Origin of the sequence: Haemophilus parainfluenzae (assembly GCF_003252795.1) — a bacterium.
GTDB classification, from domain to species: domain Bacteria; phylum Pseudomonadota; class Gammaproteobacteria; order Enterobacterales; family Pasteurellaceae; genus Haemophilus_D; species Haemophilus_D parainfluenzae_K.
In genome coordinates, this window is record NZ_QEPQ01000005.1 from 57,672 (window position 1) to 115,342 (window position 57,671).

The following is a 57,671-nucleotide window of genomic DNA, read 5'->3' on the forward strand; positions in this document are numbered from 1 at the left end:
AAAACACTTTTTACTCATGAAACAGCACTAAAACAGACCGCACTTTTATTGCAACAAGGTCACATCATCGCGGTTAAAGGCTTAGGCGGTTTTCATCTGGCCTGTGATGCGAATAATCAAAAGGCGGTTAATTTATTACGTCAACGGAAACATCGTCCCACAAAACCATTAGCCATTATGGTGCCTAATCTGCAGTTTTTACAGGATTTGAGTTCTCAAGAAACAGAATTGCTAACCAGCAGTGCTGCGCCAATTGTACTGCTAGCAAAACATAAAGTACCCAATATTGCTGATAATATTGCACCTAACTTACAAGAAATCGGTGTAATGCTACCGAGCAATCCACTACAACATTTATTACTACGAGCAGTTAATCGTCCCCTCGTGATGACGTCTGCGAATGCAAGCGGGCAACCTCCCGTACTGAAAAATGAACATGCTGTGGAACAATTAGCTGACTTGGCTGATTTTTATCTTTGTCACAATCGTGATATTTTACAACGCGCCGATGATAGCCTCGTTCGTGTTGCCTTCGATGGATTAGAAACATTGCGTCGCGCTCGTGGCTATGTACCCGATGAAATACCACTTGAAACACAAAGTGCGAAGAATGTGTTGGCGTTGGGCTCTGATCTGAAAAATACATTCTGCTTACTACGTCACAATAAAGCCGTACTAAGCCAACATATTGGCGATACAGCAAATGAGCAAGTGCGATCACAATTAAGTGAAAACCTTGCATTATTTCAAAATATTTATCAATTTAAACCTGACATTATCGCTGTCGATGCTCACCCTGGCTATTTTTCATCTTCCATTGGTAAACAACTTGCCGAACAGCAACAAATCACATCAATAAAAGTACTGCATCATCATGCTCATATTGTCAGCGTAATGGCCGAACACAATTGTAATGAACCTGTAATTGGTCTTGCTCTAGACGGTATTGGTATGGGCGAAAATGGACAACTTTGGGGGGGCGAATGCCTACTTATTGATTATCAACATAGTCAATATTTAGGTGGTCTGCCGGCTGTTGCTCTACCTGGTGGCGATCTTGCCGCCAAACAACCTTGGCGAAACTGGCTGGCTCACCTGCATCAATTTGTACCACAGTGGCAAGAAATACTCACTAAAACCTGCAATGAACCGAATTGGCAAATACTAGTAAATGCCATTGAGCGAGGACTAAATTGTCCACCAATATCATCTGCGGGGCGTTTATTTGATGCCGTAGCTTACGCTCTCGGTATTGCACCAAGCAGTGTTTCTTGGGAGGGCGAAGCGGCCTGTCATTTAGAAGCACTGGCGAATACCTCATCTTTGGCGACACAAGCACAAAGTGCGGTCAATATTCCAGTAAAAATGCCGCTTATCGGCAATAAACTGGATTTGGCTTATTTCTGGCAAAGTTGGTTAAATTACCATGCGCCTGCCGCAGATAAAGCCTTCGTCTTTCACTATGCTCTCGCCCAAGGTTTTGCTGAACTTGCGACAAATCAAGCACGAAAACACCAATGCCGTACCATCGTGCTATCCGGCGGTGTGATGCATAACCAACTGCTACGTCGTTTATTAAAAGAAAATTTGAGCGAATTCCATGTACTAAGTGCGCATAAACTACCGATGGGTGATGGTGGACTCAGTTTAGGTCAGGCTGTTATTGCCATACATAGAAACTGATAATCCTTAATATTAAATATAAGAAAAAGAGTTAATCGGAAAATAACGATTAACTCTTTTGTTTTTGCATTTATTTTTTATCTTTTATAACGGAATACTGGAAAAGAAAACCAATAACAATGGTGGCAGAATATTCGTCACAAAGCCAAAGGAAATCGCAATAGGTGTGACTTCAATACCTCCCGCTTTTTGGATAATTGGCAAGGTGCAATCTATTGCTGTCGCACCCGTAATCCCAATTGCAGTCGAACGGAAATGACGCATAAATAATGGGATCACAAATAAGCTGACAATTTCACGGGATAAATCATTAAAAAAGGCAATACTGCCCTGTACTGGTCCCCATGCATTGGTCAATACCACACTGGATAACGAATACCACCCCATTCCAGAGGCAAACGCCAGCCCTTGTGTAATTGGCATAGCTAAAACAAAAGCGGCAATCACGCCACCTAATAATGAAGTAAAAGTAAACACCATCCCCGTTTGGAAACCTCGTTTATTGAACAGAGCTTCTTTCAAGGAAATGCCGTTGTTTCTTAGCTGAATTCCTACAAAGAAAATCAATACGATCAACACATACAAATTGATACCAGTAGGCAACATGAGATAGGATTTGAATAAGAAACCACAAAGGGTACCAATCACCACGGTGCCGGAAAGTTTGAGCGAGTCAATTAAGGAGTGCCAGCGAGAATCAATTTTACCTTGTGATTTAAGTGGCTCAGCGGGGTTAAAGCGGTCATAAAGCATCAAACCAATCATATTGGATCCCAAAATGATCGCAGATAGTGTCACCGCAGTTGTGCCAATAATCGGCAGTTTATGCTCTAAATCATCTAACTGGCCGAGTAAATAACCCATTAAGAAAAGAATAATGTAAAGCAAAAACATCACGATATGATTTATTTTTGCAATATAGGATTTATTATTGACCTTTAATAAATAACCTAACACCATTGGTATTAAGACAATTAATAAGCCATTTATCATATCCTGCATCATACATTTCCTTTCTTATTCCATTGAAGCTAGCATACCCCTTTTCTCCCCTTTTTTCAAAGCGCATAAAAAAGTGCAGTCAAAATTGACCGCACTTATAATCATCTAAAAATTAAACTGATTAGCCATTTACTTTACGACGTGCTAACACCGCATCAGATAACTGTTTTAACACGATTTCTGTATCTTCCCAACCGATACAAGCATCAGTGATACTTTGTCCATAAGTCTGAGCTTTACCATCGACTAAATCTTGACGACCTTCAACGATATGACTTTCTACCATAACACCAAAGATCTGTTTTGAACCACCTGAAATTTGGTGGCAAACATCTTCACAAACTTCCATTTGTTTTTTGAATTGTTTGCTACTATTTGCATGGCTGAAATCAATCATAACATGGGGAATACGACCTGATTTTTCGATCTCTGCACAAACTTTTGCAACGTCTTCGGCTTTATAGTTAGGACCTTTATCCCCACCACGTAAAATGATGTGGCAGTCTTCATTTCCTTTTGTTGAAACAATAGCCGAATGACCAAATTTTGTCACAGATAAGAAGTAATGCGAAGCTTCTGCCGCCCCCATTGCATCTAAGGCTACTTTTACGCCACCATTTGTGCCATTTTTAAAGCCTACCGCACAAGATAAGCCTGACGCTAATTCGCGGTGCACTTGAGATTCCGTTGTTCTCGCACCAATTGCGCCCCAGCTCATGAAATCAGCTACATATTGTGGTGTGATCATATCTAAGAACTCACCTGCTGATGGTACGCCTAAGTTGTTAATATCGGATAATAATTTACGTGCAATACGCAAACCATCATTTAAACGATATGTATCATTTAAATAAGGATCGTTAATTAAGCCTTTCCAGCCCACTGTTGTACGCGGTTTTTCAAAGTAAACGCGCATCACCACTTCAAGTGTATCTTTATATTTATCACGTAATACTTTTAAACGTTTTGCGTAATCTAATGCGGCTTTAGGATCATGAATAGAACAAGGACCAATTACCACAAGTAAACGGTCATCTTTCCCATGAATAATATTGTGCGCATGCAAACGGGTTTCATGAACTAAATCAGCCGCTTCTTGACTTGCTGGAAATTTTTCTAATAAGGCAATTGGAGGTAATACCTGATCGACTTTTTCAATTCGGGTATCATCATTTGCAACTTTTACTTCGATTTCTTCTTTCTTCGTCGCCATATGTCACTCTCTAAATCTTAAATGTTGTGCTTAAATCTAATGGCGTTACTCTACACCTATTTTTTGTACTAGTAAACTAGTTCACTTGAATTCTTACACAATTATTATTTGATTGCGTAAGATTTATACTACCTAAGCAGTAAAACAGGGCGTTATTAAACTATATTTCCGCCTTGGCTGGCAAGGTTTTTGACGTAAAAATAGGTTGTACCAGCCCTATTTAAACAGAATGATTCTTTTATCCTTCAAATTAACAAAGAGGTTTAGATAAATGCGGGCAAAAAAAACAATTTCAACATCTATCGCACTTTTTAAAAATATTTTTTCAATGCCCTTGTTTTTACTGAACATCCCCCTCATTTTTTTGTCTGATTGAACACTTATTCAATCATTTATTTTTACTTGGAGAACTCTATGAAGAAAAGAAATTTTGTATTAACCGGTATAGCATTAGGTTTAAGCGTGTTTGCAACCTCTTTATCCGCTCAAGCGGCTATTCCCAATGAGATTGTCGAACAAGGTAGCCTTGCGCCAATGTTAGAAAAAGCACAAGCAGCAGTTGTGACCCTTTCTGTTGAAGGCAAAGCAAAAGCAAACAGCCGCTCAGCATCACCTGATGATATTCCAGAAGAATTTAAATTTTTCTTTGGTGATCAATTTGGCGAACAATTTGGTGGAGATCGTGGTGCATCACGCAACTTCCGAGGTTTAGGTTCTGGCGTGATCATCAATGCAGATAAAGGCTATGTTTTAACTAACAATCACGTGGTAGATGGTGCGGATAAAATCACCGTAAAATTGCAAGACGGACGTGAGTTCAAAGCAAAACTCGTTGGAAAAGATGAACAATCTGATATCGCTTTAGTACAAATCGAAAAACCAACAAATCTCACCGCGATCAAAATGGCTGACTCCGATAAATTACGTGTCGGTGATTTTACCGTTGCTATCGGTAACCCATTTGGTTTAGGTCAAACTGTAACCTCTGGTATCGTTTCAGCACTTGGTCGCTCTACTGGTTCTGATAGCGGTGCTTATGAAAACTATATCCAAACGGATGCTGCGGTAAACCGTGGTAACTCTGGTGGTGCATTATTAAATTTACAAGGTGAATTAATCGGTATTAATACCGCGATTATTTCTCCAAGTGGCGGTAATGCAGGGATTGCCTTTGCAATTCCAAGCAACCAAGCCAATAATCTCGTTCAACAAATCTTAGAATTTGGTGAAGTACGCCGTGGTTTACTCGGTATTAAAGGTGGCGAATTAAATGCTGATTTAGCAAAAGCCTTTAATGTCAGTGCGCAACAAGGTGCATTTGTAAGTGAAGTCATTCCAAATTCTGCTGCCGAGAAAGCCGGCTTAAAAGCAGGTGATGTAATTACCGCAATGAATGGTCAAAAAATTTCAAGTTTCGCCGAAATGCGTGCGAAAATCGCGACTTCTGGTGCGGGTAAAGAAATTGAACTCACTTACTTACGTGATGGCAAAACTGACAACGTAAAAGTAACTTTACAAGCAGACGATGGCTCTCAAACGGCAAGTAAAACAGAACTTCCTGCATTAGATGGTGCAACCTTAAACAACTACGATGCAAAAGGTGTTAAAGGTGTAGAAATTAGTAAAGTACAGCCCAATTCAATGGCGGCACAACGCGGTTTAAAATCGGGTGATATCATCATCGGCATCAACCGTCAGCCAATTGAAAGTACGCAAGACTTACGCAAAGCGCTAGATGAAAAACCATCTGCCGTTGCACTCAATATCTTACGTGGTAAAAACAACTTCTACTTATTAGTGCAATAAAATAAAAAGAGCGGTCAATTTGACCGCTCTTTTTCTTTATTCAGATATCATAAACTGCTCTCTCAATTGATGAAGCTGATCACGTACAGCAGCGGCTTTTTCAAATTCGAGATCTTGAGCAAATTTATACATTTGTTGTTCCAATTTCTTAATTTGTTGTTGGAATTCTTTGGCTGATTTAGGCGCATTGTAAAGTGCGGTCGGTTCAGCCGCCGTTTTACCACGCTGTTTCGATTTGGCTTTTTGATTTGCACCTTGACCAATATCTAACAACTCACCGACTTTCTTATTCAATGCCTGTGGAACAATGCCGTGCTCTTCATTGTATTTCATTTGTTTTTCACGACGGCGATTCGTCTCTGTAATGGCTTTTTCCATAGATTTAGTAATGCTATCAGCATACAAAATTGCTTTACCATTTAAGTTTCGAGCAGCACGACCGATGGTTTGGATTAAGGAACGTTCAGAACGCAAGAAACCTTCTTTATCCGCATCTAAAATCGCCACAAGAGAAACTTCTGGAATATCCAAGCCCTCACGTAACAAGTTGATACCAACCAATACATCAAACTCGCCTAAACGTAAATCACGAATAATCTCTACGCGCTCAACGGTATCAATATCTGAATGCAAATAACGCACACGAATGCCGTGTTCGTCTAAGTAATCCGTTAAATCTTCCGCCATTTTCTTCGTCAGCGTTGTCACTAAAACACGCTCATTTTTGTCCGCCCTTTGACGCGCTTCAGACAGCAAATCATCCACTTGAATAGATACTGGGCGAATTTCAATTTGCGGATCGAGTAAGCCCGTTGGACGTACCACCTGATCGACAATTTCAGTGCCTGATTTTTCCAACTCATAAGGGCCTGGCGTTGCGGAAACGTAAATCGTCTGCGGCGCTAAACGTTCGAATTCTTCAAAGCGTAATGGACGGTTATCCAATGCAGAAGGTAAACGGAAACCATATTCCACTAAGGTTTCTTTACGAGAGCGGTCACCACGATACATCCCACCAATTTGCGGTACAGTCACGTGTGATTCATCAATAATCAAAATCGCATCAGACGGCATATAATCAAACAATGTCGGAGGCGGTTCGCCTTCATTTCGACCAGAAAGATAGCGTGAATAGTTTTCGATGCCTGAGCAATAGCCGAGCTCGTTCATCATCTCAATGTCAAATTGTGTACGTTGGGTAATACGCTGCTCTTCCAACAATTTATGCTCTTTGATGAAATACTCACGGCGTTGCACAAGCTCCGCTTTGATTTTTTCAATAGCATCTAAAATACGTTCTCTTGGTGTTACATAGTGGGTTTTCGGATAAACCGTAAAACGTGGAACAGCGCCGAAACTAGTACCCGTTAAAGGATCAAATAAACTTAAACGTTCAATTTCATCATCAAATAATTCAATTCGTACCGCTCGATCGTCTGATTCTGCAGGGAAAATATCAATCACTTCACCGCGCACACGGAATGTACCACGCTGAAAAGCTTGATCGTTTCTTGTATATTGTAATTCCGCCAACTTCGCTAAAATCTGACGTTGATCGATAATTGCCCCTTGTTGTAAATGCAACATCATTTGCAAATAGCTATCAGGGTCTCCCAAACCATAAATTGCCGAAACAGATGCGACTACGATAGTATCTCGACGCTCTAAGAACGACTTGGTAGCTGAAAGACGCATCTGTTCAATTTGATCATTAATTGAAGCATCTTTTTCGATAAAGGTATCACTACTCGGTACATAAGCTTCCGGCTGATAATAATCATAGTATGAGACGAAATATTCCACCGCGTTTTCAGGAAAGAACGCTTTCATTTCTGCATAAAGCTGAGCGGCAAGCGTTTTATTTGGGGCAAGCAACATTGCTGGACGGTTTAACGTTGCTATAACATTCGCAATGGTAAAGGTTTTACCTGATCCTGTTACCCCGAGAAGGGTTTGATGGGCCAAACCATCCTCTAAATTTTCGACTAATTTTTCGATTGCTTGGGGCTGATCGCCAGAAGGTTTAAAATCGGAATGAAGGATAAAAGGCTTAGTATTAATTTTCTCTGCCATAAGTGCGGTCAATTTTTTTACTGTTTTAGAAGTGTGGCTATTTTAGCACATTTATTACTCCAAATTGAGCGATAAAAATCCAAGTTTTACACATACTTAGGCGTGTCAAGTCTTAAACACTTCAAAATTGAAACATATTTTATTTTTTTTGCTGGACTTTATATAACATATTGATATTTAAGAAAATATCAACGAATGGCTAATAGATGAACAATTTGAGACAAAGCCAGTCTGCACCAGTGGTTGACCATTTTAAACAAAAACAATCCACAAAGTTATCCACAGGCTTTGTGGATAGCAAAAACGGTAAATTTTTTTATAATTTTTTTCATTTTGAGTATTGACAAGCGACAGGTCGCTCATTAAAATGCGCGCCTATTCTTTGTGATACCAAATTTATTCCTCCTTAGTTCAGTCGGTAGAACGGTGGACTGTTAATCCATATGTCGCAGGTTCGAGTCCCGCAGGAGGAGCCAAATTTCTCTTTTGGTTTAGCTTTCGTTTGTCTCCTTTTACGAATCCTAAATTTGTAGCCAAAAGAATTTAAGCCCATCGTGTTGATGGGCTTTATTTTTATCTAATCAATGCTTATTTGATAAATTATCAGGCTAATTTAATGATGAGCGGTCATCCATTAAGTTATCACATTCCCAGCCAATATAGTCGCCTGAAAACTCCATAGCTAATTTTTCAAAGCGCTCTACCCACTCGAAGATCTCATTACTGTCTAATGAAAGCTCTTGCTCCAATTTCACCATGAAATAAGGCTGTTCATCGTCTTCCGTCTGGATGGCTTGGCTTGAATATTTCAACGTACTAAAAGACACTTTTCCAAGCGTTAGTTCATCCATAAAGGGAAACATTTTTTCTTCTTCATCAAAATGGAAAGTATGCTCAATCAAATAAGTATCACTTAAATTACGTCCTTTGCTGTTCAGCATACTTAAAATCTCTTCCGTCGCATTTAATTTCATTTCCAATGGAGAAGCCAATAAGAAATCGAAATAGGTATCCCAATTGGGATCATCCTGCACATTGATTTCTGAGACAAAATCAAGCTGCTGAAGCGTTTCTTTAAGCAAAGCATCGTGTTCACAATAAAAATGCATTTTTGCCTGATGGTTACAAATAAAGTGCCCAGCAAAGAAAACATTCGGAAGTGCGGTCAATTGTGCAAGGATTTTAAAAAGACGATTAATTAATTTTTCATATTCGTCTTCATTCGGCAAACCATCCTCATCTCCCTGATAAGGCACGGTAAATTGCACAACCTTACTGAGATGTTTACCATGATAAACATCTAAATCTTCAATATTTGCGGTAAACACGGCAGGCATACCATTCACTTGTGAACGGTAATTCTGCCAATTTGCCATATCCATGCTGCTTTCCTATTTAAACTCTGCCCAGATTGGTGCGTGATCGGACGGTTTTTCCATCGCACGAATATCCAATGCAATGCCGACGTCCACGCAACGCTCTGCTAATTGATGATTCACTAAAATATGATCGATACGTAATCCACGGTTATCATCGAAACCTTTTGAGCGATAATCAAACCACGAGAATTTATCATTGACTGTTGGGTTTAATTTACGGAACGTATCTTCCAATCCATAATCGTATAAGCGTTGATACCATTCACGCTCTTCGGGTAAAAATGAACATTTACCAGTACGCAACCAACGTTTGCGGTTTTCATCGCCGATACCAATATCCAAATCGCTTGGACTGATATTCATATCGCCCATAATTAAAACCGGATTAGCTTTATCATGATCTTGCTCTAAATAACGTTGAAGATCCGCATAAAATTTTTCTTTTGCCGGAAACTTCGTTTCATGAGCACGGCTTTCCCCTTGTGGGAAATAGCCATTAATTACCGTTAACAAACCAAACGGGGTTTCTAAATCTGCCATAATAATGCGTTTTTGCGCATCTTCATTATCGGTTGGAAAACCACGACGTACCGCTTTTGGTTCTTGTTTGGTTAACAGTGCTACACCATAGTGGCCTTTTTGTCCGTGATGAAAAACGTGATAGCCCAGATTTTCAGTAATTGCATAAGGAAAATCCTCATCTGCTACTTTGATTTCTTGTAAACCAATCACATCCGGTTGGTATTTTTCAATAATTGCTTCAAGTTGATGAGGACGAGCACGTAACCCATTAATATTAAAAGAGATAAATTTCATTTTTGTTCCTAATGTGAAAAATTGGGTCTATTATACAAAATAATTGAAATCTTAACCGCACTTTTCCTGTTCAGTTGAGTCCGCTAGTACTGAGCTAAATTTTTGAATCTGAGACATGACACCTTGACGATACCACCACTCCCCTTCTTTCGGTGGGCTAAACACATCAAATGACTGACCTTTAAATTCAAATTGCAATCTTGCAGCATGCAAATAAGTGCGGTCAATATTTTCAGTGTTTTTACCATAAAGCGAATCACCTAAAATCGGACTCCCTAAGCTTTTCATCGTGACACGCAATTGATGGGTTTTACCGGTTTGTGGTTTTAAAATAAATAACCGTAAATTGGGCTCGCAACTTACACTTTCAAAACGCGTAATTGCCGGATTTTCTTTCGATTGGCAAAGTTTCCAAGCCCCATTACGAGACTTTTGCATATCGCCGACAATCAATCCTTGTTTCTTTTTGGGCTTTTGATTGCTGAGAGCAAGGTAAGTCTTTTGGATATGGTGTTCAGAAAAAAGTCGGAAAAATTCAGCCGCACTTTCGGCATTTAGTGCCAAAATAAGTAAACCTGATGTCACTTTATCTAATCGATGTACAAGCCAGACTTGTGGCACATTAAGCTGCCTGGCAAGCAAAGTGGTTAAACCAATTTTACTTTGATCTTTATGCACACTTAGCCCACAAGGCTTATAAATAATGATAAAATCATCCGTCTGATAAACAATGTCTAATTTCATAAGTGCGGTCAAAAATTAATGAGTTTTGAACATATTATACTGGTTTATATTATTCCCGTGTTAATTTGGATGGCAGTTATTTCTGTCACATTGCGTTTACTCGTCAAAAAACAAGCGGTTTCTGCTACGTTGTCATGGCTGATGATTATCTACCTTGTGCCACTGATTGGCGTTATTGCTTATTTAATTTTTGGTGAGATTAAACTCGGTACTCGCCGAGCCAAAGTATTTCAATCATTAAAACCTAAATATACACAATGGCTTCAGCAGCTGTCTGGGCAAAAAGATCTGGTTGCGCATTCCCAGGATCCTCGTTATCGTGCTTTATTTAAACTAGTCCACCACCGCTTAGGTATTCCGAATATTCGCGGTAATGAATTACATATTCTCGATACTCCAGAAAGCATTATTCGAAGTATCATCCGTGATATTCAACAAGCTCGCCACTCCATTAATATGGTGTTTTATATTTGGAGCAATGATGGTCTGATTAATGACGTTAAACAAGCCTTAGAAGAAGCCGTGCAACGTGGTGTTAAAGTTTGTCTTTTACTCGATTCCGTTGGCAGTAATGCTTTTTTGAAAAGCCCGATTTGTAAAGAAATGCGAACAAAAGGCATTGAGATTACAGAAGCGCTACACGTAAACTTATTCCGCATGTTCTTCAACCGGATTGATTTACGCCAACACCGTAAAATTATCGTCATTGATAATCAAATTGCCTATACAGGAAGTATGAATATGGTGGACCCCAATTTCTTCAAACAAGATAGCAACGTAGGAAATTGGATAGACGTGATGGTGAGAATCAACGGCCCTGTTTCACCAATTTTAAACAGCTTACATGCTTGGGATTGGGAAATTGAAACGACAGAAGAATTACCCCTGTTATTACCAAATTGTCCGCTTGTAGAAATTGATGATAACGACACCCATTCTGTGCAAGTTATTGCGAGTGGCCCCGCGTTCCCGGATGATTTAATTGCGCAATCTCTTGCAACGGTTATTTATGCAGCTAGAGAAAGCATTGTGATCACATCACCTTACTTTGTGCCAAGTCACAATATTGCTGAAGCATTACGTATTGCCGCATTCCGTGGCGTTGATATCACGCTCATTTTACCTAAAAACAATGATTCCTTGATGGTTCGTTGGGCAAGTCGAACATTCTTTGATGATTTACTCGAAGCAGGTGTCAAAATTTATCATTTTGAAGCAGGACTTCTACATACGAAAAGTGTGTTAATCGATAATAAGCTCGCGCTCGTTGGTACAGTAAATATGGATTTACGCAGTTTCCTGCTTAACTTTGAAATCACTGTTGCCGTAGAAGATCGTAATTTTGCTAATGAAGTTGCCACACTCCATGAAAATTATTTAGCGAATTCTTCCGCTCTCGATATGCAAGAATGGATAAATCGTCCTTTCTATCATCGAATCATCGAGCGGTTATTTTTCTTGTTTAGTCCATTACTCTAAATTTCACAATAAATACAAAAAGGGCATACTATACTACACAGTACGCCCTTTCTTTTTTCATTTTAGGATTAACGTTTCTTCACGATAAACACTAAAGCTACTAAAACAACTGCTGTTGTTACAAATCCAGCTAAACCTGATTCTGTAAAGCCTACCACAATGTAGCCTACCGCACTTGCTGTCGCAACAGTTGCTGCATAAGGTAATTGTGTGGTGACGTGATCCATGTGGTTACATTTTGCCCCAGTTGATGACAGAATCGTTGTATCCGAAACCGGTGAACAGTGGTCGCCACATACTGCGCCAGCCATAACTGCAGACAGACAAGGAAGTAATAACTCTGGTGCTGAGTTAGTCGCCATTGCCGCAGCGATTGGTAACATGATGCCAAATGTTCCCCAGCTTGTCCCTGTTGAGAATGCCATTGCTGAACCAAGGATAAATAAAATTACAGGTAAAAATTGAACTGGAATACTGCCACTCACTAAAGAGGATAAGTATTTACCGGTTTGTGCATCCCCAACCACTTTATTGATTGTCCACGCAAAGAACAGAATAGCAATTGCACCTAACATCGATTTAATGCCAGCAATCCATGCTTTTCCGTATTCTGGTAAAGAAACTTGGCGCTCAAGAATAATCAATAATGTTGACATAGCAACCGCACTTGAACCACCAACAACAAGCGAAATACCTACTGTTGTATTTTCAAATGCACCTAAGAGACTAAATGGTTTTCCATCTGCTGCTAAGGCCTCACTACCGGTGTGAATCATCATAAAAACAGTGACGGTAATTAAGACTAAAATCGGTAAAATTAAGTTGCGAACTTTACCTTTCACACCTTCAATGACTTCTTCTTTATAATCGCGTTCCATCGCTAATTTTTCATGACGTGCCATTGACGCAATATCAAATGAGAAATAAGCCACAAAGAATACCATCAATAATGAGAAGATCGCATAGTAGTTCATTGAACTCATGGCAACGAATGCACCCATTGGGGTATAAGACGTAATAGAATACGTTGCCAATAAACCTGCTACGAGAGTAATAATGTATGCCCCCCAGCTTGATACTGGCATCATGACACACATTGGTGCAGCAGTAGAATCAAGAATGTACGCTAATTTTGCACGAGAAACTTTGAAACGATCAGTAACTGGACGTGCAATCGCACCTACAGCAAGACTGTGGAAGTAATCATCGATAAATGTCACAAACACTAAAGATGCCGCTAATAATTTCGCACCGCGACGACCTTTAATTTTATTTTGTGCCCATTCAGCAAACGCACGGTTGCTGCCTGACACAGTTAAAAGTGCGGTCAATACGCCAAGTAAAACTAAGAAAAACACGATATTCATATTTGAATTCATGCCTTCTTCGCTACTATAAACTAATGCCACAACATTATCTTTTAAATAAATAAGTGCATTCAATGGATTGAAATCAACCAACATTAACGCACCGACAATAATCCCAGCACTGAGGGACACCAAAACCCGACGAGTTGCAATTGCTAAAATAATCGCAAGTAATGCGGGTATAATTGAATAAATAGATGAAGAATAATCGACTAGTTCCATTAAGTTATACCTAATAATTTAATGGAGACAACGGCAAGAAAAGACACAATTATGACCAGACCGAACCGTAGCGCTCCATAGTTAATACACAAAAACTATGACAGTCACGTTCCTTTCGAAGACGTGACCAACCGAATAAGATGACGCCTATTCGATTTCGGCAATCATTCCTTTCCTTTCCCTTCAACGCTATCCACTCCAGGAAAATACTTATAATGACCGCACCTCTACTGTTGTATAGGATGGTGAGAGATTACATTAAAATGAATAAAATTACCAATAAAATCTTGCACTTTCAGTGAAATCTATTCTTTTATTAAAAATGACGTATTAAGTTGTTAATTCATTGTTACACAATTTTATGAGTGAACGATTGCAATAGTATAGAAAACAGGTCACTCCATAATATGGAGTATGATGAGATCAGACCAATTAATTCTTTAATTTAGACGAATTAATATTTACCAAATATATTATTTTCGTTATTATTGTCTTCCTTAAAATAATTAAGCATTCACACACATAAAAAAGAGGACATCATGAACGAATTAACAAAAGGTTTAACTAACCTTCGTAGTTTACGCGCCGCTGTACGCGATTTAACATTAGAACAAGCTGAAAGTTCACTTTTAAAATTACAAGCTGCTGTTGAAGAAAAACGTGCTCAAGCAGCTGAAATTGAACAAGCTGAACAAGAGCGTCGTGCGCGTATCGCAAAATATAAAGAATTAATTAAACAAGAAGGCATCACTGCGGAAGAATTAACCGCTATTATTGGTATTGCGCCTTCTTCAATTCGTAAAAAACGTGAACCTCGCCCAGCAAAATACAAATATACTGATGAAACTGGTCAAGAAAGAACATGGACTGGTCAAGGCCGTACACCTCGTGTGATTCAAAAAGCCTTAGATAAAGGTGCCTCTTTAGCTTCTTTTGAAATCTAATTTCACATTAACAATGTAGAACCCATTTTTATGGGTTCTCTTTTTTTATTTATCTTGCAAAATATTCATTATGTTAGAAAAGAAAATATTACTGACTGACTGCCCTGATGATAAAGGCTTAATCGCCAAAATCACCAATATTTGTTACAAACATCAATTAAATATTCTTCACAATAATGAGTTCGTTGATTTCGAAACAAAGCATTTCTTTATGCGTACCGAATTGGAAGGTATTTTCAACGAAGAAACTTTGTTAGCTGACTTAAATTATAGCTTGCCAGCTGGGACAAATTGCCGCCTAATCAGTGCTAAACGTAAACGTATCGTGATTTTAGTCACCAAAGAAGCGCACTGCTTAGGTGATATTTTAATGAAAAATTACTACGGTGCATTAGATGTAGAAATTGCGGCAGTAATTGGTAATCACGATAATTTACGCGAATTAGTTGAACGCTTTGATATTCCATTCCATTGTGTCAGCCATGAAGGCCTCACGCGTGTGGAACACGATAAATTACTGGCTGAAAAAATTGATGAATATGCGCCTGATTACATTGTATTAGCAAAATATATGCGTGTATTAAATCCAGAATTCGTGGCGCGTTATCCAAATCGTGTGATTAATATTCACCACTCATTCTTACCCGCATTTATTGGTGCCAAACCCTATCAACAAGCTTATGAGCGCGGCGTAAAAATTATTGGTGCAACAGCCCACTTTATTAATAACGAATTGGATCAAGGTCCGATTATTATGCAAAATGTGATTAATGTGGATCACACCTACTCTGCCGATGCCATGATGCGTGCAGGGCGTGATGTGGAAAAAACAGTATTAAGCCGTGCGCTTGATCTTGCCTTACATGATCGTATTTTTGTGTATAAAAACAAAACGGTGGTCTTGTAATGAAAGCTATCACCTTAGAGCCGATTTCTCGTATTGAAGGTGAAATCAACTTACCTGGTTCGAAAAGTTTATCGAACCGAGCATTATTATTAGCGGCATTAGCTAAAGGCACCACAACGGTCACTAACCTGTTAGACAGTGATGATATTCGTCATATGTTAAACGCCCTTAAAGCGTTAGGGGTGAATTACCAACTTTCTGAAGATAAAACTTGCTGTGAAGTTGAAGGCTTAGGTGGTGCATTTCAAGTTGAAAATGGCTTATCACTTTTTCTTGGCAATGCTGGTACGGCCATGCGTCCTTTGACGGCTGCACTTTGTTTAAAAGGCAAAACTGAAGGCGAAGTCATTTTGACTGGTGAGCCACGTATGAAAGAGCGCCCAATCAAACATTTGGTTGATGCGCTTCTTCAAGCGGGTGCCGATGTTCGTTATTTAGAAAATGACGGCTACCCTCCACTTGCAATTCGCAATCAAGGGATTAAAGGTGGCGTAGTTGAAATTGACGGTTCAATTTCTTCTCAATTTTTGACCGCACTTTTAATGGCTGCTCCGCTTGCTGAGGGCGATTTAGATATCCATATTGTGGGTGATTTAGTCTCAAAACCTTATATTGATATCACCCTCGCGATGATGAAAGATTTTGGTGTTTCGGTTGAAAATCAAGATTATCAAGTGTTTAAGGTGAAAGGTAACCAATCCTATGTGTCACCGGGCAAATACATGGTGGAAGGTGATGCTTCATCTGCTTCTTATTTCCTCGCCGCTGCCGCAATTAAAGGCAACGTAAAAGTGACGGGAATTGGCAAACATTCCATTCAAGGCGACCGTCTATTTGCCGATGTGCTAGAAAAAATGGGTGCAAAAATCACTTGGAGTGAAGATTTTATTCAGGCAGAACAAGCTGAGCTCCATGGCATTGATATGGATATGAACCACATTCCTGATGCAGCCATGACGATTGCCACAACTGCCTTATTTGCAAAGGGTGAAACCGTTATTCGCAATATTTATAACTGGCGAGTGAAAGAAACTGATCGCCTTGCTGCAATGGCTGCTGAGTTACGAAAAGTCGGTGCGGAAGTTGAAGAAGGTGAAGATTTTATTCGAATTCAACCGCTTGCCCTTTCTCAATTTAAACATGCCGAAATTGAGACCTATAACGATCATCGTATGGCAATGTGCTTTGCTCTAATTGCATTGTCGGATACCCCCGTCACGATTTTAGATCCAAAATGTACGGCTAAAACGTTCCCAACATTCTTCGATGAATTTGAGAAATTAAGTATTCGAAACTAATTGCTAAAATAACAAAAGGCGAACAAATTGATGTTCGCCTTTTTCTTTTTTAAAACACCGTCAAAAATGACCGCACTTTTCAACTACTCTGCTGAAGTTGGGATTTTATGGCGAATCATCCAATAGATACTCAAAGCAAGTAAGGCACAGATTAGAATAACGAAGGATGTTGAATAGAAAATATTGCCGATACCCACTAACGGAGATACTACACCACCTAAAAAGAAAGGTGCAAAACCTAACAAAGCGGATGCACTGCCTGCATATTGGCGCTCACTTTCCATGGCTAAAGAAGAAATAGCTGGGAAAGTAATACCCATTAATAACAACATTGCAAAGAAACCGATTTCAATAAATAACCAGTAAGGCTGAATAATCAATACCGCAATGGTATAAAGTGCAGCAACCACAAAAGCAAAAACACCAATAGCTAAAGCCTGACGATTTGGCAATTTACCGCCAATATTTGCTCCAATGACTAACGCTGCCCCATTTGCACCAAAACATAAACTAAAGATAAATGCACTCAACCCATAGAAGCTTTGGAAAATAAATGGCGAAGCCGCAATATAGGCAAACATGGAACCAAGCAAGAAACTTTGAATTCCTACATAGCTCATAAATAAGCGATTTTTGATAATCACACCAAAAGTCAAAAAGGTGGAAAATATTGAACCTTGTAAGCGATTTTCGACACTTAAGCTTTCTTTTAGACGGAAGCTGAAAATCAAAACAATCACACCAATCAATGCAAGGAAAACAAATACACCTTTCCAACTGATGTATTCCAACAATAAACTACCAAGGATTGGTGAAATAATTGGCGCGAGTCCATTAATTGTCATTAATAAACCAAAGAAACGTGTCATTTCACGCCCACGATAAAGATCCGTTGCAACCGCACGAGAAATAACAACACTTCCTGCCGAAGAAAGTCCTTGAATCACACGCAAAACAATCATCGTTTCAATATTTGGTGAAAACACAATTAAAACCGTACTGATGATATAAATGACTAATGAAATAATAAGCGGTTTTTTTCGACCAAATTTATCACTGAGTGGCCCAAGAAGTAACTGTCCTAGCGCTAAACCAATCATGGCTGTGGTAAGCGTAAGCTGTGTCATTGAGGCATTCGTTTCAAAAAAGCTCGCGAGTTGTGGCAGTGAAGGTAAATAAAGATCCACTACAAATGGTCCAAATGCAGAAAGGACGCCGAGTAATAAAACAAGAAAAAGTTTTGAATTTGCTTTCGCCATGAAAATCCTCAAGAAAAATAAAAATCGAAATAAAAATGAAAGGGCAGATTTTAACCTATATCCGTACAATTAATAAACAAAAAAGCACCGATTATTCGGTGCTTTTGCTCATTACTTCTGAATAGAAGATAAAAATTCTTTGCGAGTTTCGCGATCTTCTAAAAAGACCCCGCCATAGGCTGATGTCACAGTATAACTGTGGGTATCTTTTACCCCGCGAGCTTTCACACAGAAATGTGTCGCTTTCACATAAACTGCCACATCATCGGTTTCTAAAATGGTTTGAAATGCCGTTAAAAGCTGTTCGGTTAAACGCTCTTGCACTTGCGGACGCTGCGCAAAAAACGCCACAATGCGATTGATTTTAGACAAGCCAATCACCCAATCTTTGGGATAATATGCCACAGCAACATTGCCATCAATTGTCACAAAATGGTGTTCGCAAGTACTGGTTAAGGTGATGTCATTCACTTGCACCATTTCGCTCACTTTCATTTGGTTTTTGATTTTTGTCATTTTCGGGAAATTGGCATAATCCATTCCACTGAAAATTTCATCAATAAACATTTTGGCTAAGCGATTTGGTGTTTCTTCTAGGCTATCATCACGTAGATCTAACCCAATCAATTTCATCACTTCACGCATATGCGAAGCTATCGCCTCACGGCGCTCATCTTTACATTGAGTCGGATCAATCATTGGGGTTTCGATGCCTTTGGCTACCAAGGCTCGGCGGACATTTTCCGCATCAGGTGAAATCGCGTTCATTCACTTTCCATTTATAAAAAAATAATGCGGCATTTTAGCAAAAGATGAATTATTCGTAAAATGCGAAAAATCACCCTAATTTATTAATTTCCTTCATATTGTATTTCGGGCTACAATATATCCACTTTTATTTCGCTCAACCCAAAGGATTGATTATGTTGCCACTTGAAGATGCCTTGGCGCAAATGCTCCACCAACTTCCCTTCCCTACAAAAACTGAAACACTGGCTTTAACTGAAGCCGCTGATCGTGTCTGTGCGGAAGATGTGATTTCTCCGATTAACGTACCATCTTTTGATAACTCTGCGATGGATGGTTATGCAGTTCGTTTAGCCGATTTACAGCAATCCATGACGCTTTCTGTTGCGGGAAAATCCTTTGCGGGTAATCCGTTTCAAGGGGAATGGGGAGCACAAAGTGCGGTCAGAATTATGACGGGTGCAATGATTCCTGAAGGTGCCGATGCGGTGGTTATGCAAGAAGAGGTCACCGTCAATGAAGATGGTACAGTTACCTTTTCTGCCTTACCTAAAGCCAATCAGAATATTCGCCGTATTGGTGAAGATGTAAAAAAAGGTGATGTGGTATTACATCAAGGCGATGAGTTAAATGCCGTATCTTTACCTTTACTTGCTTCATTAGGCATCGCTGAAGTTAAAGCTTACCCACGATTAAAAGTGGCCGTGCTTTCAACCGGTGACGAATTAGTCCCTGTCGGTCAACCGTTACAAGCAGGACAAATTTACGATACCAACCGTTTCACCGTGAAATTAATGCTAGAAAAATTAAATTGTGATGTACTCGATTTCGGTATTCTACCGGATAACCAAGCAGAATTTGAAGCCGCTTTTGTGAAAGCACAAGCTCAAGCTGATCTGGTTATCACAAGCGGTGGCGTTTCGGTGGGTGAAGCTGACTTCACGAAAACTGTGTTAGAAAAAGTCGGTCAGGTGAATTTCTGGAAAATTGCGATGAAACCCGGCAAACCATTTGCATTTGGTAAATTAGAAAATGCTTGGTTCTGCGGTTTACCTGGCAATCCGGTTTCTGCATTAGTGACATTCTATCAATTGGTTCAACCGGCTATTGCCAAATTAAGCGGTAAAAAACACCCGAAAAAACAACCGCACTTCCAAGCGATTGCCCAAACCAATTTGAAAAAATCACCAGGACGTTTAGATTTCCAACGTGGTTTCTATCAAATTAATGAAAATGGTCAACTTGAAGTGCAACCAGTGGGTTTCCAAGGTTCACATTTATTCAGTTCTTTTGTGAAAAGTAACTGTTTTATTCGCCTCGAAAAAGATCGCGGCAATGTCGCTGCGGGCGAAATCGTCACCATTGAACCGTTTAATCACCTATTGGGGCAATAATGGCTGAATTAAGCTACGAAGAAGAACTGCGTTATAACCGCCAAATCATCTTAAAAGCGGTTGATTTTGACGGACAAGAAAAGCTGAAAGACAGCCGAATGTTAATTGTCGGTCTGGGTGGTTTAGGCTGTGCGGCAAGTCAATATCTTGCAGCAGCTGGCGTGGGTCATTTAACTTTATTGGATTTTGACACCGTATCGCTTTCTAATTTGCAACGTCAGGTATTACATACCGATAGCCGATTAAATATGCCTAAAGTGGAATCGGCAAAAATTGCGTTACAACAGATTAATCCTCATGTCGAAATTGAAACCATCAATGCACAACTTTCCGAAGAAAAACTCGCGGAAATCATACCGCACTTTGATGTGATATTAGATTGTACCGATAACGTGGATATTCGTAATGCGCTCGATCGTGGTTGTGAGAAAGCGAAGATCCCGCTAATTTCAGGTGCGGCAATCCGTTTAGAAGGACAAGTATCCGTCTTTACTTATGAACCCAATACCCCAACCTATCGCCAGCTTAGCCAGCTCTTTGGGCAAAATGTTTTAAGTTGTGTAGAAGCGGGCGTACTAGCGCCAATTGTGGGTGTTGTTGGCTCCATTCAAGCCTTAGAAGCTATCAAAGTACGGTTAAAAATCGGTTCAAATTTATGTGGACGCTTGTTGTTTATCGATGGATTAACCATGCGTATCCGAGAAATGAAATTACCCGTCTAATAGTTGGGCAGACCACAAGTCTGTCCTTCTCTCAAAATTACCCACAAATAATTATCCTTCCCCTCGTGCATTGCTCAAAAACAAATGCTATTATCTTGTTCGACAATTCATTTGTCTTATATCGCAAGTTTTGTGTATAGGAAAATGGTAGACACTTCAAAAATCTCTTCATTTTATACCGTACTTGCAAATCATCATTTCATTAGTTTAAGGATTAACTCTCTCATGAAAGAGATTTTGCAACAATTCAAACAAAATTATCTGATCAAATACTGGAATCCTGTCGCGGCAGTTATTGCTGCGGGGCTTATTTCAGCTTATTACTTTGGGGTAACTGGCACTTATTGGGCGGTTACGGGGGAATTTACTCGTTGGGGCGGTCATGCTTTGCAAGCGCTAGGTGTCGATGTGTCCGACTGGAGCTACTATAAAATTATCGGCATGCAAGGTACGATCTTCACCCGTATTGATGGCGTGATGATTTTAGGTATGTTCGCGGGTTGCATTTCGGCTGCACTTTGGGCAAACAACGTAAAATGGCGTAATCAACCACACAAACGTCGTATTGTTCAAGCCCTCATTGGTGGTGCATTAGCCGGTTTTGGTGCACGTTTAGCAATGGGCTGTAACCTCGCCTCTCTCTTCACCGGTATTCCACAATTTTCTGTTCACGCTTGGTTCTTCACTATTGCCACTGCTGTAGGTACTTACGCAGGCGTAAAAGTCACCTTACTTCCGATATTCCGCGTGAAATTAGAATTGAAAAAAGGCGCAGCAAAATTACAAGAAACGGATCCGAAACAAGCAAGTCGTCGTTTTTGGATTGGTATGGTGGTCTTTTTTGCTTACCTGATTGCTTCACTTTATGTGATGACAAACTCCGTCAAACTGGGTTTTGCGATGCTTTGTGGGTTAGCTTTCGGCTTATTAATTGAACGTGCTCAAATCTGCTTTACCTCTGCCTTCCGTGATTTATGGGTAACGGGCCGTGCTTATATGGCAAAAGCCATCATCTTCGGTATTATCGTGGGTACGCTTGGCGTATTTAGCTACATTCAATTAGGCGTACCTGCCAAAATCATGTGGGCGGGTCCAAATGCAATTATCGGTGGTTTATTATTTGGCTTCGGTATTGTATTAGCCGGCGGATGTGAAACCGGTTGGATGTATCGCTCAATGGAAGGCCAAGTTCACTTTATGTGGGTAGGTGTGGGTAACGTTGTTGGTTCAACCTATTTAGCCTACGCATGGGACGATCTTGCCCCTGTGCTTGCGTTAGATTACGAAAAACTTAACTTATTGAAATCCTTTGGCCCTGTTGGCGGTTTATTAGTGAATTACGGCTTGCTTATTCTCTGCTTAATCGCTGTCGTTTGGTGGGAACGCCACTTCTTGAAAAAAGCCAAAGCAAAAATTGCGGCAGCGAATCCACAAGCTTGTGGCTGCTAATTAAATATTAACGAATTCATTCAAAAAAGAGGACATTATTATGGCATTTACCGTTGTTCAAAAATTAGATAAAGATCCAAAAGACATCACCCCAGATTACACGTTAGATACGTTAGGTGAACCTTGCCCGTATCCGGCGATCGTGATGCTCGAAACCATGCCGCAATTACAAAAAGGCGAAATTTTAGAACTATTAAGTGACTGTGCCCAATCTATCAACAACATTCCTGTTGATACTAAAAACCACGGTTACACACTATTAAGCGTAGAACAAGATGGCACTAAATTACGTTATTTGATTCAACGTTAATGTAAAAAGTGCGGTCAATTTTGACCGCACTTTTTTTATAAAATTTTGGTATGGTATGTTAAATACAAACACATCTTAATAATTAATTTTTAAGCTAAGTGATTTTACTTTTAAACTGATTAGTCAATCTATTAAAAAGCCTTCATTATTAACTATTTTATCTACAAGATACGTCACACTCTCATCATCTTGTCTATCAAACTCATAAATGAAGTTATATAAAAAATTACTTAATGGGTAATTATATTTATATACCAATAGCGATAAATCATTTTGAATCTTGAATAAGCTATAAATTGGACTACTATCTTGGGTATTTCTTACTTCAATTATGAATTTTTGAATCTCTTCCTCATATTCAAATAAAATTCTATCAATCTGAATCCTAGAATTAGAAAAAACATCTAATAATTCAATTAAAACATCATGTTTCATACTCATATCATTTCTTACACTATTATTAAGATTTTTATACTCTGGTCATAACACTAAAAACCGCACTTTAATCTCTCAAAGTGCGGTCAGTTTTACTTCAGTTTTTTGCTTATTTGTTTAATGCAGTAAGAATGTCATCAACACGTTCTTTTGCATCACCAAAGAGCATTTGGGTGTTTTCTTTGAAGAATAATGGGTTTTGAACGCCCGCGTAACCTACCGCCATAGAGCGTTTGAATACGATAACGTTTTGTGCTTTCCATACTTCTAACACTGGCATACCTGCGATTGGGCTGTTTGGATCTTCCATTGCCGCTGGGTTTACGGTGTCGTTTGCACCGATAACCAATACCACATCGGTATCTGCGAAATCATCATTGATCTCATCCATTTCAAGCACGATGTCATAAGGCACTTTTGCTTCCGCTAAAAGTACGTTCATATGACCCGGTAAACGACCTGCAACAGGGTGAATACCAAAACGCACGTTAATGCCACGCTCACGCAATTTCGCCGTAATTTCAGCCACTGGATATTGCGCCTGTGCTACCGCCATACCATATCCTGGTGTGATGATTACAGAGCTTGCATTTTTAAGTAATTCAGCCACTTCTTCTGCGGTTGTTTCACGGTGTTCACCTTGTTCTTCATCAGAAGATACTTGAACATCATTACCAAAACCACCTGCGATAACGCTGATAAATGAGCGGTTCATCGCTTTACACATAATGTAAGAAAGAATCGCACCAGAAGAACCCACTAATGCACCGGTGACGATAAGCAAGTCATTGCTTAGCATGAAACCTGCTGCAGCCGCTGCCCAACCAGAATAAGAGTTAAGCATTGAAACCACAACCGGCATATCCGCACCACCGATAGATGCCACTAAGTGCCAGCCGAATGCAAGAGCAATTGCGGTCATGAGTAACACTGGGAAGATATTATCTGGGTTGTTTAAGAATGCCACCATCAAGAAAGCAGAAACCACTAATGCCGCTAAATTTAATTTATGGCGATGTGGCAACATTAATGCTTTTGAATTGATTTTGCCGCTTAATTTACCGAATGCGACGATAGAACCCGTGAATGTTACCGCACCGATGAAGATCCCTAAGAATACTTCAACGTTATGGATATTCATTAACACAGGATCGGTTTCGTGTGTTAAGCCGTAGCTGTTAAAGCCTACGAGCACAGCTGCTAAACCTACAAAGCTGTGAAGGATCGCAACGAGTTCAGGCATTTCAGTCATTTCAACTTTTAATGCACGTTGAACACCAATCACGCCACCGATGATCATCGCAATGATGATCCATAATGTGCCTTCAGATTGCGGGCCGAAAATGGTTGCAACAAGAGCAATTGTCATACCGACAATACCATACCAACAACCAGCTTTTGCCGTTTCATGTTTAGAAAGACCGGCTAAGCTCATAATGAAAAGTAATGCAGCGATAATATAGGCTGCTTGTACTAAACCTTCAGACATCGTCTTCTCCTTAACCTTTTCTAAACATCGCCAACATACGTTGAGTTACACGGAAACCACCAAAGATGTTGATGCTTGCCACCAAGATTGCCACAAAGGCTAATGCATCAATAAAGAAGTTGCCTGTTGGCTGTCTAATTTGCAGTAATGCACCCACAATGATGATACCTGAAATCGCATTGGTTACCGCCATAAGTGGGGTGTGTAAAGCGTGGCTGACGTTCCAAACCACGTAGTAACCAACTACACAAGCCAATACGAATACGGTGAAGTGAGAAAGGAATGCTGCTGGCGCCACAGATGCAAGCCAGAGGAATAACACACCTACACCTGCCATCACACCGTATTTGATGCGAGGATCTGCTGGTTTTTCTTCCTCTTTTTTAACCGCACTTTGTGCCGCTTTCGCTTCTTGTTTTGGTTGTGCTGATACTTGGATTTGCGCTGGTGGAATTTCTTCCCCATCAAGTACTACAGTCACACCACGTAATACCACATCGTCAAAATCGATATTGATCTTGCCGTTTTTTTCTTTACAAAGTAGTTTTAATAAATTAACTAAGTTTGTACCGTAAAGTTGGGAAGATTGTGTTGGTAAACGACTTGGGAAATCGGTGTAACCAATGATTTTCACTTGGTTTTCAGTGGTGACGACTTTACCTGCTTCAGTGTAAGCACAGTTACCGCCTGTTGCAGCCGCTAAGTCCACCACCACAGAACCTGGTTTCATGGAATCAACCATTTCTTTTGTGATTAAGCGTGGAGCTGGTTTGCCTGGAATCGCCGCAGTGGTAATAATGATATCCACTTCTTTGGCTTGTTCCGCATAAAGCTCCATCGCACGACGGTTAAATTCTTCTGACATTACTTTTGCGTAACCATCGCCACTACCGCCTTCTTCTTTGAAATCAATTTCTAAGAAAGACGCGCCCATACTTTGTACTTGTTCTTTTACTTCTGGACGAGAGTCAAAAGCACGTACAATCGCACCAAGGCTATTCGCAGCACCAATCGCAGCAAGACCCGCTACACCCGCACCAATCACTAACACTTTTGCCGGTGGTACTTTACCTGCTGCGGTAATTTGTCCAGTGAAGAAACTACCAAATTCATGAGCCGCTTCAATCACCGCACGATAACCAGAAATATTCGCCATAGAGCTTAATGCATCAAGCGCTTGCGCACGGGAAATACGCGGCACTGAATCCATCGCTAATACATTAATTTTTTTCGACGTAAGTTTTTTCATTAAATCCGGATTTTGTGCGCGCCAAATGAAGCTCACAAGTGTTGCACCTTCCTTCATTTGATCAATTTCTGCATCCGTTGGTGGATTCACTTTAAAAATTATATCCGAATGCCACACTTCTGAACTTGAGCCAATTTTAGCGCCGGCGTCGATAAATGCTTGGTCTTCAAAACTCGCTTTGAATCCCGCATTGTGTTCTACGATGACGTCAAAGCCCAGTTTTAAGATCTGCTGAACCGTTTTTGGCGTCGCCGCCACACGATTTTCGCTCTCAAGCAGTTCTCTAGGTACACCAATTAACATAAATGTTTCCCTCTGGTTGATGAAATTTCAGACAAACTCACGCCTGTCCCTGTCTCTTAAATGACAAAAAGTCATACGACGGTAAATGTATCACTTATTGCGATTGTTTGGGGAAATTTTTTAACTGGTTTTACAAGATATTGTGATAGGGATCACAAAAGTGTGGATATGAAAATATCGTATGCAGAATTGCTCACTTAACCCAATGATTATTCCTGAGAAAGCGATGAATTAAAATAACGGAAAAACTGACCGCACTTAAATAAAAGGAACAAAAAAGCCCGATATGATTTATCGGGCTACATGCTTAATTTGTTCCACCAACGGTGATTTCATCAATTTTCAAGGCGGGTTGCCCAACACCGACCGGTACACTTTGGCCATCTTTGCCGCATACACCGATACCAAGATCTAAGTCTGTTTCATCGGCGACCATAGAAACTTTTTGCATCACATCGATACCGCTGCCAATTAATGTCGCGCCTTTAACAGGTTTGGTGATTTTGCCTTTTTCAATAAGATAAGCTTCAGATGTCGAGAACACAAATTTACCTGAGGTGATATCCACTTGCCCACCACCAAAGTGAGGTGCATAAATACCGCGATCCACAGAAGCGATTAAATCATCAAATTTACTTTGACCTGCCAACATATAGGTATTCGTCATTCGCGGCATTGGTAAATGCGCATAAGATTCACGACGACCATTTCCTGTCGGTTTCACGCCCATTAATCGTGCATTGAGTTTATCTTGCATGTAGCCTTGCAAAATCCCGCCTTTGATTAAAACGTTATACTGGCTTGGCACCCCTTCATCATCAATGGTTAAAGAACCTCGGCGATTTTGTAATGTGCCATCATCCACAATCGTACATAATGGCGACGTCACTAACTCACCAATTTTACCCGTAAATAGGGAACTTTCTTTACGGTTGAAATCCCCTTCTAAACCGTGTCCCACCGCTTCATGAAGCAATACGCCCGGCCAACCTGCCCCTAATACCACTGGCATTAATCCTGCCGGTGCTGCGACCGCACTTAAATTCACAAGGGCTTGACGAACGGCTTCTTTTGCAAAATTAACGGCACGAATATCCCCATTTACTACATCAAAGAACCAATCTAAGGCAAAGCGACCACCTGAACCACAACTGCCCCGCTCACGTTTACCATCTTCTTCAACAAGAACCGAAATGGATAAACGCACAAGCGGACGAATATCTGCAGCAAGTGTGCCATCTGTTGCAACCACTAACACTTCTTCATAAATCGAACTTAATGCTGCAGAGACATGTGTAACACGAGGATCTTCAGCTCGAGCGGTTCGATCCACTAAGTGTAATAACTCGATCTTTTTCTCTTTACTTAAACTTTCTAACGGGTTAATCACTGCATAACGCTGAACCGCATTCACCGTATTAAATGCTTGAGGTGAAATTAAATTGCCTTCTTTAATTTGTGCGATACCTTTTACGGCCTCTGCACATTGTTGTAATGAGGCTAAGTTGATTTGGTCAGAATACGCAAAGCCTGTTTTCTCACCAGAAACTGCGCGTACACCGACACCGCGATCAATATGAAAGCCACCTTCTTTAATAATACTATCTTCTAATACCCAGCTTTCATCTTGGCTTAATTGAAAATAAAGATCTGCATAATCAATATGACGATGTGACATCACATCAAAAATATTAAGCAATGATTGATGAGATAAATTGCTTGGTGCAAGTAAGGTATCTGAAACCTGTTTTAACATTTGTTCTCCGACATTTATAAAATTTAATTCTGCCAAATCTCCCCTCGCCCCTCTTTGCTAAAGAGGGGGATAGTTTTTGACTAATCTAAATTATCCAATCCAAATTGGTATAAGGCATTTTTCTTATAACCATAAAGTTCTGCCACAATCGCAGCCGCTTTTTTTAAGGGTAATTCTTTGGCGATCAAAGTGAGCGCTTTAATTGCTTGTGGTGCAAATTCGTCGATATCTTCTGATTTGGGTTTGCCTTCTACAATTAATACCATTTCACCTTTTGTGCGATTCGGATCTTCACTTAACCATTGACGAAGATCGCTTAATTTATCCCCTGCAATGGTTTCCCATGTTTTCGTAATTTCACGGGCAAGTACTACATAGCGTTCGCCACCTAATACATCTTGCATATCAGCAAGGGTATCTAAAATGCGGTGGGTTGATTCATAGAAGATTAAAGTGCGGTCTTCTTCCGCAATATTTTCTAACTTATCTTTACGCGCCTTGGTTTTGGCAGGTAAAAAGCCTTCAAAACAAAAACGGTCTGATGCAATACCCGATGCGCATAATGCAGTAATCGCGGCACAAGCACCTGGTAACGGCACCACTTTAATGCCAGCCTCACGACATTGACGGACTAAATGAAACCCCGGATCGCTAATTAAGGGGGTTCCCGCATCTGAAATTAATGCAATATTCGTACCTTGTTTTAGCTTTTCGACCAACACATGAGCTTTTTCTTGTTCATTGTGATCATGTAAGGCGAAAAAAGGCTTTTTGATACCATAATGACTGAGCAATAAACCACTGTGGCGTGTGTCTTCCGCGGCAATTAAATCCACTTGTGAAAAGGTCTCTAAAGCACGTTGTGTAATATCCTGTAAATTCCCGATTGGCGTAGCGACAATATATAAAATTCCGGTTAAATCATTCATTTTTGTTTGCTTTTACATTGTGAGATAAGTAAGATCGCCCATTATTGATTTATTCATTATGGAGCGAATATGTCTATTCTATTACAAGGCGGTCGTTTTAAAAAACGTTTAATGCCGATTTTATTGTCTGTTGCATTAGCAGGTTGTTCTAACTTATTTGGTAGCAGCTTTACCCAAACATTACAACGTGATGCCAATGCGAGTTCTGAATTTTATATGAACAAATTAGGGCAAACACAGGATAAAGAAGATCAACAAACATACAAACTCTTAGCTGCTCGTGTATTAATTTCTGAAAATAAAGTACCTCAAGCGGAAGAGTTATTAACGGAGTTAGTTGACTTAAACGAAGCACAACAATTAGATCGCACGTTAATTGAAGCACGCATCGCCGCAGCAAAAGGCAATAATGATGTTGCTGAAGGTAAATTACGTGCACTCGATCTGACTAAATTAAGTCCATCACAAAAATCTCGTTATTACGAAACCTTTGCTCAAACAGCTGAAAATCGTAAAGACGTGATTGAAGCGGTGAAAGCGCGTATCAAAATGGATGAAAACTTAACAGACATGCAGCGTCGTAAAGATAATGTTGATAAAACTTGGTCGTTACTCCGTTCTGCGAATACTGCTGTTATCAATAATGCCTCCGATGAAGGTAGCGTAGCATTAGGCGGTTGGCTCACCTTGATTAAAGCTTATAACGACAACATCCGTCAGCCAGTACAATTAAGCCAAGCGTTACAAAGTTGGAAATCCGCTTATCCAAACCACGTTGCGGCAACCTTTTTCCCTAAAGAGCTAGAAAGCTTGTTGAATTTCCAACAAACGAATTTAGCTCAAATTGGTTTAGTCTTACCTTTAAGCGGCGATGGCCAAATTTTAGGTACAACGATTCAATCAGGTTTCAATGATGCAAAAGGTGACTCAACCATTCCAGTACAAGTGTTTGACTCATCTACCACCCCGATTAATGACATTATTGCACAAGCAAAAGCATCGGGTATTAAAGCGTTAGTGGGTCCATTACTGAAACAAAATGTCGATGCCATCATTGCGAATCCAAGTGCAGTACAAGGCATGGATGTGCTCACATTAAATGCAACAGCAAATACTCAAGCAATTAACCAAGTCTGTTATTACGGTTTATCTCCAGAAGATGAAGCAGAGTCTGCGGCGAACAAAATGTGGAAAGATGGCATTCGCAATCCAATTGTGGCAATGCCACAAAATGATTTAGGACAACGTGTTGGTAATGCTTTCAACGTACGTTGGCAACGTTTAGCGGGTACAGATGCGAATATTCGCTACTACAACTTACCGGCTGATATTACCTACTTCTTCCAAGGTGCGCCGCAAGATACAAGTGCACTTTATGTCATCTCTTCACCAGATGAATTGGCTGAAATTAAAGGTTATTTAGATACCAGCAATCCGAATGTACGCATTTATGCAAGCTCTCGTTCTAACGCGGCAAGTAATACACCAGAATACTATGCGAAAATGAATGGCGTTCAATTTAGTGATATTCCATTCTTTAAACAAAGCGATTCTTCACAATATCAAAAAGTGGCTGGCTCAACCGGTGGTGAATTCCAATTAATGCGTTTATATGCAATGGGTTCTGATGCATGGTTGCTCATCAATCACTTTAATGAATTACGCCAAGTACCGGGTTATACCTTAAGCGGTTTAACCGGTCAGCTTAGCGCGGATTCAAACTGTGATGTGGATCGCGATATGACATGGTATCAAGTACAAGATGGTAACGTGGTAGCGGTTGCGAACTAATCCATGTTTTCATTAAAACGTCAACAAGGGGCGGGCTTTGAACATCAAGCCCGCCTTTTCTTAGAGGCTAAGGGGCTTAAATTCATCGCGGCGAATCAACATTTCAAATGCGGTGAATTAGATCTCGTTATGCAAGACGGGCAAACTATTGTATTTGTTGAAGTTCGTCAACGATCCAGCTCAGCATTCGGATCCGCCGTTGAAAGCGTGGATTGGCAAAAGCAACAAAAATGGCTAAATGCCGCAAATTTATGGCTTGCCAAACGTAACCTAAGCCTTGAAGATGCGGATTGTCGTTTTGATCTTATCGCCTTTGGAAAAACCGCCAGTGATATCCAATGGATTCCTAATTTTCTCGATTAACCTTTTCCGATTATGTTACAAAAAGTTAAAGATATTTATAGCGAAAGTATTCAGATTCAAATCTCTGCTTCTAGCCTATTATCAGAAAACATTGCCACCGCCACACAAATGGTGATGCAATGTTTGTTAAGTGGTCATAAAGTGATTGCCTGTGGTGTTGCTCGCTCTTACGCGAATGCGCAATTCTTAGTGTCAAATTTGCTTAATCGTTATGATTTTGAACGCCCTAGCCTGCCATCCGTACATCTTAGCCTTGAAAGTGCGGTCGGTTCTTCACTAGTTTTTGATCAACCTATCGATCAGCTTTATCAACATCAATTTAACGCTATTGCTAAACCCGGCGATTTATTGATTGCCTTTGCGCCGCTTGGTACAGAAAAAGCGGTGCTGAATACGATTGCGAATGCCGTCAACAAAGAAATTCAGGTCATTGCCTTAACTGGTGCAAACAATGATGCGATTCAAGGTGTGTTAGCTGAAACAGATTTAGAAATCTCTATTCCCACGACGAAAGAAGCACGCATTTTGGAAAATCATTTATTCGTTATTAATGCACTGTGTGAGCTTGTTGATAGCACGCTTTTTCCAAGAGCTTGACATTAAAGGCTTTTCCAACCAAACTATTTCTAAAATTAATTGACTAATTAGTTAACTCACTCATTTATAAAAAGGAGATTAATGATGAAATTAACCCCATTAAAAAAACTCGCCTTCGTACTTGGTGCATCTATTATGTTACAAGGCTGTGTGGCTGCTGTACTTGGTGGCGCGGCTGCCGGTGCTAAAGTTGCAACGGATCCTCGCACAATGGGTACGCAAGTCGATGATGAAACGTTAGAAGTAAAAGTTGAAAATGCATTAGATAAAGATGCACAAATTAAATCAGAAGGTCGTGTACATGCTGTTTCTTATAGTGGCCGTGTATTATTGATTGGCCAAGTGCCGAGTGAAAGCGTAAAAGAAACCGCGACCAGTCTTGCAAAAGGCGTGGACGGTGTGAATGACATCTATAACGAATTACGTGTGGGCAATAAAATTAACTTTGGTCAAATTACCAAAGACAGCTGGATTACCACACAAATTAAATCGAAACTTTTCGTTGGCGATAATGTAAAAGCAACAGATGTGAAAGTGATCACCGAAAATGGTGAAGTATTCTTACTCGGAAACGTCACTCAATCACAAGGTGACTCAGCGGCAGAAATTGCAAGTAAAGTTACCGGTGTTCAAAAAGTCGTCAAAGTATTTAAATACTTGAATTAATTAAATTTTTAAACTTTAAAGTGCGGTCAAAAATTATCTCGTTTTTGACCGCACTTTTTTCTTTACAAAGATTTACAAAAAAGATCCTGCCTAAAAAAACATCACTTGAAAGATAAGTCATTTATTTTAAATGACTTATCTTTTGTCAATAATGTAAGTAAAAAATTTACTGCTTGAATTCAATTTTAAAACACTCTATCTTGTGCACCGTTATTTTCCACAACACTATATCTTGTGTTTTATTAAATTCATTTCTCTAGTAGGTTTATCTCCCATGAACAAAGGATTAATGGTTACAAAGCGCGATGGTACGCTTGAACAAATCAATTTAGACAAAATTCACCGTGTGATTACTTGGGCGGCTGAAGGCTTGGAAAACGTCTCAGTTTCTCAAGTTGAATTGCGTTCTCATATTCAATTTTATGAAGGCATTCGCACGTCTGATATTCACGAAACGATTATTAAAGCAGCAGCAGACCTAATCAGCAAAGATACCCCTGATTATCAATATCTTGCTGCACGCCTTGCCGTTTTTCATTTACGTAAAAAAGCGTATGGCCATTTTGATCCACCTCGTTTATACGATCATGTAAAGAAATTAGTGCGCATGGGCAAATATGATCCTGCCCTTTTAGCCGACTATACTCGTGAAGAATGGGATGAAATGGATGGGTTTATTGATCACTGGCGTGATATGACCTTTTCTTATGCCGCAGTAAAACAATTAGAAGGAAAATACTTAGTTCAAAACCGTGTAACCGGTGAGATTTATGAATCTGCACAATTCCTTTATTTATTAGTTGCAGCGAGCTTATTCTCAAAATATCCGCAAGAAACCCGTTTGGATTACATTCGTCGTTTCTATGATGCGACATCAACCTTCAAAATTTCTTTACCTACGCCTATCATGGCGGGGGTTCGTACGCCTACGCGTCAATTCAGCTCTTGTGTATTGATTGAATGTGGTGACAGCTTAGACTCTATCAACGCTACCTCTGCAGCAATCGTAAAATACGTTTCACAACGTGCAGGTATCGGGGTGAATGCTGGTGCAATTCGTGCGTTAGGTAGCCCTATTCGTGGTGGTGAAGCATTCCACACCGGCTGTATTCCATTCTATAAACACTTCCAAAGTGCCGTCAAATCTTGTTCTCAAGGTGGCGTACGTGGTGGTGCAGCGACAGTTTACTACCCGATTTGGCACTTAGAAGTTGAAAGCTTATTAGTATTGAAAAATAACCGTGGTGTGGAAGATAACCGTGTTCGTCACATGGACTACGGTGTACAGTTAAACAAATTAATGTATCAACGCTTAATTAAAGGCGCAGATATTACTTTATTCAGCCCTTCAGACGTACCAGGGCTTTATGAAGCCTTCTTTGCTGATCAAGATAAATTTGAAGAACTTTACGTGAAATACGAACAGGATCCAAACATCCGCAAACGTTCTGTCAAAGCCGTTGAGTTATTCTCTTTATTAATGCAAGAACGTGCATCAACTGGCCGTATTTATATCCAAAACGTGGATCACTGTAATACTCACTCACCGTTTGATCCGCTTGTTGCACCAGTGCGTCAATCTAACTTATGTTTAGAAATTGCATTGCCAACTAAACCATTACAACATTTCCATGATGAAAATGGTGAGATTGCCCTTTGTACACTTTCAGCGTTCAACTTGGGTAAATTAGATGATTTAGATGAGTTAGATAACTTAGCGGATCTTGCAGTACGTGCATTAGATGCATTACTAGATTACCAAGACTACCCTGTTCCTGCGGCGAAACGTTCTTCATTAGGTCGTCGTTCACTTGGTATCGGTGTGATTAACTATGCGTATTACTTAGCGAAAAATGGCGTGCGTTATTCTGATGGTTCAGCGAACGATTTAACTCACCGTACATTTGAAGCAATTCAATACTATCTATTGAAAGCCTCCATGAACTTAGCGAAAGAATTGGGTGCATGTGAATACTTCAATGAAACCAATTACGCGAAAGGTATTTTACCAATCGATACGTACAAGAAAGATATTGATAACTTAACGCAAGAACCATTGCATTATGATTGGGAAACGTTACGTCAAGAAATCAAAGAATTCGGTTTACGTAACTCAACCTTAACCGCATTAATGCCGTCAGAAACCTCTTCACAGATTTCTAACGCAACAAATGGTATCGAGCCGCCACGTGGTCATGTAAGTATTAAAGCATCAAAAGATGGTATCTTAAGACAAGTTGTACCGGATTATGAAAACTTAAGTGATAACTACGAGTTACTTTGGGATATTCCAAGCAATGACGGTTACTTACACTTAGTGGGCATTATGCAAAAATTCGTAGACCAAGCGATCTCTGCAAATACAAACTACGATCCGAAACGTTTTGAAGACGGTAAAGTGCCAATGAAAGTGTTGTTAAAAGATCTTTTAACCGCTTACAAATATGGCTTAAAAACCCTTTACTATCAAAACACCCGTGATGGTGCTGAAGACAGCCAAGAAGATTTAGATGATGGCTGTGCAGGCGGTGCTTGTAAGATTTAATCATTTAGGTGGGCTTGTTTACAAGTCCGCCTTTTGATATTTTAGGCAATCAATCATTAAGTGGGTAAAAGCCCGCTATAAGTAAGGATATAACATGGCATATACTACTTTCTCACAAACTAAAAATGACCAATTAAAAGAACCAATGTTCTTTGGTCAAAATGTTAACGTTGCACGTTATGATCAACAAAAATATGAGACGTTTGAAAAGCTCATTGAAAAACAACTTTCTTTCTTCTGGCGTCCGGAAGAAGTAGATGTGTCGCAAGACCGTATCGACTATGCCGCGTTACCTGAGCATGAAAAACATATTTTCATCAGTAACTTAAAATATCAAACCTTATTAGATTCTATTCAAGGCCGTAGCCCGAACGTGGCATTATTACCGTTAGTGTCGATTCCTGAATTAGAAACTTGGATTGAGACTTGGACCTTCTCTGAAACCATCCACTCTCGTTCTTACACCCACATTATTCGTAACATTGTGAACGATCCATCTATCGTATTTGATGATATCGTGACGAACGAAGAAATCATCAAACGTGCGCGTGATATTTCTTCTTACTACGATGATTTAATTCGTGATAGCCAACTTTACAGTCTATATGGTGAAGGCACTTACACGGTAGATGGTAAAGAATGTGTGGTGACATTACGTAATCTAAAAAAACAACTTTATCTTTGCTTGATGAGTGTGAACGCACTTGAAGCAATTCGTTTCTACGTATCTTTCGCTTGTTCGTTTGCTTTTGCAGAGCGTCAATTAATGGAAGGTAATGCGAAAATCATTAAATTTATCGCACGTGATGAAGCCTTACACTTAACCGGTACACAGCACATTTTAAACATTATGGCTGCAGGTCAAGACGATCCTGAAATGGCAGAAATTGCGGAAGAATGTAAACAAGAAGCCTACGATTTATTCTTAGCGGCAGCAGAACAAGAAAAAGAATGGGCGGATTACTTGTTCAAAGATGGGTCAATGATTGGTTTGAACAAAGACATTTTGGTGCAATACGTGGAATATATCACCAATATCCGTATGCAAGCCGTTGGTCTTCCATTGCCATTTGGTGCACGTTCTAACCCAATTCCATGGATTAATGCATGGCTTGTTTCTGACAACGTACAAGTGGCACCACAAGAAGTGGAAGTGAGTTCTTACCTTGTTGGTCAAATTGACTCTAAAGTCGATACCAATGATTTCGGTGATTTCGATCTTTAATTAATCACGCGATACAAAGAGCGGTCAATATTTTCTGAGTTTAAAACCTTTGGAAAATTGACCGCTCTTTTGTTTGCATGAATATCAAGACATGGTGATAAACGTTTTGGTTAAAAAAATAGCATAATTTAGCTTTCCTACCTTTATCGCTAACACTTTCCTCATAAAACAGATGACTTCATTAAAAAAGGCTTAACAAAAAACCATGCTATGGGTAGAATAGAAGAAACCTGTTTATTTTCAATAAATCACATTCTAATTACAAACTAGCGAGGTAAAGGATATGTCAGAACAAGAAGTGAAAGAATTAGATCTCAATGGCGAAATGCTCGTTCGCCGTGAAAAATTAGCCGCATTACGTAAAAAAGGTAATGCGTTCCCGAATCAATTCCGTCGTGACGCCCTTGCTCAAGATTTACATGATAAGTACGAGGCCGAAGATGGTGAAGTATTAAAAGAAAAAGCCATTGAGGTTGCTGTTGCAGGTCGTATTATGACCCGTCGTGCAATGGGTAAAGCTACCTTTATTACCTTGCAAGATATGAGCGGCAAAATCCAATTATATGTTGCTCGTGATAACCTTCCTGAAGGTGTTTATGCTGAAGATGTAGGTAACTGGGATTTAGGCGATATCATTGGGGTGAAAGGTACACTTTTCAAAACCAAAACCAATGAATTAACCATCAAAACCACTGAAGTTCAACTTTTAACCAAAGCGCTTCGTCCGTTACCAAACAAATTCCATGGTTTAACAGACATGGAAGCCCGTTATCGCCAACGTTACTTAGATTTAATTTCTAATGAAGAATCTCGTCGTACTTTTGTGATTCGCTCAAAAGTGGTGGCGGGTATTCGTGAATTCTTTATTTCTAAAGGTTTCATGGAAGTTGAAACCCCAATGCTACAAGTAATTCCTGGTGGTGCATCTGCTCGTCCATTTATCACTCATCACAATGCATTAGACGTTGATATGTATCTTCGTATTGCACCAGAACTTTACTTAAAACGTTTAGTGGTTGGTGGTTTTGAACGTGTCTTCGAATTAAACCGTAACTTCCGTAATGAAGGGGTTTCTGTCCGTCACAACCCAGAATTTACCATGCTTGAATACTACCAAGCTTATGCCGATTATCATGATTTAATGGATAACACCGAAGAATTATTACGCAAACTCGCGATGGATATTCTTGGTACAACCATTGTGAAATACGGTGATTTAGAATTTGACTTTGGCAAACCATTTGAGCGTATCACATTACATGATGCAACCATTAAATACGGTGCAGATAAAGGTATCGTAAAAGAAGATCTTTATGATTTCGATCGTGCAAAAGCAACCGCTGAACGCTTAGGTATCGAAGTACAAAAATCTTGGGGCTTAGGCTCTATCGTAAATGCGATCTTTGAAGAAGTGGCTGAACATCACTTAATTCAACCAACCTTCTTAATGGCGCATCCAGCAGAAATTTCACCACTTGCACGTCGTAATGATGAAAACCCAGAAGTGACTGATCGTTTTGAATTATTCATCGGTGGACGTGAAATTGGTAACGGCTTCTCAGAATTGAACGATGCCGAAGACCAAAACGAACGTTTTGATGCACAAGTTGCAGCGAAAGAAGCGGGTGATGATGAAGCGATGTTTAAAGATGATGACTTCGTTGTGGCACTTGAACACGGTTTACCACCAACAGCAGGTGAAGGTTTAGGTATTGACCGCTTAGCAATGCTTTATGCTAACGCGCCATCTATCCGTGATGTGATCCTCTTCCCTGCAATGCGTCAAAAATAATTAAATTGAAATAACATAAAAGGAAGTCTATTGACTTCCTTTTTTATTGTTTAAAAGTGCGGTCATTTTTTACCGCACTTTCATGAAAAAAAGAGATAACCATCTTAACGATTATCTCTTTTACATTCCAATTTGAAATTATTTACCCCAAACTTCTTCCACGATACTACGGATAAATTCGAGTTTCTTCCATTGTTGTTCTTCCGTCAAGATATTACCCTCTTCCGTTGAAGCAAAACCACATTGTGGACTTAAGCAAAGTTGATTGATATCCACATATTGTGCCGCTTCTTTAATACGAGCAATAATTTCATCACGGTTTTCTAACTCGCCTGATTTAGAGGTGATTAATCCTAACACTACTTGTTGATTTTTAATAAAGCGTAAAGGTTTAAAATCTCCCGCACGATCACTGTCGTACTCTAAGAAGAAACCATCCACATTACAGTGGCCAAATAAGGTTTCTGCGATAGGCTCATAACCACCAGCAGAGAACCAAGTTGAACGGAAATTACCACGACAAATATGCATTGTAATCGCTAAATCAGCTGGTTTCGCTGCCACAATTTTGTTTAACATATACACATAATCTTTAGCAATTTGATCTAAATCTAAACCACGTTCAGTATAGGTTTTACGTTTATCTTCCGCACAGAACTCGCCCCAACTGGTATCATCCAACTGTAAGTTGCGGCAGCCTAATTTATAGAAGATATTCATCGCATCAATATAAGCATCAGCAATATCATCTAATAACAACTGATTGTTATCTTTATAACGTTCAATCGGCTGATAATCTGTAGCACGTACTGTACAAATTAAATGAAGCATAGACGGAGAAGGAATCGTTAATTTGACTTCAGTCTCCCCTGCTATTTTTTGTAATGAGCGGTAATGTTCAACGAAAGGATGGCTCTCTGAAAAACCAACTTTATCCACAATTTTTAACGTTTTTGGACGTACATTATCGTGTTTAAATTGCACTGAGAATTTCTCCGCATCCACTTCTTTCACACCATCTAATGCGGCTAAGAAATCTAAATGCCAAAACGTGCGACGAAATTCACCGTCGGTCACTGCATGCAATCCGACATTTTTTTGATGCTCTACCAATTTTGCAATTTCTGCATCTTCAACTTGTGTTAAATCAGCACAAGAAATATCACCACAACTACATTGATGGCGAGCCTGTTTTAAAGCGTCCGGACGTAAAAAGCTGCCTACAATATCAAAACGATATGGCGCAGAAGTACGAATAGTGGCATTGGGAAAAAGTTTACTCATTTTGCTTTCCTATATTTAATTCATTCTAAGACAGATTGAGTGTAACAAAATTAACGTCCTCATTAAAGATTTAGACGTCTAGATGGATGTGAATTTTATTGTCATTTTATATGAATAAAATTGATATAAAAAAGAAAAAGTGCGGTTCAAATTTCTCTTAAATTTTGACCGCATTTTCAGTAATTAACGATAGTTTACTTGTTCACTATCGGATAAATGGATGGTAGTTTTCGCCAACTGTGTTTCAGAAATCACCTTACCGTGACGAATAGAATAACGTGTAGGAACTTGACGGCGTACAGCATCAAAACCATTTTCTGCTGGCAATACAATAAAGTTTGCACTGTTACCTTCTTGGATTCCATAATCCGTTAAACCTAATGCTTTCGCACTATTTTCAGTGACTAATTTCAAACCATCATTAATTTGACCATATCCCATTAATTGGCAAACATGTAATCCCATGTGTAATACCTGCAGCATATTCGCTGTACCGAGTGGATACCAAGGATCAAACACGTCATCATGGCCAAAACAGACATTGATGTTATTTTTGAGCATCTCTTTTACTCGTGTTACACCACGACGTTTTGGATAGGTATCAAAACGTCCTTGAAGATGAATATTCACTAATGGATTTGCCACAAAATGAATTTTTGACATTTTTAGTAATCGGAAAAGGCGTGACGCATAAGCATTATTATATGAGTGCATTGCCGTTGTATGGCTTGCTGTCACCTTTTCCCCCATGTCATATTTCAAGGCTAATGCCGCGACCGTTTCAACAAAACGAGATTGTTCATCATCAATTTCATCACAGTGAATATCAATCTGCTTGTTGTACTTGCGAGCAATATCAAAAGCGATATGCATTGATTCCACACCATATTCACGGGTAAATTCAAAATGAGGGATACCGCCAACAACATCAGCGCCCATCTCCATAGCCTGATCTAATAGTTTCTCGCCATTTGGATAAGACAAAATACCTTCTTGTGGAAATGCCACAATCTGTAAATCCACCCAAGGGGCGATTTCTTTTTTGACTTCAAGCATGGCTTTTAGCGCAGTTAATGTTGGATCAGAGACATCAACATGAGTACGGACATACTGAACCCCATTTGCAATCTGCCATTTTAATGTCTTCCATGCGCGAGATTTTACATCTTCATGGCTTAACAATGATTTACGCTCGGCCCAACGTTCAATCCCTTCAAATAAGGTACCTGATTGATTCCAATTAGGTTGCCCAGCAGTTTGTGTCGCATCTAAATGAATATGAGGTTCTACAAATGGAGGATAAACAATACCCTCTTCACCATCGAGTATCTCACCTGAATAATTAAAAACCTCATCTTGAGAAAAAATTCGACTAATTTTTCCTTCTTCAATTAAAATCTGCCATAACCCTTCTCGATTATGAATGTGTACATTTTTAACTAACATCCTTTTTCCTTATTTCATCGCTAATTTTTTACCGAGTAATGGTGTTAAAACCAAATAGGTAACTGCCCCACCAATCACCGCATTCACAGGAATAATGCCAGGTAGTAATTTACCACAAGCTACACCAACAATAACTGCAACGATAGCAGTCCAATTTATATTTAAGAATTTAGCTTGTTCAAAATTCTCATAGGCTTTACGACGTAAAATATAATCAGCAATAATAACACCACCTACAGGAGGAATGGCCGAAGATAAGAAAGTCAGCCAGCCGACGAAATTATTATATAACCACAAAGCACATAAAGTTCCGATAATACCATTGACGACGGATAAAGTGCGGCTACTTAATCCCGTAATATTCGCAAAACCTAAACCAGAAGCATAAAGCGCATTATCATTTGTCGTCCAAATATTTAAGCCGAGTACAATAATGGCTGGAATAATAAGGCCTTGAGCAACCATCACATCAGAAATATCTGCCATTCCAGTCACTGCCGCGCCTGCCGCACCAAAAATAAACATTAATGAGTTACCTAAAAAGAAAGCAATCATACTAATAATGATTGCTTGCTTTGCTTTTCGACCAAATCGAACAAAATCGGCAGTTAATGAGCCTGCACTAATAAAGGACCCTACAACTAATGTAATCGCCATTGAGAGAGAAATGCTTTCTTTTGGCACAATATGTTCCAATACTTCTAAGCCACCGGCATTAGTCACAGCAAGATAAACTGAGTAAGAACCTAATACGGCAATGGCTGGCACGGCAATAGTGGAAAGAATCGTCAGCGCTGAAATACCAAAGAAGACTGTAATCGTCATCAATAAACCTGAGCCAAGAATTAAATAATTGACATCAATACCCGTTACTTTATTCACTGGGATTGCAAACATCGCCACGCCAACACCAAACCAACCAACTTGAGTGCCACCAAGTAATAAAGAGGGCAACCATGAACCTCGAATACCAAAGGAATAGCGCGCTAAAATATGCGTGGTTAATCCTGTTTTAGCCCCGATATACCCGAGAAAAGAGGTATAAATACCTAACATGAGGTTGCCTAAAATAACGGCAAGCCAGAAATCATTATAGGTTAACGATGTTCCTAATGTTCCCCCTGTCCACATACTCGCTGAAAAGAAGGTTAAGCCTAACATGACAAATGTTAACGCTACCGCGCCTTTTCGCTCATTATGGGGAACGGGTTTTAAACTAAAATTTTCCGAACTCATTAAATAATCTCCTTCCGAATAAAAAAATCGAGGCATTCTAATACTAAGAAAGCCAAAAAGCAAACGTTTGCGTAAGCAGTGTAATCAAGAAATAGATAAAAAAACACCCGCACTTTCGCGGGTATTTTATCGTTAGCTAAGAAAACTGGACACATAAGAAATTATGGTTTTTCCACTTAATATTGCCATGATAATCACAACAAACCAGCCCGCAAAAGCTAAGCAAATTGGATGTTTATAGCTTCCAACAATGTCACTTCGGTAAGCGGCTAGCAGAATTAATGCGAGCGCAATTGGGAGAATTAAACCATTCAATGTTCCCACAAAGACTAATACCGCTGCAGGTTTTCCAACTGTCACCAAAACAACCGTAGAAATCACGATAAAGGCGATAATCCAACGATTACGGTTCCGTTCAATGGTTGGGCAAAGACTGGTTAGGAAGGAAACTGAAGTATAAGCCGCACCGATAACGGATGTAATCGAAGCCGCCCAAATCACGACGCCAAATAACACTTGCCCAAAATTCCCAGCCACATATTCAAAGGGTGTTTCTGCTGGGTTTTTAGGGTTAAGAGGAACGCCTTTTACCACAATGCCCAGTACCGCAAGAAATAACACAATTCGCATTGTTGAGGCGATCAAAATAGCCGAAACAGAGCTGCGACTCACTTCAGCCATCGCTTTTTCACCTTGAATGCCTGCGTCTAATAAACGATGGGCTCCCGCAAAGGTTATATACCCACCAACGGTTCCACCAACCAATGTCACAATGGCAATCGGATCAATCTGTTCAGGAATAAAGGTACGATATGCCGCCTCAACAACAGGTGGTTCCGTTTTAAACATGACATAAAACGTGAGTGCAATCATGATAAAACCCATCAATTGGGCAAAGCGATCCATTAATAATCCCGCTTCTTTACGCAAGAAAATCAAAATGGCAATAATACCGCTAATGATTGCCCCTGTTTCTGGTGCAATACCAAACATCGAGTTTAAACCAAGACCTGCGCCCCCCACATTACCAATGTTAAAGGCGAGCCCGCCCATCACAATAAGTGCTGCAAGGAAATATCCTGCGCCAGGGAAAACCGCATTAGAAATATCTTGTGCTCGTTTTCCTGATACCACCACAATTCGCCAAATATTAAGTTGAGCACCAATATCTAACAAAATCGATAGCAAAATCACAAAGCCAAAACTGGCTAATAAGGTATTTGTAAACGTTGCCGTTTGAGTTAAAAAGCCCGGACCTATTGCTGAAGTCGCCATTAAAAAAGCCGCCCCCAGCACCGCATTTCGGCGGTGAGTGATTGATGCCATAAAGCACCTCCCTTGTTAAGTTGATGTTGTGTGTTATGTTTATTCGGCTTATGCCGTTATTGTTATATAATTTTTTTCTAATTCTTCCACAATGCGTGCCGCAAATTGTAGAGAATGTTGATTATCGCCATGTAAACAGATACTTTCTGCTTTTACTGGCACAAGGCTTCCATCAATGGCTTTGACTAGACCATCTGTTACCATTTGTAACACTTGTTGAATGGCTTCCTCATCAGACTCCACCATTGCATTCGGTTGCGAACGAGGTACTAAACTCCCATCAGGCATATAATGGCGATCCGCAAATACTTCAGAAATGGTTTGTAAACCTTCTTCCTCAGCTACGCGTAACATTAAGCTACCCGCCAATCCCATTAATTTTAAATTAGAATCAAATTGACGAATTGTTTGGGCAATTAAACGTGCCAACTTTTCATCTTTTGCAGCTTGGTTATATAAAGCACCGTGCGGCTTAACATAACTAATTTCCGTCCCTTCCCCATCACAAATCGCTTTTAATGCGCCAAGCTGATAACGCAAATGCGCAATTAACTCCTGTTCAGGTAAATTCATTTGAGTACGTCCAAAGTTTTCCCGATCTGGAAAGCCTGGATGAGCACCAATGCGTACCTGATTTTCTTTCGCAAATCTGACCGCACTTTGCATTTCTTTTGCTCCACCGGCATGTAAACCGCAAGCTATATTGGCAGAAGAAAGTAATTTCAATAATGCCCCATCAAAAGGAAAGCCTTCGGCAATATCGGCATTTAAATCAATTTTTTTCATCGGCAATTCTCCTAATTTGATCGAGGTATATCTCATTTTTACGACGTAATTTTGCGGCCTGTTCTAAACTAACTGCCTCGAATTGAATTGTTGAGCCTAAACGTACCTGTGCCAACGCACCAAGATCCGCATCGATCACATTGGCAATTTTGGGATAACCGCCCGTAGTTTGTGCATCAGCCATTAAAATAATTGGTTGACCACTTGGTGGCACTTGTACGCTACCAAATTGAATAGCATGAGAGAGCATTTCCAGCGGTTGCTTTAATTCTAATTTTTGCCCTTGAAAACGATAACCCATGCGATCACTGTTGCTTTGCAACGTCCATTTACTTCGCCACCAATAATATTGGGATTTTCGTTTAAATGCCTGATATTCAGAGGACGGTAACGCATGAATAGTATGTTTAAGTGGAATAGGTGCAATCCCAATTTCACTACGCAAAATAGGATCATTTACCGTTTGTAGTTGATCGCCTGCTTGTAAACAACGCCCTTCTACACCGCCTATTTGAGCACGAAGATCTGTACTACAAGAGTTCAATTCTTGGGGGAAGACAAAACCACCTTGAACACATAAATAGCCATACATACCAATTTTAGCACGTACCATTTTCAGAACTTGCCCGGTTCGTGCCTGATAACGCCAGTAAGCAAAAACCGGTTTATCATCTAAGGTCATTTCATAAAATGCCCCAGTGACACAAAAATTCATATCCTGCTGGAATTGCAATGTAATACCACCTAAAGGGACTTCGATTGCTGGGGCTCCTTCTGCATTTCCCAGCAGAATATTGCCTGCACGTAGTGCTAATTTGTCCATTGCCCCACAACGACTGATTCCAAATCGACGTAAACCAAAACGGCCTAAATCCTGAATTGTGGCACGGGATTGCACATCAATAACATGAATCATAATTCAATGCCCTCCACAATAAATTTCACTGTATCGCCAGCTTGTAATAAAGTAGGTTGTGCTTGATTTTTGTCAAAGAGCGCTTGTTTGGTATGGCCGATTAATTGCCATCCACCTGGCGAGGAAAATGGATAAATGCCAGTTTGAGATCCACCAATACCCACAGAACCTGCAGGAACAACTGTTCTTGGTGTGGCACGACGAGGCGTGTGTAAGCATTCTGGTAAACCGCCCAAATAAGGAAAGCCTGGTTGGAAACCAATCATATACACGGTATAGATAGGTTCACTGTGCATTTGAACTATCCGTTCAGGAGTAGTGTTATGTAACTTGGCGACTTCAGACAAGTCCTGGCCGAATTCACCGCCATAAATTACGGGAATTTCAATATGACGACCTTGAAACGTAGAGACTTTCAATTCTGCCCAATGTTGTTCTAAGCGTTGAATAAGCGGTTCAAAATCCACATAAAAATCCGTGAAGACCGTAAGATTATTCATTCCCACGACAACTTCTACAATATCTTGCTCAGACTGTAGTTGATTGGCAAACGCCCAGAGTTGGCGTTGTTGTTGAAGTGAAGCTGGTGGTGGTAAAGAGCAAACCACCGCCGACTCGCTGATCGGGGTTATATTCATAGGATACCCTTTATTGTGATGTTGTGTTGTTTGTTATTTTTTTGTTACACCTCTCTTTTAAAGGATATTTATAGGTTTTGTCAAGGTTTTGTGTTGAAAATAAAGTGTGATGCAGATCTCATTATTCATATTTTGATCTCAATCAAAATTATGAAATAGCGTATAATCAAGGTGTCTGTTACTTAACAATGATAAAAAAGGAATAAAAATGAAAACATTGAGTGAATTTATTGTTGAACGCCAAGCAGAGTACCCAAATGCAAAAGGGGAACTTAGTGGTATTTTGTCTTCTATTCGTTTATTAGCAAAAATCATTCATCGTGATATCAACAAAGCGGGTTTAACCAATATCCTTGGCCAGTCTGGTGTTGAAAACGTGCAAGGTGAAAGCCAAATGAAATTGGACCTATTCGCCCATAACACCATGAATGCGGCTCTTATGTCGCGTGAAGAGGTAGCGGGTTTTGCTTCAGAGGAAGAAGAAAGCTTTATCGCTTTTGATACTGAACGTGCTCGTAATGCGAAATATATTATTTTGACCGATCCTCTTGATGGTTCATCCAATATTGATGTGAACGTTTCTGTTGGGACGATCTTCTCTATTTACCGTCGTGTTTCACCAATTGGCTCACCTGTTACTTTAGAAGACTTTATGCAACCGGGTAATAAACAAGTGGCTGCGGGTTATATCGTATATGGTTCTTCAACCATGTTAGTCTATACCACTGGTCATGGGGTGAATGGCTTCACTTACGATCCATCTATCGGTACATTCTGTCTTTCTCATGAAAATATGCAAATGCCAAAAGACGGTAAAATCTACTCTATCAACGAAGGACAATATCTTAAATTCCCACAAGGGGTAAAAAAATACATTAAATACTGCCAAGAGGAAGACAAAGCAACTAACCGTCCTTATGCATCACGTTATATTGGTTCATTAGTGGCAGACTTCCACCGTAACTTATTAAAAGGCGGTATCTACATTTATCCAAGTGCAACTAACTATCCAAATGGTAAGCTTCGTTTGCTTTATGAAGGGAATCCAATTGCATTCTTAGCGGAACAAGCGGGCGGTATTGCCTCTGATGGTTACAATCGAATTTTAGATATTCAACCAACTGAGCTTCACCAACGTGTACCACTTTTCGTCGGTTCAGCAGAAATGGTGAAAAAAGCAGAAGAAATGATGAGAGAATTCAAAGAAGATTAAATTCTTAAAGTGCGGTCAATTTTGACCGCACTTTTTTAGCAAACAAAAAGGCGAACCGTATCGTATCAGTTCGCCTTTTTCATTTTTTGTATCAATTAATCTCGTTTTCTCGCGAGTAGCCACCAAATAATCGCCATAAATAAGAGGCTTGGCATCAGCGCACCTAGAAAAGCTGGTGCATTAAATACCACACTCATTTGTCCAAAAATTTCATTGACAACATAGAACAAGAATCCAAAGCAAATCCCCGTGACGATTCTCGCCCCTGCGGTGACACTACGTAATGAACCGAAGATAAAAGATAACGCAAGCATCATCATCACACCTACAGAAACAGGCTGTAAAATCTTACGCCAATAGGTTAATTCAAAACGACGAGAGTCCTGTCCTGTTTGTTTTAAGAACGCAATATATTCATACAAGCCTGAAATGGATAATGATGTTGGACGTAATGAAACTGCGCCTAATTTATCTGGCGTTAAGCTCGTCGCCCAATCTTCTGTTAAACGGTTTGTCGTGGTAATTTGCTCTTTTGATACTGCTGAATTATTGACTTGATGTAACTGCCATTGATTATTTTCTGCAGAATATTGTGCTTGATTCGCATGCTTTAAATGAGTGAGGTTACGCTGGTCATCAAAAGTATAAATATAAATATCTTCTAATTTCGCATCATCGGTAATACGACGAACATACACGAAATTATTACCGTCTTTTGCCCATACACCATTTTTCACCGAAAGCATTGAACCACCGGAAAGTGCACGAGTACGCATATCACGAGCAAACTGTTCAGTTTGTGGAATCCCCCACTCACCAATAATCATGGTAAAAAGTACCAGTGGAAGTGCCGTTTTCATGACGGCTAATCCAATTTTAAAGCGAGAAAAACCCGCAGATTGCATGACCACCAATTCACTTCGGCTGGCTAAATTACCTAACGCAATTAAGGCTCCTAACAAGGCTGCCATTGGGAAAAAAGTTTCTACATCTTTTGGCATCGTTAAACCTGTATAAGCCACGGCTTGCCAAATATCATAAGAGCCTTTACCTACGCTACGAAATTGCTCTACAAATTTGATAATTGCCGAAAGACCAACTAACGTAAATAGTGTGGCAAAAATTGCCCCTAAGATGCTTTTACCGATATAACGATCAAGAGTATTCATCAACATTGTTATTATCCTTTTCTGAATACACGACGGAGTTTATGCATAGCGGTGCTATCCCAACTATTCAGCACAATTCCTAAAATTAAAAAGGCGATATTTACCAACGGCATTAACAAACCTGCATCAAGCTTACCTGCGCCACCCGCAGATTTAAATGAGCTTTGTAATAAGAAGTAAATTAAATAAAGCAATAATGCCGGTAAGATTTTCGCAAAACGGCCTTGGCGAGGATTTACTTTACTCATTGGTACAGCAATAAGCGCCATTAAAGGCACCGCTAAAATTAAAGTAATACGCCAATGCAATTCTGCTTTGGCTGCGGGACTTTTATCTTTTAATAATTGTTCAAAAGATAATTCAGCCGCTTCATCGCTTTCTGTATTTGTCTCTTGATGGCCTAAATACGCTTGGTAATCATCAAAATGTGTAATACGAAAATCAGGAAGTACCGAAGTCCCTTCGACACGCAAGGTATTTTGTAAATTTAGCACTTGATCGCCATTTGGTAAGGCTTTTAATTCGCCTTTTTCAGCAGTCACCACTGATGGCTTCGTTTGGCCTTTGGCTTTCATTTGGAAAAGATAAACATCACTGATTTGATTACCATTAATCTTATCAATGAATAAAACGAAATTATTGTTACTTGTGGACATGAATTGACCCGAAGTCAACGCACCCATGGTGGGATTTGCTTTAGCATCTTCAACAATAGCTGCTTGTTTTTGAATCGCCCATGGGGAAAGCCATAAAGCGTTGTAAGCGGCCAAGCCCGCTGTGAGTAAAGAAAGAATTAACGCCACGCGAACAAGAATACGTTGACCCACACCGCAGGCTCGCATAACGGTGATCTCACTTTCTGCATAGAGTCGACCGAAAGTTAGCAAAATGGCGATAAACAAACATAATGGCAACATTAATTGCGCCATTGTTGGCATCCCTAATCCGAGTAAAGAGAAGACAAGATCGGCAGGCACTTTACCATTTGCTGCTGAACCAAGCACGCGAACAAGTTGTTGGCTGAAGAAAATTAAAAGCAAAATAAACAAAATCGCAATTTGGCTTTTAAAGACTTCTTTTGTTAAATATCGGGTTAATATCATTCTTTTTTCTAACTAAAAAACACGGGAAACTGGCTAATTTAGATGGCGTATGATACCTTATTTTCACTGATTTAAATAGCAAATTAGCAACATAAGGAAATAACATGAAATATCGAGCAAACTCAACCGCACTTTCTCAATCAACCGATTGCCTCATCATCGGCATTTATGAGAACAATGAATTGACAAAAAGTTTCAATGAAATCGACCAAATCACAAAAGGCTACCTCAGTCAGTTAGCCCAAAGCCAAGATCTTTCAGGCAAAATTGGCCAAGCGACTCTGCTTCATTCGTTACCAAATCTTGCCGCTAAACGCGTGTTAGTAGCAGGTTGTGGCAAAAGAGGGGAAACGACTGAACGCCAATTTAAACAAATCATCCAACGTGTTACCCAAACATTAAAAGAATTAACTATTCAACAAGCAGTAAATAATTTAACGGATGTGGAAATCAAAGATCGCGATCTATTTTGGAATGTGCGTTTTACCGTTGAAACCATCGAACATAGTCTTTATCAATTTGATGAATTTAAGAGTAAAAAAGCGGATGCTATCGCACTTCAAGAAATCATTTTTAATACCGATGACGCACAAGCTAAGCAAGCCATCGCAGAAGCTCAAGCCATTGCAAATGGTGTAAAAGCTGCACGTAATATCGCGAATATGCCACCTAATATTTGTACACCGGCTTATTTAGCAGAACAAGCTAAAAAATTAGCTGAAACATCAACCGCACTTTCACTCGATGTGGTTGATGAAGAAGACATGACAAAACTTGGCATGAATGCGTATTTAGCCGTATCTCGCGGTTCACAAAACCCAGCTTATATGTCTATTTTACATTTCAACAATGCGCCTGATAAAAACGCAAAACCAATCGTGTTAGTGGGTAAAGGTTTAACCTTTGATGCGGGCGGAATTTCTTTAAAACCTGCCGCAGATATGGATGAAATGAAATACGATATGTGCGGTGCAGCGTCTGTTTTCGGAACAATGAAAGCTATTGCAGAATTAAATCTGCCATTAAATGTCATTGGTGTATTAGCTGGTTGTGAAAACTTACCTGATGGCAATGCCTATCGTCCAGGTGATATTCTTACCACAATGAATGGTTTAACCGTAGAAGTATTAAATACTGACGCTGAAGGACGTTTAGTACTTTGTGATGCGCTCACCTATGTAGAACGTTTTGAACCGCAATATGTGATTGATATTGCAACCCTAACAGGTGCTTGCGTAGTTGCCTTAGGTCAACATAACAGCGGCTTAGTTTCAACTGATGATGTCTTAGCAGAACAGTTATTACAAGCTGCACAACAAACTACTGATAAAGCTTGGCGTTTACCGTTAAGTGAAGAATATCAAGAGCAATTAAAATCTCCATTTGCTGATTTAGCCAATATTGGGGGTCGCTGGGGCGGAGCGATTACTGCTGGAGCATTCCTCTCTAACTTTACGAAAAAATACACTTGGGCGCATTTAGATATTGCGGGAACAGCTTGGCTTCAAGGTGCCAACAAAGGTGCAACAGGTCGTCCAGTATCTTTATTAACACAATTCTTAATTAACCAAACTAAATAATTAATATATAGGGCTAACATTACGTTAGTCCTAAATTTTTCTAAAAATCTGACCGCACTTTATTCCAATTCGAATTCCATCAGTAATGGATTATGATCTGACGAAGTAACCACTTCTGATGTCGCACTTACCACTTTTACGTCTCGCGTAAAAATATAATCCAGTGGATACCCTAAAAATCTAACCCGCTCATCTTGAGTGAGCGCCACAGAATCTAAGCTATATTTTTGCATCAGATTATTCACTAAATTCAGACGACGTTCATTCCACGCATTAAAATCACCAGACATGATGATAGGACCTTGATGATTTTCAATAAAGGAAAATAGTTGTTCTAACTGAGTTTGATAAGCAGAAATCCCCCATTCAAAATTAATTAAATGTACATTAATAAGCAGCAAGCTATCGCCTTTTTCTAATGGAAAACTCATCACACTTGCCACTTTAGGGATTTGTATTAATGGTTCTGCAACACCACCACCGCAATACCATTCTGGTTGCGTGTTGGTGAATGTCTTGACACCCGATAAGAGATCTTTAAAAGAAAAAGAAGATACAAAAAGTGTGGTCGAAAATGTACTTAAATTTTGATGCTGCGTCGCCTCTTGTAATAACACAAAATCCGCTTGTTTAGAGAGGCGCGCTAAATCTTCTTGCCAGCCTTCATCTTGTCCTTTATGCACATTCCAAGTTATTAAATGAAAACGAGAAGTGGCTAATTTAGGTACTGAATCGCTAGCCTTGTCACATTTCATATTTAACTTGTTTTCAAAAGGAATATAACTCACTTTTTGTGACGTATTTAGTTGAATAAATGTACCGTCAAAAATCGTTAAATTCGTAAGAAAATATCCAACACCTAAAACCACTAACACTAAGCCAATAGCCAAAAATCGATAGATTCGCTTCATTATTATCCCCTCTCTATGCTCGAATAATAACACCTCATCAAAGCAATGCAACTTTCACTTTAATACGCATCAATACCTACCTACAACACGGTAACTTTAACTTTTAGCTTTGATTTAAATCATACTTTGCTAAAAAATCCGTTGCATTTTTCTTTCATTATCTTAGTATTTCACTCAACTTTTTAACTCTACCTAATCAATAAGGAGATTCATTATGTCTTTTGGAGATAAAAAATTAAGTGAAATCGCTGTCAGCGTACCCGGCTCAACTTCTCTACTTCGTAAATACGATTTGGATTTCTGCTGTGGTGGTTCCGATACACTTGCAAACGCAGCGGCAGAAAAAGGATTAAATTTAGCAGAAATTGAAACCCGTTTAACCGAGCTTCAAAACAGCAAAGCAGAAAACCCTGAAGAATATTGGGTTAATGCAACTTATCCTGAAATTATCGATCATATTTTAGTTCGCTACCATCAACGTCACCGTGAACAACTTCAAGAATTAATCGTCTTAGCGGATCGTGTAGAAAGTGTTCATGGCGATCGTGAAGATTGCCCAATAGGTGTTGCGGCTGAATTACGCAATGTCTATGAAGATTTGAGCAACCATATGATGAAAGAAGAGCATGTGCTTTTCCCAATGATCAAAGCCGGTAACTATATGATGGCGCAAATGCCAATTCGTATGATGGAAATGGAACATGCAGAACACGGCGAACATTTAGATGTATTGAAATCATTAACAAATAATATGACGCCTCCAGCAGATGCTTGTAATACATGGCGCGCACTTTATAGTGGCATCCAAGAATTTGCAGATGATTTAATGATGCATATTCACCGTGAAAACAATATTTTATTCCCACGTGTTATTGCTGAAAATCACTAAGAGCAAATCATATAAAGAAAAGGGGCGAAATCATTCGCCCTTTAAATTTAGCTTAAAACTGACCGCACTTTATTTCTCTTCACTGCCTTTATATAAACGGTTTTTATACAAATAGCTACCAAGTAAAGCATGTGCTAAGGCTTCTTTTTTCATTTCTTCCGGCACCTCTTTTTCAGTCAATGTATCTTTTTCTTTATCATACATATAGCCTTTTGCTTTGCTATTTGGTGTTTGAATAACAACATCATGATTGCCTTTCATTAAGGCTTGAGTTTGATCAAACTGCATAAAGGCACGATCTGGATTCACATCTTTCGTTAAATCAAAGCCAATCATCGGATAATTACCACTTACACCCGCAATAGAAAGCAAGGTTGTCGGCATATCAATTTGACTCACTAAACGACTGTCTCGGCGTGGCTCTACATGATCTCCTAAAATTAACGCCGGAATATGGAAATGCTTAATTGGCACTAAGCTTGCGCCAGCTGCACGGGAATCATGGTCTGCAATCACCAAGAACACGGTATCTTTCCAATAATTAGATTGTTTCGCTAATTTGAAGAAATAACCAATGGCATAATCCGCATATTTTGCACTGTTATTACGGGTTGCTTTTGGTTGTTCGTAAAGCTCAATTTTGCCATCAGGAAATTCAAAAGGATCATGATTGCTTGAACTGAACACTAAGCTAAAGAATGGTTTTCCTTCATTCTGTAATTGGGTAAAGGTTTCGTTCGCTTTATCAAATAAATCCTCATCACTCACGCCCCAAGTCGCGGTAAATTTCGGATTTTGATAATCCTTTTGATCGATAATATTTTGGAAACCGTTACCATAGAAGAAGCTTGCCATGTTATCAAAGTGTTTTTCACCGCCATAAATAAAAGACGTGTTATAACCTTGTTTAGCAAGTAAATCTGCAATGGTAAAGAAACCACTTTGACTGTTATTTAATTTCACCACTGCACGTGCTGGAGTGGGTGTGAAACCTGCAGTTGTGGCTTCAATACCGCGAACAGAACGTGTACCGGTCGCATAGAGATTTTCAAATAACCAGCCTTCTTTGGCTAATTTATCAAATTCAGGTGAAATTGGTTTTCCGCCTAATGTACCGACAAATTGCGCGCCAAAACTTTCTTCCAAAATAATGACGATATTTTTCGGTTTACCTTGGTAAGTGGCTTGGTTTTTCGTTAAGGTTGGAATCTTCTCTGAAATATAATCACTTTCAGGACGGCCACGGCTTGCTTTAACAATACGCAACATTTCATCGGTATCCATTTTGCCATAGGCTTCTGAAGATGCCCCTTCGTCTTTAAATTGTTGGGCAGCATAAAGAACTGAATAGCCCGAATTCAACACGAGAGAATTTACTAACCCATCGGAAGAGAAAGCCACCATCGCAGGGTTAACACCACGGTGTTGGAAACTAGAACGAGCACCTAAAAAAGCAACTGCAATCACAAGCAACGCTACAACAGGACGTAATTTCCAACTCATTGGGCGTAAGTTTTTCACTGCATAACCAGATAGTTTCCAATAACAGATGAAAGCTGCAATGGTAAAAATGAGGCTAAAAATGACCGCAGTTAAATGACCTTCCATCAACATTGAAAAGACTTCTTTCGGATAAATTAGATATTCGATAAACAGACGGTTTGGACGGAAATCATAAGTTTCGATAAATGCAGGCGTAGCCAGTTCCATAAATAGAATGAACACACTACCGAGAGTAAGCCAAATACGTAAAATCATTTTCCAAATACGGCTATTATGAAATAACACCGTAAATAATGCTGGCACACCAAATAGATAACACAAAGCCACGATGTCCATACGCAAGCCTTGTAAGAATAATTGCCCCCAGCCCGCTACCGCAGAGACACGGTCTGCCTGCCAAATCGCAAGCCCAAGACGAGACAAGGTGAAAATGATCAGATTAATGATGACGAAGAGAAAAATCGGATATAAAGGAGAACGTGTTTGTTTCATTTTGACACTCATAAGTTCTAAGGGAATCGCTACCCTCTGATTAATTTAAAGCACGTGGATGTGCCATTCCTTCCATAGACAGATAAAAAAACACAAAGTGCGGTTAAAAATATCATCATTTTTGACCGCACTTTGGAAGAGAAAGATTAAGCTGCAACTAATGCTTTTAATTGTTTTTCATAAGCTGCCCAATCGGTAATTGGACGAGTTGCTACACCTGTTTCCATCGCTTTTTTCGCTACCGCAGAAGATACAGTAAACAATAAGCGTGGATCAAATGGTGTTGGAATCACATAATCAGGTCCAAAAGATAACGCACCATAATTAGCAATAATTTCTAATGGAACCGGTTCTTTCGCAAGACTTGCAATTGCATGAGAAGCCGCTAATTTCATTTCCTCATTAATCGCTGTTGCACCTACATCTAAAGCACCACGGAATAAGAATGGGAAACAAAGTACGTTATTTACTTGGTTTGGAAAATCTGAACGACCAGTACAAACAATCGCATCTGGACGAACTGCTTTCGCTTCATCCGGTGTAATTTCAGGTACTGGGTTAGCTAATGCAAGAATTAATGGATTCTCTGCCATGGTTTTCACCATTTCAGGTTTTAATGCACCCGCTTTAGAGCAACCTAAGAACACATCGGCTCCCTTAACGGCATCCGCTAATGTGCGCCAACCATTATCTTCAATAGCGTAGAATTGTTTGGTTTCATCCATATTATCGCCACGGCCTTTGAAAATCACACCTTTAGAGTCACACATGGTGATATTTTCTTTTTTGAAACCTAATGCACGAAGCAAGTTAGTACAAGCAATAGCAGAAGCACCTGCGCCATTTACTACTAAGCGAACATCTGCGATATTTTTTCCAATAATTTCTAAACCATTTAATGCTGCCGCACCGACGATAATGGCTGTACCGTGTTGGTCATCATGGAATACCGGAATGCCCATACGTTCACGCAACGCTTTTTCAATGTGGAAACATTCCGGTGCCTTGATATCTTCAAGGTTAATACCACCAAAAGTAGGTTCTAATGAAGCGATGATATCGATTAATTTATCTGGATCATGTTCATTGATTTCAATGTCGAATACATTGATGCCTGCAAATTTTTTGAACAATACCCCTTTCCCTTCCATAACAGGTTTCGAGGCGAGTGCACCAATATTTCCTAAACCTAATACTGCTGTACCATTTGAAATCACTGCAACTAAGTTAGCACGAGCGGTATAACGGCTTGCTGCTGAAGGATCTTTTTCAATTTCTAAGCAAGGCTCTGCAACACCGGGAGAATAAGCAAGAGCTAAATCATGTTGGGTTTCTAGCGATTTGGTTGGGGTGACAGCAATTTTTCCTGGAATTGGGAATTCATGAAAATCTAATGCGGCTTGGCGTAATTGTTCGCTCATATAAAAATACTCCATTTTCACTTAGGCTAAATAAAATTTGCGCCATTATACTCTCTTTTTTAGAGAAATTTGTGATATACCGCAAAAATTTTACAAAATGATCACAAAATATGAGTGAAATCGACCGCGCTTTTTGTCTTTTCTTCACATTTTGAGCCAAAAACGTTACTATGTCGCAAAAAAACATGCAGGATGTAAATAATGAGTTTGTTTTCTAAATTTAGAAGTGCCATCAATAAATTACAACGGAAAGCGATTAACAAAACCTTTCAAAAACGGTTAACCAACCAAGGCATGTCAGTGATTTCTGCAAACTGTGTCGGTGCATTTATTTTGCACGACCTCAATCAGCCTTTTAATTCTCCGTTTGTTAACCTTTATTTAGACCCTAGCGATTTTGTTCGCTATCTACAGAACATCACATTCTATCAAGCACAACCGCTTCAATTTATACAAACAGAAAAACCGTACCCAGTTGGTCTATTAGGTGATCTTAAAGTGCACTTTATGCACTACCACTCCGAACAAGAGGCTCGGGAAAAGTGGGAAGCTCGCTCACAGCGTTTAGATCTCGATAATTTGTTTATTATGATGACAGATAAAGATGGTGGAAAAGGTGCAAAATATGAAGACTTGCAAGCCTTCGATAACTTGCCTTATCCAAACAAAGTCGTCTTTACCCACAAGCCATATCCTGAATTAAAATCCGCTTTCTACATTAAAGGCTTTGAAAACGAAAGCGAAGTGGGCGATTTATTTACTTTTTCCGGTTGGAATGGCGAAAAATATTACGATCAGTTTGATTACGTCAGCTGGTTCAATCAAAAATAAGAGTTTACGATGCGACTAGATAAATTTATTGCTGAGAATACAGGCTTAACCCGTTCACAAGCCACCAAGGCCATCCGCCAAAGTGCGGTCAAAATTAATAGTGAAATTGTGAAAAATGGTGCGACCAAAGTAAGCCTAGAAGATGAAATTTATTTTGAAGATGAATTGTTGCCTTGGGTAGAAGAAGGGCAATATTTTATGTTGCATAAGCCACAAGGCTACGTTTGCTCTCACGATGATGGAGACTACCCAACCATTTATCAGTTCTTTGAACCGCCTCTTTCTGGTAAGTTACACAGTGCTGGACGATTAGATGTGGATACCACAGGACTCGTGCTATTAACGGATGATGGTCAATGGTCACATCGTATTACTTCACCAAAACATCAATGCGAAAAAACCTATTTAGTCACTTTAGCCGATCCAGTTGAAAACCATTATGCTTCAGCCTGTGAAGAAGGAATTCTGTTACGTGGTGAAAAAGAACCCACTAAGCCGGCGAAATTAGAAGTATTAGATGATTACAACGTGAATCTAACTATCTCTGAAGGACGCTATCATCAGGTGAAAAGAATGTTTGCTGCACTTGGTAATAAAGTCGTTGCGCTACACCGTTGGAGAATAGGTAACGTTGAATTAGATGAAAGCTTAGAAGAAGGCGAATTTCGTCCACTCACTCAGGAAGAAATCGACAATTTAGTGAAATAATATGAGCCAAAATATTAAACCTACCTTTATTTTTATCGCCACGCTCGGCATCCTCTCGATGCTACCGCCTTTGGGCGTGGATATGTATATTCCGTCCTTTTTAAATATTGCTGAAGACTTAAATGTCAACTCAGAGCAAGTTCAGCACACGCTGACATTCTTTGCTTACGGCATGGCAGCAGGGCAATTATTCTGGGGGCCATTTGGCGATAGTTTTGGTCGTAAACCAATTATTCTGTTAGGTGTCATTATTGGTGCTATCACC

General features: G+C 39.7%; 49 protein-coding genes, 1 tRNA gene and 1 riboswitch (2 of these 51 cut by a window edge). Of the genes, 24 read left to right on the top strand and 26 right to left on the bottom strand.

All coding sequences use genetic code 11. The features are described 5' to 3' along the window. Nucleotides 1-1,683 carry the 3' portion of a carbamoyltransferase HypF gene (gene hypF / locus DPV81_RS08450; protein ID WP_111387861.1) on the top strand. The gene continues 585 nt to the left of window position 1, outside the view, so the window shows 1,683 of its 2,268 coding nt (coding positions 586-2,268); its start codon lies off the left edge, out of view; its stop codon occupies nucleotides 1,681-1,683. 84 nt (nucleotides 1,684-1,767) lie between these two features. On the opposite strand, the gene DPV81_RS08455 is transcribed toward hypF, so the two are convergent. Both DPV81_RS08455 and aroG read right to left on the bottom strand, forming a co-directional pair. Next, the gene (locus DPV81_RS08455) at nucleotides 1,768-2,685 is read right to left on the bottom strand and encodes a LysO family transporter (RefSeq protein WP_207930110.1); all 918 of its coding nucleotides are present in this window, start codon (nucleotides 2,683-2,685) and stop codon (nucleotides 1,768-1,770) included. Nucleotides 2,686-2,806: 121 nt separating this feature from the next. Continuing rightward, nucleotides 2,807-3,898: a 3-deoxy-7-phosphoheptulonate synthase AroG gene (aroG, locus tag DPV81_RS08460; RefSeq protein WP_111387865.1), complete on the bottom strand. Its 1,092-nt coding sequence runs from the start codon at nucleotides 3,896-3,898 to the stop codon at nucleotides 2,807-2,809. Nucleotides 3,899-4,312: 414 nt separating this feature from the next. Between aroG and DPV81_RS08465 the strand changes: the two genes are divergently transcribed. Then, the gene (locus DPV81_RS08465; protein ID WP_102704295.1) at nucleotides 4,313-5,704 is read left to right on the top strand and encodes a DegQ family serine endoprotease; all 1,392 of its coding nucleotides are present in this window, start codon (nucleotides 4,313-4,315) and stop codon (nucleotides 5,702-5,704) included. Nucleotides 5,705-5,740: 36 nt separating this feature from the next. Here the strand turns inward: DPV81_RS08465 and uvrB are convergent, their stop codons facing one another. After that, nucleotides 5,741-7,777 carry an excinuclease ABC subunit UvrB gene (gene uvrB, locus DPV81_RS08470; protein WP_070867783.1) on the bottom strand — a complete coding sequence of 679 codons (2,037 nt, stop codon included), beginning with the start codon at nucleotides 7,775-7,777 and terminating at the stop codon, nucleotides 5,741-5,743. Nucleotides 7,778-8,177: 400 nt separating this feature from the next. Between uvrB and DPV81_RS08475 the strand changes: the two genes are divergently transcribed. Further along, nucleotides 8,178-8,253 (top strand) — tRNA-Asn (locus DPV81_RS08475). A gap of 132 nt (nucleotides 8,254-8,385) precedes the next feature. Here DPV81_RS08475 and DPV81_RS08480 read toward each other — a convergent pair. From DPV81_RS08480 to DPV81_RS08490, 3 genes are read right to left on the bottom strand one after another with little or no spacing between them, the layout of a single operon-like run. After that, the gene (locus DPV81_RS08480) at nucleotides 8,386-9,159 is read right to left on the bottom strand and encodes a TIGR01619 family protein (RefSeq protein WP_111387867.1); all 774 of its coding nucleotides are present in this window, start codon (nucleotides 9,157-9,159) and stop codon (nucleotides 8,386-8,388) included. Between the two features lie 9 nt (nucleotides 9,160-9,168). Beyond that, entirely contained in the window at nucleotides 9,169-9,972 is an 804-nt protein-coding gene (gene xthA, locus DPV81_RS08485; RefSeq protein WP_049365824.1) for an exodeoxyribonuclease III, read from the bottom strand. 51 nt (nucleotides 9,973-10,023) lie between these two features. Further along, nucleotides 10,024-10,716, bottom strand: coding sequence for a TIGR01621 family pseudouridine synthase (locus DPV81_RS08490; RefSeq protein WP_111387869.1), 693 nt, complete (start codon nucleotides 10,714-10,716; stop codon nucleotides 10,024-10,026). A gap of 18 nt (nucleotides 10,717-10,734) precedes the next feature. On the opposite strand from DPV81_RS08490, the gene cls reads away from it, so the two are divergent. Continuing rightward, nucleotides 10,735-12,195 carry a cardiolipin synthase gene (gene cls / locus DPV81_RS08495; protein ID WP_111387871.1) on the top strand — a complete coding sequence of 487 codons (1,461 nt, stop codon included), beginning with the start codon at nucleotides 10,735-10,737 and terminating at the stop codon, nucleotides 12,193-12,195. A 68-nt stretch (nucleotides 12,196-12,263) separates the two neighbouring features. Here the strand turns inward: cls and DPV81_RS08500 are convergent, their stop codons facing one another. Continuing rightward, nucleotides 12,264-13,784, bottom strand: coding sequence for a Na+/H+ antiporter NhaC family protein (locus DPV81_RS08500; RefSeq protein ID WP_014065517.1), 1,521 nt, complete (start codon nucleotides 13,782-13,784; stop codon nucleotides 12,264-12,266). Between the two features lie 60 nt (nucleotides 13,785-13,844). Next, nucleotides 13,845-14,022, bottom strand: a riboswitch (Lysine riboswitch). 301 nt (nucleotides 14,023-14,323) lie between these two features. On the opposite strand from DPV81_RS08500, the gene DPV81_RS08505 reads away from it, so the two are divergent. From DPV81_RS08505 to aroA, 3 genes are all read left to right on the top strand, one after another. Next, a complete protein-coding gene (locus DPV81_RS08505) occupies nucleotides 14,324-14,728 on the top strand; it encodes an H-NS family histone-like protein (protein ID WP_049365820.1) in 405 nt (134 codons plus the stop codon). Between the two features lie 70 nt (nucleotides 14,729-14,798). Next, on the top strand, nucleotides 14,799-15,635 hold the full coding sequence (gene purU, locus DPV81_RS08510) for a formyltetrahydrofolate deformylase (RefSeq protein WP_049365819.1): 837 nt from the start codon (nucleotides 14,799-14,801) through the stop codon (nucleotides 15,633-15,635). After that, on the top strand, nucleotides 15,635-16,933 hold the full coding sequence (gene aroA / locus DPV81_RS08515; RefSeq protein ID WP_111387873.1) for a 3-phosphoshikimate 1-carboxyvinyltransferase: 1,299 nt from the start codon (nucleotides 15,635-15,637) through the stop codon (nucleotides 16,931-16,933). The genes purU and aroA overlap by 1 nt, the downstream gene beginning before the upstream one ends. 83 nt (nucleotides 16,934-17,016) lie before the next feature. Here aroA and DPV81_RS08520 read toward each other — a convergent pair whose 3' ends face one another. Further along, the gene (locus DPV81_RS08520) at nucleotides 17,017-18,192 is read right to left on the bottom strand and encodes a multidrug effflux MFS transporter (protein WP_049368838.1); all 1,176 of its coding nucleotides are present in this window, start codon (nucleotides 18,190-18,192) and stop codon (nucleotides 17,017-17,019) included. A 111-nt stretch (nucleotides 18,193-18,303) separates the two neighbouring features. Continuing rightward, nucleotides 18,304-18,960: a GTP cyclohydrolase I FolE gene (gene folE / locus DPV81_RS08525; protein ID WP_049375989.1), complete on the bottom strand. Its 657-nt coding sequence runs from the start codon at nucleotides 18,958-18,960 to the stop codon at nucleotides 18,304-18,306. Nucleotides 18,961-19,115: 155 nt separating this feature from the next. Here folE and moeA point away from each other — a divergent pair, with 155 nt between their 5' ends. The 4 genes from moeA (at nucleotide 19,116) to yedF (ending at nucleotide 22,814) form a co-directional block, all read left to right on the top strand. Continuing rightward, nucleotides 19,116-20,333, top strand: a complete 1,218-nt coding sequence (moeA, locus tag DPV81_RS08530) for a molybdopterin molybdotransferase MoeA (protein WP_111387875.1) — start codon at nucleotides 19,116-19,118, stop codon at nucleotides 20,331-20,333. Continuing rightward, nucleotides 20,333-21,055 carry a molybdopterin-synthase adenylyltransferase MoeB gene (gene moeB / locus DPV81_RS08535; RefSeq protein WP_111387877.1) on the top strand — a complete coding sequence of 241 codons (723 nt, stop codon included), beginning with the start codon at nucleotides 20,333-20,335 and terminating at the stop codon, nucleotides 21,053-21,055. The genes moeA and moeB overlap by 1 nt, the downstream gene beginning before the upstream one ends. A gap of 225 nt (nucleotides 21,056-21,280) precedes the next feature. Continuing rightward, nucleotides 21,281-22,504 (top strand): selenium metabolism membrane protein YedE/FdhT, encoded by a 1,224-nt coding sequence (yedE, locus tag DPV81_RS08540; protein ID WP_111387879.1) that lies wholly within the window; start codon nucleotides 21,281-21,283, stop codon nucleotides 22,502-22,504. Between the two features lie 40 nt (nucleotides 22,505-22,544). Next, complete coding sequence (yedF, locus tag DPV81_RS08545; RefSeq protein WP_005696304.1) at nucleotides 22,545-22,814, top strand: sulfurtransferase-like selenium metabolism protein YedF; 270 nt, start codon at nucleotides 22,545-22,547, stop codon at nucleotides 22,812-22,814. Between the two features lie 123 nt (nucleotides 22,815-22,937). Here the strand turns inward: yedF and DPV81_RS08550 are convergent, their stop codons facing one another. The 5 genes from DPV81_RS08550 to rsmI form a co-directional block, all read right to left on the bottom strand. Then, the gene (locus DPV81_RS08550; RefSeq protein ID WP_049384214.1) at nucleotides 22,938-23,255 is read right to left on the bottom strand and encodes a CdiI-like immunity protein; all 318 of its coding nucleotides are present in this window, start codon (nucleotides 23,253-23,255) and stop codon (nucleotides 22,938-22,940) included. A gap of 103 nt (nucleotides 23,256-23,358) precedes the next feature. Then, entirely contained in the window at nucleotides 23,359-24,738 is a 1,380-nt protein-coding gene (pntB, locus tag DPV81_RS08555) for a Re/Si-specific NAD(P)(+) transhydrogenase subunit beta (protein WP_014065528.1), read from the bottom strand. A gap of 10 nt (nucleotides 24,739-24,748) precedes the next feature. Next, nucleotides 24,749-26,290 carry a Re/Si-specific NAD(P)(+) transhydrogenase subunit alpha gene (gene pntA, locus DPV81_RS08560; protein ID WP_111387881.1) on the bottom strand — a complete coding sequence of 514 codons (1,542 nt, stop codon included), beginning with the start codon at nucleotides 26,288-26,290 and terminating at the stop codon, nucleotides 24,749-24,751. A 307-nt stretch (nucleotides 26,291-26,597) separates the two neighbouring features. Continuing rightward, nucleotides 26,598-28,046, bottom strand: coding sequence for a metalloprotease TldD (gene tldD / locus DPV81_RS08565; RefSeq protein WP_111387883.1), 1,449 nt, complete (start codon nucleotides 28,044-28,046; stop codon nucleotides 26,598-26,600). Between the two features lie 80 nt (nucleotides 28,047-28,126). Continuing rightward, on the bottom strand, nucleotides 28,127-28,975 hold the full coding sequence (rsmI, locus tag DPV81_RS08570) for a 16S rRNA (cytidine(1402)-2'-O)-methyltransferase (protein WP_111387885.1): 849 nt from the start codon (nucleotides 28,973-28,975) through the stop codon (nucleotides 28,127-28,129). 69 nt (nucleotides 28,976-29,044) lie between these two features. Here rsmI and DPV81_RS08575 point away from each other — a divergent pair, with 69 nt between their 5' ends. The 7 genes from DPV81_RS08575 to lysS all read left to right on the top strand — a co-directional run bounded on the left by DPV81_RS08575 (nucleotide 29,045) and on the right by lysS (nucleotide 37,954). After that, on the top strand, nucleotides 29,045-30,766 hold the full coding sequence (locus tag DPV81_RS08575) for a penicillin-binding protein activator (RefSeq protein WP_049373370.1): 1,722 nt from the start codon (nucleotides 29,045-29,047) through the stop codon (nucleotides 30,764-30,766). Between the two features lie 3 nt (nucleotides 30,767-30,769). Next, nucleotides 30,770-31,129 carry a YraN family protein gene (locus tag DPV81_RS08580; protein WP_111387887.1) on the top strand — a complete coding sequence of 120 codons (360 nt, stop codon included), beginning with the start codon at nucleotides 30,770-30,772 and terminating at the stop codon, nucleotides 31,127-31,129. Between the two features lie 12 nt (nucleotides 31,130-31,141). Beyond that, entirely contained in the window at nucleotides 31,142-31,726 is a 585-nt protein-coding gene (locus tag DPV81_RS08585) for a D-sedoheptulose-7-phosphate isomerase (protein WP_111387889.1), read from the top strand. 84 nt (nucleotides 31,727-31,810) lie between these two features. Then, on the top strand, nucleotides 31,811-32,392 hold the full coding sequence (gene dolP / locus DPV81_RS08590) for a division/outer membrane stress-associated lipid-binding lipoprotein (RefSeq protein WP_111387891.1): 582 nt from the start codon (nucleotides 31,811-31,813) through the stop codon (nucleotides 32,390-32,392). A gap of 274 nt (nucleotides 32,393-32,666) precedes the next feature. Further along, entirely contained in the window at nucleotides 32,667-34,937 is a 2,271-nt protein-coding gene (gene nrdA / locus DPV81_RS08595) for a class 1a ribonucleoside-diphosphate reductase subunit alpha (protein WP_111387893.1), read from the top strand. 94 nt (nucleotides 34,938-35,031) lie between these two features. Beyond that, a complete protein-coding gene (gene nrdB, locus DPV81_RS08600; RefSeq protein WP_014065539.1) occupies nucleotides 35,032-36,162 on the top strand; it encodes a class Ia ribonucleoside-diphosphate reductase subunit beta in 1,131 nt (376 codons plus the stop codon). A gap of 283 nt (nucleotides 36,163-36,445) precedes the next feature. Then, nucleotides 36,446-37,954: a lysine--tRNA ligase gene (gene lysS / locus DPV81_RS08605; protein WP_111387895.1), complete on the top strand. Its 1,509-nt coding sequence runs from the start codon at nucleotides 36,446-36,448 to the stop codon at nucleotides 37,952-37,954. 138 nt (nucleotides 37,955-38,092) lie between these two features. Here the strand turns inward: lysS and DPV81_RS08610 are convergent, their stop codons facing one another. The 7 genes from DPV81_RS08610 to pxpB form a co-directional block, all read right to left on the bottom strand. After that, nucleotides 38,093-39,238, bottom strand: a complete 1,146-nt coding sequence (locus DPV81_RS08610; protein ID WP_111387897.1) for a 5-methyltetrahydropteroyltriglutamate--homocysteine S-methyltransferase — start codon at nucleotides 39,236-39,238, stop codon at nucleotides 38,093-38,095. 183 nt (nucleotides 39,239-39,421) lie between these two features. Further along, nucleotides 39,422-40,684, bottom strand: a complete 1,263-nt coding sequence (locus tag DPV81_RS08615) for a cytosine deaminase (protein WP_111387899.1) — start codon at nucleotides 40,682-40,684, stop codon at nucleotides 39,422-39,424. A gap of 9 nt (nucleotides 40,685-40,693) precedes the next feature. Beyond that, entirely contained in the window at nucleotides 40,694-41,920 is a 1,227-nt protein-coding gene (gene codB / locus DPV81_RS08620; protein WP_111387901.1) for a cytosine permease, read from the bottom strand. Between the two features lie 132 nt (nucleotides 41,921-42,052). Beyond that, complete coding sequence (locus tag DPV81_RS08625) at nucleotides 42,053-43,246, bottom strand: NRAMP family divalent metal transporter (RefSeq protein WP_111387903.1); 1,194 nt, start codon at nucleotides 43,244-43,246, stop codon at nucleotides 42,053-42,055. A gap of 48 nt (nucleotides 43,247-43,294) precedes the next feature. Beyond that, entirely contained in the window at nucleotides 43,295-44,032 is a 738-nt protein-coding gene (gene pxpA / locus DPV81_RS08630) for a 5-oxoprolinase subunit PxpA (RefSeq protein WP_111387905.1), read from the bottom strand. Next, a complete protein-coding gene (locus tag DPV81_RS08635; RefSeq protein WP_111387907.1) occupies nucleotides 44,019-44,948 on the bottom strand; it encodes a 5-oxoprolinase subunit C family protein in 930 nt (309 codons plus the stop codon). The genes pxpA and DPV81_RS08635 overlap by 14 nt, the downstream gene beginning before the upstream one ends. After that, nucleotides 44,945-45,586, bottom strand: a complete 642-nt coding sequence (pxpB, locus tag DPV81_RS08640; protein WP_111387909.1) for a 5-oxoprolinase subunit PxpB — start codon at nucleotides 45,584-45,586, stop codon at nucleotides 44,945-44,947. The genes DPV81_RS08635 and pxpB overlap by 4 nt, the downstream gene beginning before the upstream one ends. 208 nt (nucleotides 45,587-45,794) lie before the next feature. Between pxpB and fbp the strand changes: the two genes are divergently transcribed. Next, the gene (gene fbp, locus DPV81_RS08645; RefSeq protein ID WP_111387911.1) at nucleotides 45,795-46,799 is read left to right on the top strand and encodes a class 1 fructose-bisphosphatase; all 1,005 of its coding nucleotides are present in this window, start codon (nucleotides 45,795-45,797) and stop codon (nucleotides 46,797-46,799) included. A 95-nt stretch (nucleotides 46,800-46,894) separates the two neighbouring features. On the opposite strand, the gene lptG is transcribed toward fbp, so the two are convergent. Continuing rightward, nucleotides 46,895-47,968, bottom strand: coding sequence for an LPS export ABC transporter permease LptG (lptG, locus tag DPV81_RS08650; protein WP_432206731.1), 1,074 nt, complete (start codon nucleotides 47,966-47,968; stop codon nucleotides 46,895-46,897). An 11-nt stretch (nucleotides 47,969-47,979) separates the two neighbouring features. Next, nucleotides 47,980-49,071: an LPS export ABC transporter permease LptF gene (gene lptF, locus DPV81_RS08655; RefSeq protein WP_111387913.1), complete on the bottom strand. Its 1,092-nt coding sequence runs from the start codon at nucleotides 49,069-49,071 to the stop codon at nucleotides 47,980-47,982. 104 nt (nucleotides 49,072-49,175) lie between these two features. Between lptF and DPV81_RS08660 the strand changes: the two genes are divergently transcribed. Next, nucleotides 49,176-50,651, top strand: coding sequence for a leucyl aminopeptidase (locus DPV81_RS08660; protein ID WP_111387915.1), 1,476 nt, complete (start codon nucleotides 49,176-49,178; stop codon nucleotides 50,649-50,651). A 59-nt stretch (nucleotides 50,652-50,710) separates the two neighbouring features. On the opposite strand, the gene DPV81_RS08665 is transcribed toward DPV81_RS08660, so the two are convergent. Next, the gene (locus tag DPV81_RS08665) at nucleotides 50,711-51,562 is read right to left on the bottom strand and encodes an endonuclease/exonuclease/phosphatase family protein (protein WP_111387917.1); all 852 of its coding nucleotides are present in this window, start codon (nucleotides 51,560-51,562) and stop codon (nucleotides 50,711-50,713) included. Between the two features lie 214 nt (nucleotides 51,563-51,776). Here DPV81_RS08665 and ytfE point away from each other — a divergent pair, with 214 nt between their 5' ends. Next, nucleotides 51,777-52,451 carry an iron-sulfur cluster repair protein YtfE gene (gene ytfE, locus DPV81_RS08670; RefSeq protein ID WP_111387919.1) on the top strand — a complete coding sequence of 225 codons (675 nt, stop codon included), beginning with the start codon at nucleotides 51,777-51,779 and terminating at the stop codon, nucleotides 52,449-52,451. Between the two features lie 69 nt (nucleotides 52,452-52,520). Here ytfE and DPV81_RS08675 read toward each other — a convergent pair whose 3' ends face one another. Together DPV81_RS08675 and DPV81_RS08680 are read right to left on the bottom strand one after the other, a co-directional pair. Next, the gene (locus tag DPV81_RS08675; protein WP_165818975.1) at nucleotides 52,521-54,446 is read right to left on the bottom strand and encodes an LTA synthase family protein; all 1,926 of its coding nucleotides are present in this window, start codon (nucleotides 54,444-54,446) and stop codon (nucleotides 52,521-52,523) included. Nucleotides 54,447-54,592: 146 nt separating this feature from the next. After that, nucleotides 54,593-55,867 carry a malic enzyme gene (locus DPV81_RS08680; protein WP_005697259.1) on the bottom strand — a complete coding sequence of 425 codons (1,275 nt, stop codon included), beginning with the start codon at nucleotides 55,865-55,867 and terminating at the stop codon, nucleotides 54,593-54,595. Nucleotides 55,868-56,068: 201 nt separating this feature from the next. Here DPV81_RS08680 and DPV81_RS08685 point away from each other — a divergent pair, with 201 nt between their 5' ends. The 3 genes in view from DPV81_RS08685 to DPV81_RS08695 are tightly spaced (at most 9 nt apart) and all read left to right on the top strand, a layout consistent with a single transcriptional unit that may run on beyond the window. Continuing rightward, nucleotides 56,069-56,698 carry a DUF1919 domain-containing protein gene (locus DPV81_RS08685; RefSeq protein WP_049373356.1) on the top strand — a complete coding sequence of 210 codons (630 nt, stop codon included), beginning with the start codon at nucleotides 56,069-56,071 and terminating at the stop codon, nucleotides 56,696-56,698. 9 nt (nucleotides 56,699-56,707) lie between these two features. Next, a complete protein-coding gene (gene rsuA / locus DPV81_RS08690) occupies nucleotides 56,708-57,406 on the top strand; it encodes a 16S rRNA pseudouridine(516) synthase RsuA (RefSeq protein WP_111387923.1) in 699 nt (232 codons plus the stop codon). 1 nt (nucleotide 57,407) lies between these two features. Next, a protein-coding gene (locus DPV81_RS08695; protein WP_111387925.1) for a Bcr/CflA family multidrug efflux MFS transporter crosses the window boundary here: on the top strand, nucleotides 57,408-57,671 show its beginning. It continues 927 nt past the right edge of the window; 264 of the gene's 1,191 nt are visible here — the first part of the coding sequence; its start codon is at nucleotides 57,408-57,410; its stop codon lies beyond the right edge, outside the window.

Bases quoted from the DNA above. Each gene is read 5' to 3' on its own strand.
- DPV81_RS08455 (WP_207930110.1), bottom strand. From the start codon at position 2,685: ATGCAGGATATGATAAATGGCTTATTAATTGTCTTAATACCAATGGTG.
- aroG (WP_111387865.1), bottom strand. From the start codon at position 3,898: ATGGCGACGAAGAAAGAAGAAATCGAAGTAAAAGTTGCAAATGATGAT.
- DPV81_RS08465 (WP_102704295.1), top strand. From the start codon at position 4,313: ATGAAGAAAAGAAATTTTGTATTAACCGGTATAGCATTAGGTTTAAGC.
- uvrB (WP_070867783.1), bottom strand. From the start codon at position 7,777: ATGGCAGAGAAAATTAATACTAAGCCTTTTATCCTTCATTCCGATTTT.
- DPV81_RS08480 (WP_111387867.1), bottom strand. From the start codon at position 9,159: ATGGATATGGCAAATTGGCAGAATTACCGTTCACAAGTGAATGGTATG.
- xthA (WP_049365824.1), bottom strand. From the start codon at position 9,972: ATGAAATTTATCTCTTTTAATATTAATGGGTTACGTGCTCGTCCTCAT.
- DPV81_RS08490 (WP_111387869.1), bottom strand. From the start codon at position 10,716: ATGAAATTAGACATTGTTTATCAGACGGATGATTTTATCATTATTTAT.
- cls (WP_111387871.1), top strand. From the start codon at position 10,735: ATGAGTTTTGAACATATTATACTGGTTTATATTATTCCCGTGTTAATT.
- DPV81_RS08500 (WP_014065517.1), bottom strand. From the start codon at position 13,784: ATGGAACTAGTCGATTATTCTTCATCTATTTATTCAATTATACCCGCA.
- DPV81_RS08505 (WP_049365820.1), top strand. From the start codon at position 14,324: ATGAACGAATTAACAAAAGGTTTAACTAACCTTCGTAGTTTACGCGCC.
- purU (WP_049365819.1), top strand. From the start codon at position 14,799: ATGTTAGAAAAGAAAATATTACTGACTGACTGCCCTGATGATAAAGGC.
- aroA (WP_111387873.1), top strand. From the start codon at position 15,635: ATGAAAGCTATCACCTTAGAGCCGATTTCTCGTATTGAAGGTGAAATC.
- DPV81_RS08520 (WP_049368838.1), bottom strand. From the start codon at position 18,192: ATGGCGAAAGCAAATTCAAAACTTTTTCTTGTTTTATTACTCGGCGTC.
- folE (WP_049375989.1), bottom strand. From the start codon at position 18,960: ATGAACGCGATTTCACCTGATGCGGAAAATGTCCGCCGAGCCTTGGTA.
- moeA (WP_111387875.1), top strand. From the start codon at position 19,116: ATGTTGCCACTTGAAGATGCCTTGGCGCAAATGCTCCACCAACTTCCC.
- moeB (WP_111387877.1), top strand. From the start codon at position 20,333: ATGGCTGAATTAAGCTACGAAGAAGAACTGCGTTATAACCGCCAAATC.
- yedE (WP_111387879.1), top strand. From the start codon at position 21,281: ATGAAAGAGATTTTGCAACAATTCAAACAAAATTATCTGATCAAATAC.
- yedF (WP_005696304.1), top strand. From the start codon at position 22,545: ATGGCATTTACCGTTGTTCAAAAATTAGATAAAGATCCAAAAGACATC.
- DPV81_RS08550 (WP_049384214.1), bottom strand. From the start codon at position 23,255: ATGAGTATGAAACATGATGTTTTAATTGAATTATTAGATGTTTTTTCT.
- pntB (WP_014065528.1), bottom strand. From the start codon at position 24,738: ATGTCTGAAGGTTTAGTACAAGCAGCCTATATTATCGCTGCATTACTT.
- pntA (WP_111387881.1), bottom strand. From the start codon at position 26,290: ATGTTAATTGGTGTACCTAGAGAACTGCTTGAGAGCGAAAATCGTGTG.
- tldD (WP_111387883.1), bottom strand. From the start codon at position 28,046: ATGTTAAAACAGGTTTCAGATACCTTACTTGCACCAAGCAATTTATCT.
- rsmI (WP_111387885.1), bottom strand. From the start codon at position 28,975: ATGAATGATTTAACCGGAATTTTATATATTGTCGCTACGCCAATCGGG.
- DPV81_RS08575 (WP_049373370.1), top strand. From the start codon at position 29,045: ATGTCTATTCTATTACAAGGCGGTCGTTTTAAAAAACGTTTAATGCCG.
- DPV81_RS08580 (WP_111387887.1), top strand. From the start codon at position 30,770: ATGTTTTCATTAAAACGTCAACAAGGGGCGGGCTTTGAACATCAAGCC.
- DPV81_RS08585 (WP_111387889.1), top strand. From the start codon at position 31,142: ATGTTACAAAAAGTTAAAGATATTTATAGCGAAAGTATTCAGATTCAA.
- dolP (WP_111387891.1), top strand. From the start codon at position 31,811: ATGAAATTAACCCCATTAAAAAAACTCGCCTTCGTACTTGGTGCATCT.
- nrdA (WP_111387893.1), top strand. From the start codon at position 32,667: ATGAACAAAGGATTAATGGTTACAAAGCGCGATGGTACGCTTGAACAA.
- nrdB (WP_014065539.1), top strand. From the start codon at position 35,032: ATGGCATATACTACTTTCTCACAAACTAAAAATGACCAATTAAAAGAA.
- lysS (WP_111387895.1), top strand. From the start codon at position 36,446: ATGTCAGAACAAGAAGTGAAAGAATTAGATCTCAATGGCGAAATGCTC.
- DPV81_RS08610 (WP_111387897.1), bottom strand. From the start codon at position 39,238: ATGAGTAAACTTTTTCCCAATGCCACTATTCGTACTTCTGCGCCATAT.
- DPV81_RS08615 (WP_111387899.1), bottom strand. From the start codon at position 40,684: ATGTTAGTTAAAAATGTACACATTCATAATCGAGAAGGGTTATGGCAG.
- codB (WP_111387901.1), bottom strand. From the start codon at position 41,920: ATGAGTTCGGAAAATTTTAGTTTAAAACCCGTTCCCCATAATGAGCGA.
- DPV81_RS08625 (WP_111387903.1), bottom strand. From the start codon at position 43,246: ATGGCATCAATCACTCACCGCCGAAATGCGGTGCTGGGGGCGGCTTTT.
- pxpA (WP_111387905.1), bottom strand. From the start codon at position 44,032: ATGAAAAAAATTGATTTAAATGCCGATATTGCCGAAGGCTTTCCTTTT.
- DPV81_RS08635 (WP_111387907.1), bottom strand. From the start codon at position 44,948: ATGATTCATGTTATTGATGTGCAATCCCGTGCCACAATTCAGGATTTA.
- pxpB (WP_111387909.1), bottom strand. From the start codon at position 45,586: ATGAATATAACCCCGATCAGCGAGTCGGCGGTGGTTTGCTCTTTACCA.
- fbp (WP_111387911.1), top strand. From the start codon at position 45,795: ATGAAAACATTGAGTGAATTTATTGTTGAACGCCAAGCAGAGTACCCA.
- lptG (WP_432206731.1), bottom strand. From the start codon at position 47,968: ATGAATACTCTTGATCGTTATATCGGTAAAAGCATCTTAGGGGCAATT.
- lptF (WP_111387913.1), bottom strand. From the start codon at position 49,071: ATGATATTAACCCGATATTTAACAAAAGAAGTCTTTAAAAGCCAAATT.
- DPV81_RS08660 (WP_111387915.1), top strand. From the start codon at position 49,176: ATGAAATATCGAGCAAACTCAACCGCACTTTCTCAATCAACCGATTGC.
- DPV81_RS08665 (WP_111387917.1), bottom strand. From the start codon at position 51,562: ATGAAGCGAATCTATCGATTTTTGGCTATTGGCTTAGTGTTAGTGGTT.
- ytfE (WP_111387919.1), top strand. From the start codon at position 51,777: ATGTCTTTTGGAGATAAAAAATTAAGTGAAATCGCTGTCAGCGTACCC.
- DPV81_RS08675 (WP_165818975.1), bottom strand. From the start codon at position 54,446: ATGAAACAAACACGTTCTCCTTTATATCCGATTTTTCTCTTCGTCATC.
- DPV81_RS08680 (WP_005697259.1), bottom strand. From the start codon at position 55,867: ATGAGCGAACAATTACGCCAAGCCGCATTAGATTTTCATGAATTCCCA.
- DPV81_RS08685 (WP_049373356.1), top strand. From the start codon at position 56,069: ATGAGTTTGTTTTCTAAATTTAGAAGTGCCATCAATAAATTACAACGG.
- rsuA (WP_111387923.1), top strand. From the start codon at position 56,708: ATGCGACTAGATAAATTTATTGCTGAGAATACAGGCTTAACCCGTTCA.